The sequence below is a fragment of the Streptomyces sp. GB4-14 genome (genome assembly GCF_022696125.1).
GTDB classification, from domain to species: Bacteria; Actinomycetota; Actinomycetes; order Streptomycetales; family Streptomycetaceae; genus Streptomyces; species Streptomyces werraensis.
Genome location: NZ_RZHO01000002.1, coordinates 4,205,969 through 4,263,456, shown reverse-complemented (window position 1 = coordinate 4,263,456; position 57,488 = coordinate 4,205,969). Strand labels below are relative to the sequence as shown.

The window sequence follows — 57,488 nt, the reverse complement described above, 5'->3', positions numbered from 1 at the left end:
GCCTGCCGCCGTCGCTGGCCGACCGCTGCCTGGTGCCGCCGGAGGACCCGCGGGCGCTCGCCCGGACCGTGGCCGCGCTGCTGCTCGACCCGCCGCTGCGCGCCTCCCTCGGCGACCGGGCCCGCCGCCATGTGCTGTCCCTCCACGACGTGCGGCACACCGCGAGGGCGGTCGCCGGCGTCTACCGCGATCTGCTCGGTGCCCGCCCGGCCGGCTCCGTGGCGCACGCGCCCCGGCCGGCCGCCGTCGGCGCCGAGGCCGACCGGACGACACAGCGCGTCGAGCACTCAGAGCACAGGGAGTCCATCCACTCGTGACCGCCGAACGTACCGTGACCTCCCCCGGTGTCGCACCGCGGGAGCACGGATCCTCACCCGTGTCCGTCATGCCCCCGCGCGGCTCCGGCACCGCTTCCCGGCTGCCCGCCGCACGGCCCCCGGACCGTCCCGCCTCCCCCGTCCCCCTGCTCCTCGCGGACGGCGCGGCGGCCCTGCTCGCCTGGTGGGCGTCCGCCGGGCACTCCTCGCTGCTGCTCGCCCTGCTGGCCGGGGCGTCACTGCTGCTGCGCCCGCGCGGCGGGCGGACGCCGGTGCCGGCGCTGCTGGAGGAACTGCCCGCCGTGTGCGGGCGGGTGGCGGTGGCCTGGCTGGCCGCCGCCGCGCTGTGGGCGGCGCTGTACCCGCGGGACGTGCTGTCCGTGACCACCGTGCTGACCGGCTTCGCCGTGCAGGTGACGGCGGCCGGCGTGCTGCGCGCGCTGGTGCACGGGCGGCGGCGCGCCGCACTGCTGCGCCGCCCGCGGGCGGCGCTCGTCGTCGGGCCCGCGGCGACCGCGCAGCGCGTGGCCGCCGCGGTGCTGCGCCACCCCCGCAGCGGGGTGCGGCCGGTGGGGGTCGTCGCCACGCAGGGGGACGGCGCCGAGGGGGGCGTTCCCGTGCTGCGGACCGACCAGGAGGTCGAGCGGGCGGTCATCCAGAACGGGGTGCGGGCGGTGCTCGCCGTCGGCCCGTCGGTGCGGACCGAACAGGCCGCGCTGTTGCGGTCGCTGGCCGCGTCGGGGTGCGTGGTGTGGGAGGTCGAGGCGGAGGCGGCGCCGTACCCGGCGCGGGAGCGGGTGGCCGGGTTCGCCTGCCGGCGGCTCGACCTCGCGCCGGTGCGGGCCGGCGGCACGGGCAAGCGGCTGCTCGACATCCTGGTGTCCGGGACGCTGCTGCTGCTGGTCAGCCCGCTGCTGCTGGTGTGCGCGGTGACGCTGCGGCTCACCGACGGGCCCGGGGTGGTGTTCCGTCAGGAGCGCATCGGGCGGGACGGCAGGCCGTTCACGCTGCTGAAGTTCCGCACCCACCGGCCGGTCGACGAGCACGAGTCGGCGACCCGGTGGAGCGTGGCGGGCGAGCACGAGATGCGCCGCTTCTGCCGGATGCTGCGCCGCACCTCGCTGGACGAGCTGCTCCAGTTGTGGAACGTGCTGCGCGGCGACATGAGCCTGGTCGGGCCGCGCCCCGAACGTCCCTTCTTCGTGGCCCAGTTCAGCGAGACGTACCCGGGTTACGCGGCCCGGCACCGGATGCGGACCGGCATCACCGGACTCGCGCAGATCCACGGGCTGCGCGGGGACACCTCGATCGAGGACCGCGCCCGCTTCGACAACGCGTACATCGACGACTGGTCGCTGTGGCAGGACGTCTGCATCCTGCTGCGCACGGCGGCCACGCTGGTCCGTCCGACGGGGAGCTGACGTCAGGTGAGCCACGTCCCCCTGCCTCTGCCGCACCGGGCCGTCCGGTTCGCGCCGGTGCTGCCCCTGGTGGCGGTGGTCGCGCTGCTGGGCCTGCCCGTCGCGGGCGACGGCGCGCAGCCCGCCGACGCGGTGTCCGCGCTGGTGGTGGGGTACTGCGTGATCCTGCTGCTGCGGGAGCGGCGGCGTCCGCTGTCGCCGCGCGCGGCGGTGGTGCTGGGGCTGCCCGTGGCGGGAGTCGCGGTCGCGGCCATGGGCGCGGCCTCGCCGGCGGCGGGGCTCGATGGGACGGCCCGCTATCTGCAGGTGTTCGTGCTGGTCCCGGCGGCCGTGCTGGTGCTGCTGCGCGGGCGGGCCGACTTCCGTGTGCTGGCCTGGTCGTTCGTGGGTCTCGCGCTGTGGCAGGGGGCCGTCGGCGTGCACCAGTACGTCACCGGGACCGGCGCCTCCTACCAGGGCGAGACCGTCCGCGCGGTGGGCACCTTCGGGGCGCAGGACGTGATGGGCATGGCCACGGCGGTGGCGCTCGGGGTGGTCTGCGCGACCGGGCTGGCGCTGGGCCGTACCCCGTCGTGGCAGCGTGCTGCGGCGGCCGGGTGCGCGGTGGTGCTGCTGGTGCCGCTGGCGGTGTCCTTCAGCCGGGGCGCCTGGATCGCGACCGCCCTGACCTGCGCGGTGCAGCTCGCGCTGGCGGGACTGCGGCGGGCGCTGAAGGCGGGGGCGGCCGTGGTGGCGGCGGGGGTGGTCCTCGTGGGCGGCTTCGGGGTGGGTACGGCGATGCTGCAGGAGCGGATCGACAGCATCACGCAGGTCGCCGACGCGCCCGACCAGTCCGTGGTCGACCGGTACACGCTGTGGGCGTCCGCCGTCGGCATGTGGCGCGAACAGCCGTTGACCGGGGTGGGGCTGAAGAACTTCCCGGAGTACCGCGACGGGCACGCCACGCTCGCGCTGTCCTTGGGCAGCGACATCGAGGGCGCCGGGGAGACGTACCACAAGCAGGCGCTGCTCTCCCCGCACAGCATGTACCTGCTGGTGCTCAGCGAGCAGGGGCTGCTCGGCTTCTGTGCGCTCGTGGGGAGCTGGCTGGCGCTGCTGCTGTGCGCGGTGCGCACGCTCGGGCGGGCACGCCGCGACGGGACAGGCCTCGACTGCGCGCTGATCGCCTGCGGCCTGCTGCTGTGGCAGCTCGTCGACTACGTGTACGGCGACATCGGCGGCCCGTCGACCCTTCTGACCGGCGTCGCCCTCGGCCTGACGGCGTGGTGGGGACTGGCGGAGCGGGCGTCGACGGACGCGGCCCGCCAGGACACCCTCCCCGGCCGCGTGGAGGAGGCGGTGGCCCGATGACGTCCTTCCCTCCCCAGGCCACGGGCACCGCGCCCGGCCCCCGCACGGAGCGAGTCCCGTCCCGTGCGAAGGCCCGCACCGCCGACGCTCACCGCCCGCAGGGCGAGCGCCCCTCCCCCGGTTCGCGGGGACAGGGTGACCCGGACCCCTCCCGCCGTTTCCTCGCCCGTGCCGCGCTGGTCACCGCCGCCCTGTCGATCGCCGGCTCGCTGCTCGGGCTGGTGCGGGACCAGTCGCTGGCGCGGCTGTTCGGGGCGGGGAGCGACACCGACGCGTTTCTCGTGGCGTGGACCGTGCCGGAGATGGCGGCGACGCTGCTGATCGAGGACGGGCTGGCGATCGCGCTGATCCCGGCGTTCAGCATGGCGCTGGCCCGGCGGGCGCGGGGCGTCCCCGGCGATCCGGTGCGCGACCTGGTGCGGGCCACGCTGCCGCGGCTGTGCCTGGCGTTCGCCGCGGTGGCCGCGCTGGCCGCCGCCGGGGCGCCGTACCTGGTGGCCGTGCTGGCGCCCGGGCTGCCCGACCCGCAGCTCGCCGTGGACTGCACCCGGCTCACCGCGCTCAGCCTGCTGGCCTTCGGGCTCGCCGGGTACTGCAGCGCAGCGCTGCGGGCGCACCGGCGCTTCCTCGCCCCGGCGGCGATCTACGTCGCGTACAACACCGGGATCATCGCGACGATGTTCGCCTTCGGCGGCGAGTGGGGGGTGCGGGCGGCTGCGGCCGGGGTCGCGGTGGGCGGCTGTCTGATGGTGGCGGTGCAACTGCCGTCGCTGTGGCGGCAGCTCACCTCCCGTACGCCCGCGCCGCCCACCGCCGTCGACGGTCCCGCGGACGAGGAGCGGACGGTGCGGCTGACGCTGATCGCCGCCGTGCTGCTGTTCGCGCTGTGCCGGCAGTCGCAGGTGCTGGTCGAGCGTTTCCTGGCGTCGTCGCTGCCCGCGGGCGCGATCTCGCACCTCAACTACGCGCAGAAGGTCGCGCAGATCCCGATGACGCTGTCGCTGATGGTGTGCACGGTGACCTTCCCGGTGGTGGCGCGGGCGCTGGCCGACGGGGACACCGCGCGGGCCCGGGCCCGGGTGCAGCGGGACCTGGTGCTGGCGTCCTGCGTGGTGCTGCTGGGCATGTGCGCGGTGGTCGCCTGCGCCCCGCAGATGATCGAGCTGCTCTTCCAGCGCGGGGCGTTCACCGCGACCGACACCGCCGCGACGGCGGACGTGATGCGGGTGTACGCGCTCGGGCTGCTCGGCCAGACCCTGGTGGGCGCGCTGGTCCGCTGCTACTTCTCGGCGGGCCGCGCCCGCTGGTACCCGCTGGGTGTGATGGGCGTGGGAATCGTCGCCACGTCCCTGATCGGCGCGCTCGCCGTGGGCCGTTGGGGTGTCGCGGGGATCGCCGCGGCCAACGCCGCCGGCATCACCGTCACCGCCGTCCTGCTGCTGACCGGCCTGCGCGCCGCGCCCTCCGACAACGCCACGGGCGTCACCGTCGGCGTCCGCCGTGTCCTCGCCGATCTGGGCCGGCCGGTCCTCGCCTCCGTCCTGGCGGTCGCCGCCGGGGTGTTCGCCGCGGGCCGGTTCGCCTCGTCCGTGGCGGCGCTCGCGGCCGGCTGCCTCGCCGTCACCGCCGTCTTCGTCCCGATCGCCCTGTCCGCCCTGGGCGTGGGCGCCGCGACCGCGCGGCGCTCCGTCCGTACCGTCACACGAAGGCTCACACATGGCCGCACCCGTTGAATCCCCGCTCGCCGACCGGCCCCCGTCGGCGCGCCGCCCGGCGCCCGTGCCCTGGGTGGCGATGTACCACTCGGTGGGCGACTGCTCCGACGACCCCTACCGCGTCACTGTCACGCCCGACCGGCTGGAGCACCAGCTGACCTGGCTGCGCCGGCGCGGGCTGCGGGGCGTGTCCGTGGCGGAGCTGCTGGACGCGCGCGCCCGCGGTGAGGGCGGGGACCTGGTCGGTCTGACCTTCGACGACGGCTACACCGACTTCCTCACCGGCGCCCTGCCGCTGCTGCGGCGGTTCCGGTTCAACGCGACCCTGTTCGTGCTGCCGGGGCGGCTCGGCGGCGACAACGCCTGGGACCCTCTCGGCCCGCGCAAGCCGCTGCTGGACGCGGACGGCATCCGGCGCGCCGCCGGGGAGGGCGTGGAGATCGGCTCGCACGGGCTGACGCACGTGGACCTGACCCGCGCCGACGACACGGTGCTCGCGGCCGAGGTGACGGAGAGCCGCGCCCGGCTGGCCGAGCTGACCGGCGCCGAGGCGGACGGCTTCTGCTACCCGTACGGCACGGTCGACGCGCGCGCCGTCGAGGCCGTGCGGAAGGCCGGTTACCGGTACGCCTGCGCCATCGACCCCGGCCCGCTGACCGGTCCGCACGCGCTGCCGCGGGCGCACGTCGGGCAGAACGACACGGCGTGGCGGCTGCATCTGAAGCTGAGGCTGCACCGCTGGCGCCGCCGTCCGGTGGAGGGCGTGTGAGATGAGGGCCCTGCACATCATCACCGGTCTCGGCGTGGGCGGCGCCGAACAGCAGCTGCGGCTGCTGCTGCGTCACCTGCCCGTCGACTGCGACGTGGTGACGCTCACCAACCCGGGTCCGGTCGCCGAGGGCCTGCGCTCCGACGGGGTGCGGGTGCTGCACCTGGGCATGGCGGGCAACCGCGACGTGGGCGTGCTGCCGCGTCTGGTCCGGGTGATCCGCTCCGGCGGCTACGACCTCGTCCACACCCACCTCTACCGGGCCTGCGTGTACGGCCGCCTCGCCGCGCGGATGGCGGGGGTGCGGGCGGTCGTGGCGACCGAGCACTCGCTGGGCGACTCCCAGATGGAGGGGCGCGCGCTCACCCAGGGCGTGCGGGCGCTGTACCTGGCGAGCGAACGGCTCGGCTCGGCGACGGTCGCCGTGTCCCCGACGGTGGCGGACCGGCTGAAGCGGTGGGGGGTGCCCGCTCCCCGGATCGAGGTGGTGCCGAACGGCATCGAGCTGGACCGCTTCCGCTTCGACCCGGAGCGGCGGGAGCGCACCCGCAGGCGGCTCGGGCTGCCGGACGGCGCGTTCGTCGTCGGCGGGGTGGGCCGGCTCGCCCCCGGCAAACGGTTCGACGTGCTGGTGCGGGCGCTGGCGCGGCTTCCGGAGGACTGCTGGCTGCTGCTGGTGGGCGGCGGCCCCGAGGAGCACGTGCTGCGCCGCACCGCCCACGAGGCCGGGGTGTCCGGGCGGGTGCTGTTCACCGGGGAGCGGCCCGCCGTGCCCGACGGCTCCCCCGGCCCCGACCTGCCCTCCCTCACCTCGGCGATGGACCTGTTCGCGTCCCCGTCCACGGAGGAGGCGTTCGGCCTGGCGGCGGTGGAGGCCCTGGCGGCCGGGCTGCCCGTGCTGCACGGGTCCTGCCCGGCGATCGAGGACCTGCCGCCGGACGCCTCGGCCGGCGCGCGGCGGGTGCGCGGCGGCCCGGAGGAGTACGCCCGCGCGATCGCCGAGGTCCGCGCGGCGGGCCCGGCGCCGCGCACGGCCGCCGAGGCCGCCCGCCACTACAGCATCACCCGCAGCTCGGCCCGCCTCATGGACGTGTACGCGGCCGCCGTGGCCGGCCCCTCCCCGTCCCTCCACGTCAAGGAAGCACCGTCCTCATGACCGACACCCCGACCCGTCTGCGTCTTCCGTCCCTGGACCGTGTCAGAAGGCTTCCGGCCTGGTCCGCGCTGGTGGCGGGCACGCTGCTCGGCGGTCTGTCCGGCGGCGCGTACGGCCTGCTCACCCCTGCCGAGTACACGGCCACCAGTTACGTCGTGGCCGTCCCCACCGACCAGGCCACCCCGGAGTCCGCGCGCGGTTTCGCGCAGGCCTACGGGCGGGTGGCCACCCAGCTCGCGGTGCTGGGGGACGCGCAGGTGTGGGCCGGTGTGCCGGTGCGCACCCTGCGGGACAGCGTGCGCACGGCGACCTCGCCGGACGCGCCGATGGTGTCCGTCACGGCCGTCTCCGGGCGTCCCGGTACGGCCGTCGACATGGCGAACGCGGTGGCGCGGGCGCTGACCCGGCACGCGGAGGACACCAAGGCCAGCACCCGGGTCCGGCTGGTGCAGTTCTCCCGCGCGGTGAAGCCGTCCGCGCCCGCCTCCGCGTCGCCCGCGGTGACCGCCCTGGTCGGTGCGAGCGCGGGCGGGCTGCTGGGCGGTCTGGCGCTGCTGGCCCGGCCCCGCCGCGGCGGCCGCGACGGGGAACCTGCGCCCAGTGCCTCCGTGCCCGGTCCGGCCTCCGCCGCCGACGTGCCGCGGTGACGGCGGTGGGCCGGGCCGGGACGGTCCCGGCGTCACCCGGTGCGCGACCACCAGTCGAGGCGCAGGCACAGCCTCCCGCCGAGCCAGTGCTCCACCCAGCGTCCGAGGTCCAGCGGCATGCAGTGGTCCGGCAGCTCCGGTCCCGCGGGCGGCTCGGCGGGCGCCGGGGTCTGCGGGTCCTCGGGTGTGCGGCCCCACAGGGCGTCGCGGAAGACGCGGGAGGAGTCCGGGTTGTCGTCGCACTGCCAGACGCCGTGCGGGCAGTAGTCGGTGAGCGTGTGGTAGAGCGGCCGGTGCTGCTGCATCCAGGCGAGCATGCGGCGCATGTACTCGGGATTGTCGCCGTTGCGGAAGAGCCCCCACTCCGGATAGGCGATGGGCTTTTTGTGCGCCTTGGCGAAATCGACGTGCGCCTGAAGTCCGTACGGTTCCTTCACCTGTTCGTCGAAGGACATTCCGCGCGGCTGGTCGTAGGAGTCCATTCCGATGATGTCGACGGTGTCGTCGCCGGGATAGCACTCCGTCCACGGCACGGCGTCACGGCCCCGGTTGGGCGTGAACTCGAACCGGAATTTCTGGCCGGGGACGGAACGCATCGTGGTGACGATGCGGTTCCAGTACTTCTTCCAGTTCTCCGGGTCGGGTCCGCAGCGGTGGGTGTAGGTGATGCCGTTCATCTCCCAGCCCAGGACCAGGACGGTGTCGGGGATCTTCAGCTCGACGAGCCGCTCGGCGAGGGCGCGGAAGTGGTGGTCGAACTCGCCGGCCGCGCCGCGCCGCAGCAGCTCGCGGACCTCCCCGTCGGGCACGCCCGCCTCGTTGCGCTCCTGGAGCGGGACGTTGAGGACGAGCATCCGTTTGTCGTCGGCGTTGCGCCAGCGCGCCCACGCCTCGAGGAAGCCGACGTCGCCCTCGATGTCCCTCCAGTGGTTGCCGGGCAGGTAGGTGTGGCCGACGCGCAGTTCGGCGCCGCCGAGCCAGCGGCTGAGCTGCTCCATCCGCTCCACGCCGCGCGCGTCGGACGCGAGGAAGGCGCCGAACGGCGGCACGCCCTGAGCGGGGGCGGGCACGGACGGCGGCCGCAGTTCCGCGACGGAGGGCAGCTCCGGCACGGACACGGCGGGGACGTCGACGTCGGGTGTGGGGAAGGCCGACGCGGCGGGCTCGGCGCCCGGTGCGGGCTGGGCTCCCGCGGCCGGCGTGGGGCGCCCGGTGGGGCCCGGCAGCGCGGCTCCCGCGTCGTCCATGGGCGCTGCGCCGGCCACGGGGCCCGCCGCCAGGGCGGCCGACACGGCGACCGCCGCCGCGCCCACGGCCAGGGCGCGGGCCCGGGCCCGCCTGTGCTCTGGGGCCATTGGCTGCTCCTCTTCTCGCTCGCGTCCGCCTGCTGCCTGATGCCTCGCTGTTGACGAACAGTCATATGAAGTCAGCCATACGAAATACGACAGTGCCACTGTCGTTGCGGCTTTCGAGTGCCGTTCTCGTCCGTGTGGGTGAGACGGCGCCAGAGGAAAGTGAGAATGCGTGTCCTTGCTTGACACCCGGGTTCCCGCGGTCGTGCTGCGGATCGACCGGAATCCCTTTCACCACGGCACCCTGGGCGCCGTCCGCTCGCTCGGCCGGGCGGGGGTGGACGTGCATGTCGTCGCCGACTGCACGGGAAGTCCCGTGGCCCGTTCGCGCTTTGTGCGCCGGCTGCACGCCCCGCCGTCCCCGGACGCGTCCACGGACGAGGTGCGCGCGGTGCTGCGCGGGGTCGCCGCCCAGGTGGGCCGTCCGGCGGTGCTGGTGCCGATGGACGACGCCACCGCGATCGCCACGGCCCGGCTGCGCGAGGAGCTCACCGGCTCCTACCTGCTGCCGGTGATGCCGTCCGCGCTGCCCGAACGCGTCGCGGACAAGGCCGAACTGGCCGCCGTGTGCGCCTCGGTGGGCGTGCCGCACCCGCGCACGGAGGTCCCGGACACCCCCTCACGGGCCGCCGAGGACGCGGTGCGGCTCGGGCTGCCGGTGGTCGCCAAGTGGAGCCGCCCCTGGCTGCTCCCGGCGGGCTCCGGGCTGCGCAGCACCCAGGTGCTGCACACCGCCCGCGAGGCGCGGGAGCTGCACGCGCGCACCGCGGAGGCGGGCAGCCCGCTGCTGCTCCAGGCGTATCTGCCGCCCGGCACGGACCGGGACTGGTTCTTCCACGGCTACGCCGACCGCACGGGCGCCGTGCGCGCGGGCGGGCCGGGCCGCAAACACCTGTCCTGGCCGCGCGGCGCGGGACTGACGGCGGTGGGCCGCTGGACGCCCAACTCGGAGGTGATCGCGCTGGCCGAGCGCATCACCGGGGAGCTGGGCTACCGCGGGATCCTCGACCTGGACTTCCGCCGCTGCGGCACCACCGGCCGCTACCACCTCCTCGACTTCAACCCGCGCCCCGGCGCCCAGTTCCGGCTGTTCACCGACAGCGCCGGCCTGGACGTCGTACGGGCGCTGCACGCGGACCTGACGGGGCGTCCGCTGCCGGACGGCGATCCGGTGACCGGCAGGGCGTTCGTGGTGGAGAACTACGCGCCCCTCGCCGCGCTGCGTCCCGCGCCCGGCGGGCGCGAACTGGCCTGGTGGGCGGGCGACGACCGCGCACCGGGCTTCGCGATGTGGGCGCTGTGGGCCCGTCACGTGTCCGGCCGGCTGCGCCGGCGGCTCGGCGCCGGGGCCGAGGTGCCGGCGCAGCGCCCGGCGCCCACAGCTCACACGCCCTCCCTGACGACCGACAACGAGAAAGCGAGCAGCTGATGATGTACGACCTTCTGGTGGTGGGCGCGGGTCCGTACGGTCTGTCGATCGCGTCGCACGCGGCGGCCGCCGGACTGACCCTGCGCGTCTTCGGCCGGCCCATGGCGTCCTGGCGGGACCACATGCCGGCCGGGATGTTCCTGAAGTCGGAGCCGTGGGCGTCCAACCTGTCCGACCCGGCGGGACGCTGGCGGCTCGACGCGTACTGCACCGAGCGGGGCCTGACGGCCCGTCACGCGCATCCGATCCCGGTGGAGGACTTCGCCTCGTACGGGCTGTGGTTCGCGCGCAACGCCGTGCCCGAGGTGGACGAGCGGATGATCGCGCGGGTGTCGTCGGGCCCCGAGGGCTTCAGCGCGGTCGCCGAGGACGGGGAGGTGCTGCACGCGCGGACGGTGGCGCTCGCGGTGGGCGTGATGCCCTTCATCGAGGTGCCGTCGGCGCTGCGCGGGCTGCACCCGACGCTGGTGACGCACAGCAGCCACCACAGCGACCTGGGGCCCTTCCAGGGCAAGGACGTCACCGTGATCGGCGGGGGTCAGGCGGCGCTGGAGACGGCGGCGCTGCTCGCCGAGCAGGGCACGCGGGTGCGGGTGCTGGCGCGGGCGGAGCGGCTGCGCTGGAACGACGTGCCGCCGCCGTGGGAGCGCCCGTGGTGGCAGTCGCTGCGCTCGCCGCACAGCGGTCTGGGCCCGGGGTGGCGGAACTGGTTCTACTCGGAGCGGCCGGGGCTGTACCGGCGGCTGCCGGAGGCGACCCGGACGCGGATCGCGGCGACGGCGCTCGGGCCTGCGGGCGCCTGGTGGGTGCGCGAGCGGGTGGAGCGCGCGGTGGACCTGCTGCCGGGGCACGAGGTGACGGCGGCGGCCGCGGTGCCGGGCGGCCTGCGGCTGGAACTGGCCGACCTGTCGGGCGCGCGCCGCACGATGGAGACGGAGCACGTCATCGCCGCCACCGGGTTCAAGGCGCACCGCGACCGGCTGGGGCTGCTGTCGGCGGAGCTGCGCGGCGCGATGACGGTGCTGCCCGACGGGTCTCCGGTGCTGGACCGGGGCTTCGAGTCGTCCTACCCGGGGCTGTTCCTGGCGGGTCTGGTGACGGCGTCAGGGTTCGGTCCGGCGATGCGGTTCGTGCACGGTGCGACGTTCACGGCGTCGACGCTGGTGCAGGGGGTGCGCAGGCGGCTGCGCGCGGCCCCGGTGCGCGGGAGCGTGCCGGTGCCCGCGGGCGCCGGCCGCGGGGGCACGCCGGCCCCGGTGCGCGGCTGACGGACCGTACGACGAAGCGTCCCCCGGACCGGGTGGTCCGGGGGACGCTTCGTGCCGGGGCGCGGACTTCGGGTGGGGTGGGCCCGGCGTCCGCGGGACCGTCAGCGGCGGGCGCCGACGCGGCCGCGGCGGTACAGCACGGCCCCGCCGGTGAGCAGCACGGCTCCGGCGGCGGAGGCGGCCATCAGGCCGTCGGCGCCGGTCTCGGCGAGGTGCGGCGGGCCGTCCGGGGTGTGGACGGCCGGCGGCTCGACGGGCGTAGGCGGCGTCTTCACCTTGACGGGCGGCTCGGGCTTGTCCTTCTCGGGCGTCTTCTCCGGCTCCTTCTCCTCGTGGCGGTGGCCGGAGTCGTTGACGCAGGTGTTGTCGCTCGCCTCGTTGAACAGGCCCACGAGGTTCAGGCTGTTGCCGCAGGCGTTCACCGGCAGGTGGATCGGCGCCTGGATGAGGTTCCCGGACAGCACACCGGGCGAGCCCTTGGCGGCGCCGACCGCGTGGGCCCCGCCGCTCTCGGAGTGCGAGGCTCCCGAGGAGGCCTCGTGGTGGGAGTGCGCCGAGCGGTCCGAGGACTTCTTCTCGCCGTGCGAGCCCTCGGAGACGTTGACGCAGGTGTTGTCGGAGGCGCTGTTGAACGCGCCGCCGATGGTGACGTCGTTGCCGCAGGCGTTGACGGGGGCGTGGACGGGCGCCTGCACGTTGTTCCCGGAGATCACGCCGGGCGAGCCCTTGGCGCCGCCGGACGCGTGCGCGCCGCCGGCCTTCTCACCGTGGCCGCCGGACTCGTTGACGCACGTGTTGTCGGACGCGCTGTTGAAGGCGCCCACGGCGGTGACGGTGTTGCCGCAGGCGTTCACCGGCACGTGGACCGGCGCCTGCACGTTGTTCCCGGACAGCACACCGGGAGAATCCTCGGCACCGCCCCCCGCGAACGAGTCGGCGAGGGCGGGGGTTCCGTACAGGGACAGAATGCCCGTGGCGGCAGCGGCCGCCGCGAACACTCCCCTGCTCAGGGTCTGTCGCAATGTGGTTGTCTTCCTGCTTGAAGATCGGGAGGCCGGCCCCGGCACGGTCAGAGGCGGCCGAGGCCGCGCGTCACGGCCCCGGCTGCCCTGTGGCCTGTCTCCCTCTCCAACCCTGTCGCACGGAATCGGTTGCGCAGGTTCACCCGGTCGGCCGCGTCCCCGTCACACGGCCCCGGGGGTCAGGACACCACGTCCTTGCGCGCGAACCCGCGGAACGCCAGTGCGAACAGCACGAGCGCGTACGTCACGGACACCGACGCGCCCTGGATCATGCCGGACCACTCCGGGGTGGGCTGGACGGCGTCCGCCCAGGCGAACTGCCAGTGGGCGGGCAGGAAGTGCCGCCAGTCGCCGAGGGCGGTGACGGCGTCCAGGACGTTGCCGACGATGGTCAGACCGACGGCTCCGCCGACCGCGCCCAGCGGGGCGTCGGTACGGGTGGACAGCCAGAACGCCAGTGCGGCGGTGACCAGTTGCGACACGAACAGATACGCGACGATCACCACGAGCCGCCCGGCGGCGGTGCCCGCGTCGAGCGTGCCGCCGGTGGGGATGTGCAGCGGGCCCCAGCCGTAGGCGACGGTGCCGACGGCGAGCGCCACCACCGGCAGCAGCACCATCGCGGCGAGGCTCAGGCCCAGTCCGACGATCAGCTTGGACCACAGCAGCCGCATCCGGGGCACGGGCGCGGCGAGCAGATAGCGCAGGGAGGACCAGCCGGCCTCGGAGGCGACGGTGTCCCCGCAGAACAGGGCGACCGGGATGACCAGCAGGAAGCCCGCCGACACGAAGAGGCTGACGGCGGCGAAGTTGGCCCCGGACGCGGTGGCCGTGTCCATCAGGTTGATCCGGGTGTTGCGGCCCTCGGGTTCGCCGCCGATCGCGAAGGCGGTCACCAGCACGAACGGCAGCAGGGCGAGGACCGCGCCCATGACGAGGGTGCGCCGCCGCTTGAGCTGGCGGACCAGCTCGACGCGCAGCGGCAGGGTGCGGCCGGCGCGGTAGCCGGCCGCGGTCCCGGCGGGGACGGCCGGCGCGGGGGCCGTGGACTCCTCGGCCCGCTCGGTGAGCGCGCTCATGCGGATCCTCCGATCAGGGTGAGGAAGGCGTCCTCGAGGCGGCGGTGGGGACCCACGGACGTCACGGGCACCTCCAGCCGGACCAGTTCCGCGATCAGCCGGGGGGCGGTGCCGTCGGCGCCGAGCCGGACCAGCAGCCCCTCGTCGGTGCGGACGGCGGACTCGACTCCGGGCAGCGCGGCGACCTTCTCGGCGAGGGGCTCCTCGACGGGCGTGACGGTGCCGACGAGGAGTGTGTCGCCGGAGCCGACGATGGCGTGCACCGGTCCGGCCTGGACGAGCCGGCCGCGGTCCATGACGACGAGGTGGGTGCAGGACTGCTCGACCTCCGCCAGCAGATGGCTGGAGACGATCACCGTGCGTCCGGCGGCCGCGTACCGGATCATCACCTCGCGCATCTCGCGGATCTGCGGCGGGTCGAGGCCGTTGGTCGGTTCGTCGAGGATCAGCAGGTCGGGCAGGCCCAGCATGGCCTGGGCGATGGCGAGGCGCTGGCGCATGCCCTGCGAGTAGGTGCGCACGGCGCGGGCGAGCGCGTCGCCGAGGCCGGCGATCTTCAGGGCCTCGTCGAGGTGGGCGTCCTCGGGCGGGCGGCCCGTGGCGGCCCAGTACAGCTCGAGGTTCTCCCGGCCGGACAGATGCGGCAGGAAGCCCGCGCCCTCGACGAAGGCGCCGACCCGGGACAGCACGGGCGCGCCGGGGCGCACGGCGTGGCCGAACACGCGGATCTCGCCGTCGTCGGGCTTGATGAGGCCCATCAGCATGCGCAGGGTGGTGGTCTTGCCGGCGCCGTTGGGGCCGAGCAGGCCCAGCACCTGGCCCTTCTCCACGCGGAACGACAGGTCCCGTACGGCGTACCGGTCGGCGGAGCGGGCGTACCGCTTGCTCAGGCCGGTGATCTGGAGGGGGACGTCGGCCAGGTCGGGGTCGGGGGCCGGGGCGGTGGTGCGGCGGCGGGCGGTGAGCAGCAGCGCGAGGGCGGTCACGGCGCCGGCGACGGGCAGCCACACCACCCAGGCGGGCAGCGGGGCCGCGGCGGTGGTGACGCCGGGCGCGGTGGGCACCTTCAGGTCGCTCCTCAGCGCCACGGTGTACGTCGCCGGGGCGGCCGGGGAGGCGTAGGCGAGGTCGGTGGAGGCGAGAACCAGGCGCAGCCGGTGGCCCTTGCGGACCTCGTGGTCGACGGCCGGGAGGGTGAGCTCCACGTCCCTGCCGGCGCGGGCGCCCTCGACACGGACGGGGGTGACGAGCTGGGAGGGCAGCACCTGCTGCCGGCCGTCCGGGCCGACGTCGTAGAGCTTGGCGAAGAGGACGGCGTCGTCGCTGGTGGCCTTGATCCGCACGGTGACGGCCGGGGAGCCGGTGACGCGCAGGTCGCGGGTGACGGGGGCGGACTCGAAGCGGGCGTGCTGGCCCGGGAAGTCGAGGGAGACGCCGATGCCGAGGGAGGAGAGCTGGGAGAGGCCGCCGGAGCCGCCGATGCCGGGCAGGGCGGACACGGCGGGCGGGTTGGCGCCGGCCGGGTTGGCGAAGCGCTGCTCACGGCCCGTCAGCTTCAGGGACCGCTCGCCGCTGTGCAGGCCCGGGTAGGCGTCGGCGCCGGCGCCCCGCAACTGGGCCCGGCCGTCCGTGGAGTCGACGCCTCCGGTGCGGGTGACGCGGAAGGCGGGGCCGGTGTCGGCGTGCTGGTCGTCCTTGAGGTAGCGGTCGAACCAGGCGCGGACGCGCGCGTGCAGACGGTCGGTCTCGGGGTCGCCGCCGTCGTGGCCGCCGGCCAGCCAGTCGACCTTGACGGGGGCGCCGTTGGCGCGGACGGCCCGGGCGGCGGCGTCGGCCTGGCCGAGCGGGAACAGGGAGTCGGTCTGCCCCTGCATCAGCAGTGTGGGCACGTCGATACGGTCGGCGACCGCGACCGGGGAGCGGGCCTCGAGGAGCGCCCGCGCCCGTGCGTCGGGCACGCCGGACTCGGCGACCCGCTCGTACATGGCGCACAGCTCGGGCTCGAAGCGGGCGCAGCCGCCGCCGGAGGTGACGAAGGCGCCGGCCCACAGCTTCTTGAACACGCCGCCGGGGAAGAGGGCTTCGGCGAGGTCGAAGTAGGTGATGGCGGGGGCGACGGCGTCGACGCGGCCGTCGTACCCGGCGCCGAGGAGGGCGATGGCGCCGCCGTAGGAGTTGCCGGCCATGCCCACGCGGGGGTCGCCGGTCTTGTCGAGGCGGACCTCGGGGCGCGTGGCCAGCCAGTCGACGAGCCGGGAGACGTCGGCGACCTCGCCCTCGGGGTCGTTCAGCCCGATCTTCCCGGTGGACCGGCCGAAGCCGCGCGCGGACCAGGTGAGGACGGCGTACCCGTCGCGGGCGAGGTCCTCGGCCTGTGCGCGGACGTCCTCCTTGCTGCCGCCGAAGCCGTGGCCGAGCAGCACGGCGGGGCGGCGGCCCTCGGGCCCCGCGGTGAAGAAGGAGGTGTCGATGCGCACCCCGTCGTCCGTGGCCATGACGCGGTCGGCGCGGCGCACCCGGGGCGCGTCGTCGGAGGCGACGGCGGTCCAGGTGCCGGCCCCGGCGAGCACGACGACGGCGGCCGCGGCGGCGAGGGCACGCCGGGGCCGCGGCCGCCTCAGGCGGGGCAGTCGAAGATCCATGCGTCAACCGTACGGGGTCCACCTGTCGGTCCGTTGTCGACCGGAGACCGAACCGGGGGACCTCCCGGGGGTGTACGCGGGTGCGGCCGTGTACCGCGGGTGCGGTACACGGCCACACTCCCCCTGAGCGGGCTCAGTGGTTGCGGGGGAAGCCCAGGTCGACGCCGGCGGGGGCGTCCGCCGGGTCGGGCCAGCGGGTGGTGACGACCTTTCCGCGGGTGTAGAAGTGCGTGCCGTCGTTGCCGTAGATGTGGTGGTCGCCGAAGAGGGAGTCCTTCCAGCCGCCGAAGGAGTGGTAGCCCACGGGGACCGGGATCGGGACGTTGACGCCGACCATGCCGGCCTCGACCTCGAGCTGGAAGCGGCGGGCGGCGCCGCCGTCCCGGGTGAAGATGGCGGTGCCGTTGCCGAACGGCGAGGCATTGATGAGGTCCAGGGCCTCCTCGTACGTGTCGGCGCGCAGCACGCACAGGACGGGGCCGAAGATCTCGTCCTGGTAGGCCTTGGCGGTGGTCGGCACCTTGTCGAGCAGGGAGATGCCGATCCAGTGGCCGTTCTCGAAGCCGTCGACGGTGTAGCCGGTGCCGTCCAGGACGACCTCGGCGCCCTCGTCGGCCGCGCCGGCGACGTAGGAGGCGACCTTGTCACGGTGGGTCGCGGTGATCAGCGGGCCCATCTCGGAGGTGGGGTCGTCGCCGGGGCCGATCTTGATCTTCTCGGCGCGCTCGCGGATCTTCTCCACCAGCTCGTCGCCGATCGCGCCGACGGCGACGACCGCGGAGATCGCCATGCAGCGCTCGCCGGCCGAGCCGTAGGCGGCGGACACGGCGGCGTCGGCGGCCGCGTCGAGGTCGGCGTCGGGCAGCACCAGCATGTGGTTCTTGGCGCCGCCGAGCGCCTGGACGCGCTTGCCGTTGGCGGAGGCGGTGGTGTGGATGTAGCGGGCGATGGGCGTGGAGCCGACGAAGGACACGGCCTTGACGTCCGGGTGCTCCAGCAGGCGGTCGACGGCCACCTTGTCGCCGTGCACGACGTTGAACACGCCCTCCGGGAGCCCGGCCTCGGCGAGCAGCTCGGCGAGGCGGACGGAGGCGGACGGGTCCTTCTCGCTGGGCTTCAGCACGAAGGTGTTGCCGCAGGCGATGGCGAGGGGGAACATCCACATCGGCACCATCGCCGGGAAGTTGAACGGGGTGATGCCGGCGACCACGCCGAGCGGCTGGCGGATGGACGCCACGTCCACGCGGCTGGCGACCTGGGTGGACAGCTCGCCCTTGAGCTGGACGTTGATGCCGCAGGCCAGGTCGACGATCTCCAGGCCGCGCGCGACCTCGCCGAGGGCGTCGGAGTGCACCTTGCCGTGCTCGGCGGTGATCAGCTCGGCGATCTCGTCGCGGTGGGCGTCGAGCAGCGCGCGGAACCTGAAGAGGATCGAGGTGCGCTGGGCGAGGGAGGACTGGCCCCAGGTGCGGAAGGCCTCCTTGGCGGCGGCGACCGCGGCGTCGACCTCCTCGACGGAGGCGAAGGCGACCTTGGTGGTGACCTCGCCGGTCGCCGGGTTCGTCACCGGGCCGTAGGTTCCCGAGGCGCCTTCGGCGGTCTTGCCGCCGATCCAGTGGTTGACGATCTTCGTCATGACCGAGAACTCCTTCGCAGATGGCGGCGTCGGGTGGAGACGTGCCGTTCGTACAGCTCGTGCGGCGGTGCCGCGGGCGGGCGCGCCGCGGCGGCGGCCACGGGTCCATCCCACCAGGGGCGGGGTGCCGGGCGGGCCCGACACTGTGTCGGCCGTTCGGGTCCCCGAGTGGACACATGGGTCTCAGGGGCGGACGTCCGGGACTGAACCTCCGGCGCGGGGCCGCGGCGGGCGGGGAGTCGTCGCTCGCACCTCGCTCCTGCCAAAGCGAGGCGGCCTCCCGCGCCGGAGGCGATCTGTGACGGGGCGCCGCCGTGGACGCCCCGACGGCCGGGAAGCGCCCGGCGGCGGTGGAGGCTCGCCATGACGCTCCCTTCTGACGTCTCGTCCGCCCTGCGGGGTCCGAGGGCTCTCCCCGGTTCTAGCCCCGCTCACGAAGCCCTGTCAATGTTTTGTCCGGACATTCGGACGAGAACGCGGAAGTAGGGGCGCGGAAGGGGTCTCCGGTAGGGGTCCGGGCGTCCGGGAGTCAATGCGCCCCGCCGGTGTGCCGGTGTGCGCCTGTGCGTCACTCCTGTCACAAACGCTCCCGTCGCGTCACGGGCGTCACACGCGGGCGGCCCTTCCGTCACACCCGCGCACGGGCCCTCTCCGTAAGCGGACCGGCTCGTTCTCCCGCACGACGCTGTCGATCGCCAGCGCATGCCCGGCTCCCCCTGACGGCCGCCCCGGCCGCCGCCGCGGTGTGCGCGGGGAGGTGCACACATGACCGAGCTGTGGTCGTACAAGGACATCGCGGCCCACATCAAGGTGCAGCCGGACACCGTGCGTTCCTACCGCAAGCACGGCCTGCTGCCGCCCCCGGACCGGGTGGAGGGCGGGAAGCCCTACTGGTACCCCGACACGGTCCGGCGCTGGGTCGCCGCCCGTCCCGGCAACCGCAACCGCCGGGACTGACCGGCGCGACACGAGGACGCCGTGCCCCCGCGCCGACCACGCGGGGGCACGGCGTCCGTGCGTGCGCTCAGCGCCAGGGTTCGATCACCGTCACCCCTGCGGCCGGGGCCGTGTCCATCGCCGCCAGCGCCGCGGGCACCGCGTCCAGACCGATCACGGAGGTCACCAGCAGGTCGGGGCGGAGCACCCCGGCGCGCACCAGGTCGAGCATCGGCGGGTAGGCGTGGGCGGCCATGCCGTGGCTGCCGAGGATCTCCAGCTCCAGGGCGACGGCGCGGGCCATGGGCACGGGGGTGGTGCCCGACTCCGAGGGGAGCAGGCCCACCTGGACGTGCCGGCCCCGCCTGCGCAGGCCGTTCACCGAGGCGGCGCAGGTGACGGGCGCGCCCAGGGCGTCCAGGGAAAGGTGGGCGCCGCCGCCGGTCAGCTCACGGACCGCGGCGGCGGGGTCGTCCACCGCCGAGGCGTCCACGCACTCCGCCGCGCCGAACCGCCGGGCGAGACCCAGGGCGCCCGGTGACACGTCGACCGCGACCACCCGCGCGCCGGCCGCCGCCGCGATCATCACCGCGGACAGGCCGACACCCCCGCAGCCGTGCACCGCCACCCACTCCCCCGCCGCGACCCGGCCCTGGCGGACCACGGCCCGGTAGGCGGTGGCGAACCGGCAGCCGAGGGAGGCGGCGGTGGAGTACGCCGTGCCGTCGGGGACGGCGACCAGGTTCACGTCGGCGTGGTCGAGGGCCACGTACTGGGCGAAGGAGCCCCAGTGGGTGAAGCCGGGCTGGGTCTGGCGCTCGCACACCTGCTGGTCGCCGGCCGCGCAGGCGGGGCAGGAGCCGCAGGCGCAGACGAACGGCACGGTGACCCGGTCCCCGGCGCGCCAGCGGGTGACCCGGGGACCTGCCGCCTCGACGACTCCGGCGAGTTCGTGGCCGGGGACGTGCGGGAGGGTGACGTCGGGGTCGTGGCCCTGCCAGGCGTGCCAGTCGCTGCGGCACAGGCCGGTGGCCTCCACGCGGACCACGACCCCGTGCTCCGCCGGCTCCGGGTCCGCGACCTCGCGCACCTCGGCCGGTTCCCCGAACCGCTCGAACACCACCGCTCGCATGCCAGGTCCCGCCTTCCGGTGATCACCGCTGTCGGCGGAACGCTATCCCCCGGCCCGTCGCGCTCCGGCGCGCGGGCCGTCCGTCGCGGCGCTCCCCCCTCCTGGATTCATACCCCCTAGGGGTATAGTGTGGGATGTACGGGGTCCTCGGAGGCCCCTGCGACCCCCTGCACACCCCACAAGCCCCGACGAGGAGAACGACATGACGCCCCAGACCGACACCCAGGGTTCCGTCACCACCGTCTACAAGGTGACCGGGATGAGCTGCGGGCACTGCGAGGGCGCCGTCTCCGGCGAGATCTCCCAGCTCCCCGGCGTCAGCTCCGTGACGGCCGTCGCCTCCTCCGGCGAGGTGACCGTGGTCTCCGCCGCCCCGCTCGACGAGGCCGCCGTGCGCGCCGCCGTCGACGAGGCCGGCTTCGAGCTGGCCGGCACGGTCTGATCCGGAGCCGCACACCCTCCGACAGCACCCCGCGCGGCGTGAACCGGGCCGCACCGGCCACCCGGCAACCGGCACAGCCGGACACCCCGGCCCCTACGGCCCTTTCGGCCCGGTCCGCCGCCGCCCGCATCCCGGACGTCCCAGGAGCACGGACATGACCAGCACCACCGCCCCCGAGGCGCCGGCCGCCGCCGGGCAGCCGGCCCTCTCGGAGGTCGAGCTGCTCATCGGCGGGATGACCTGCGCCTCCTGCGCGGCCCGCGTCGAGAAGAAGCTCAACCGCATGGAGGGTGTCACCGCCACGGTGAACTACGCGACCGAGAAGGCCCGGATCACGTATCCGCCGGGCGTCGAGGTCGCCGATCTGATCACCACGGTGGTGAGGACCGGCTACACCGCCGAGGAGCCGGCGCCCCCGCGGCGGGACGACGAGGAGGACACCGGCTCCGGGACCGACCCGGAGACGGCCGCCCTGCGCACCCGGCTGGTCGTCTCCGCGCTGCTCGCCCTGCCGGTCGTGCTGCTGGCGATGGTTCCCCCGCTCCAGTTCGACCACTGGCAGTGGCTCTCCCTCACCCTCGCCGCGCCGGTCGTGGTGTGGGGAGCGGCGCCCTTCCACCGGGCCGCCTGGACCAATCTGCGGCACGGCGCGGCCACCATGGACACCCTGGTGTCGGTGGGCACGCTGGCCGCGTTCGGCTGGTCGCTGTGGGCGCTGTTCCTGGGCGACGCGGGCGAGCCGGGCATGCGGCACCCCTTCGAGCTGACCGTGTCCCGTACCGACGGGGCGTCCATGATCTATCTGGAGGTCACCGCCGGGGTCACCGCGTTCATCCTGCTCGGCCGCTATCTGGAGGCCCGCTCCAAGCGGCAGGCGGGCGCCGCGCTGCGGGCGCTGATGGAGCTGGGCGCCAAGGACGTCACCGTCCTGCGGGAGGGGCGCGAGGTGCGGGTTCCCGCCGAGCGGCTGTCCGTGGGCGACCGGTTCGTGGTGCGCCCCGGGGAGAAGATCGCCACCGACGGCACGGTCGTCGAGGGCTCGTCCGCGGTGGACGCGTCCATGCTGACCGGCGAGTCCGTGCCGGTGGACGTGACCGTGGGCGACACCGTCACCGGCGCGACCGTCAACGCGGGCGGCCGGCTGGTCGTCGAGGCCACCAGGATCGGCGCGGACACCCAGCTCGCGCGGATGGCGAAGCTGGTGGAGGACGCGCAGACCGGCAAGGCGCAGGTGCAGCGGCTCGCCGACCGGATCGCCGGGGTGTTCGTGCCGGTGGTGCTGCTGATCGCGGCCGCCACCTTCGGACTGTGGCTGGGCAGCACCGGGGACACGGTCGCCGCGTTCACCGCCGCCGTCGCCGTACTGATCATCGCCTGCCCCTGCGCGCTCGGTCTGGCCACGCCGACCGCGCTGATGGTCGGCACCGGACGGGGCGCCCAGCTCGGCATCCTCATCAAGGGGCCCGAGGTGCTGGAGTCCACCCGGCGCGTGGACACGGTCGTCCTGGACAAGACGGGGACCGTCACGACCGGCCGGATGTCCCTGCGCGCGGTGCACACCGCCGAGGGCACCGACGAGCGGGAGCTGCTGCGACTCGCGGGAGCCCTGGAGCACGCCTCCGAGCACCCGGTGGCCCGCGCGGTCGCCGCGGGCGCCGAGGAGCGCGTGGGCACGCTGCCCGAGGTGGAGCGCTTCGAGAACGTCCCCGGCCGGGGCGTGCGCGGGCGGGTGGAGGGCCGCGAGGTGGCCGTGGGGCGGCTGTCCGAGGTGTTCGGGGAGCTTCCGCCGAAGCTCGAGCGGGCCAAGGAGGACGCCGAGCGCGCCGGGCACACCGCGGTGGTGGCCGGCTGGGACGGCGTGGCACGCGGTGTCCTCGCCGTCGCCGACGCGGTGAAGGAAACCAGCGCCGAGGCGGTCCGTGAACTGCGGGCGCTGGGCCTCACACCGGTGCTGCTGACCGGCGACAACCGGGCGGTGGCCGAGGCGGTCGCGCGCACCGTCGGCATCGACGGGGACCGGGTGATCGCCGAGGTGCTTCCCGAGGACAAGGCCGACGTGGTGCGGCGGCTCCAGGAGGAGGGGCGCAGCGTCGCCATGGTCGGCGACGGCGTCAACGACGCGGCCGCGCTGGCCGTCGCCGATCTGGGTCTGTCCCTGGGCACGGGCACGGACGCGGCGATCGAGGCGGGCGACCTGACGCTGGTCCGCGGCGACCTCAGGGTGGCGGCGGACGCGATCCGGCTCTCCCGGCGCACCCTCGCGACGATCAAGGGCAACCTCGTGTGGGCCTTCGGCTACAACGTGGCCGCGCTGCCGCTGGCCGCGGCCGGACTGCTGAACCCGATGATCGCCGGGGCCGCCATGGCCTTCTCGTCGGTCTTCGTGGTGACCAACAGTCTGCGGCTCCGGTCATTTCATTGATGTCTCAAGTTGGGCAGTACCCCTGGAGTCCGGTAAGACCCTCACATAAGCTCTTCACAAGCCTCGCGCATCATCCTTACGCTTGGGTCCCGTGAGAGGTTTGCGGGCTCCTGCGCACTGTGGGGACATGTGCAAGAGACGCAGATCACAGTGATCTGAACGTAACCATCGAAGGGGTTCGAAGGTCTAAGTTGGCGATGTCGGGCAGCGTCTTGGGGGGCGCTTCCTGGCATCTGGAGATGTCTTGGGGGACTTCTCCAGAGATTGCGTTGCCGGGGCACGTGCCCAGGGAAGCTTTGAGCGGCCCTCCCGACGTGCGTTGTCCCGGCAGACCGCACACACCGACGAGTGCGGCGGGTTCAGGTCCGTCCGTGCTCAAACAGCGATTCAGGCGCTGTCCTCACAAGCGCCCGGCCGGATCCCGTGGGGGGAATCCGCACCGGGACATGGGAAGGCGCCCTGGCTCGTCGGCCCGTGGGGGGACCGGCGGCCGGGGCGCCTTTTCCTTTGCGTGGCGGCAAGCGCCCGAAGAGGCGCGTGCAACACGCCGAAGGGGCGCGGGGAACTGCGCGACCAAGTCACAGCCGGCCTGCAGTCGCCCACGCCCCTCAGGACACGAACGCTTACGCGCACGACACCCGCACCGGCAGGTGTCAGCGCTCCTCGACGGGCACGAAGTCCCGCTCGACGACACCCGTGTAGATCTGCCGCGGGCGCCCGATCCGCGACCCCGGCTCCTTGATCATCTCGTGCCACTGGGCGATCCAGCCCGGAAGGCGGCCGAGGGCGAACAGAACGGTGAACATCTCGGTCGGGAAGCCCATGGCCCGGTAGATCAGACCGGTGTAGAAGTCCACGTTCGGGTAGAGGCTGCGCGAGACGAAGTAGTCGTCGGAGAGCGCGTGCTCCTCCAGCTTGAGGGCGATGTCCAGCAGCTCGTCGGACTTTCCGAGGGCGGACAGCACGTCGTGCGCGGCGGCCTTGATGATCTTGGCGCGCGGGTCGAAGTTCTTGTAGACCCGGTGGCCGAAGCCCATCAGGCGGACGCCGTCCTCCTTGTTCTTCACCTTGCGGATGAAGGCGTCGACGTCGCCGCCGTTGTCGCGGATGCCCTCGAGCATCTCCAGCACCGACTGGTTGGCGCCGCCGTGGAGCGGGCCCCACAGGGCGTTGATGCCGGCGGAGATCGAGGCGAACATGTTCGCCTGCGAGGAGCCGACCAGGCGGACCGTGGAGGTGGAGCAGTTCTGCTCGTGGTCCGCGTGCAGGATCAGCAGCTTGTCCAGGGCGGAGACGACGACCGGGTCGAGGTCGTACTCCTGCGCCGGGACGGAGAAGGTCATGCGCAGGAAGTTCTCGACGTAGCCGAGGTCGTTGCGCGGGTAGACGAACGGGTGGCCGACCGACTTCTTGTAGGCGTAGGCCGCGATCGTCGGGAGCTTGGCGAGCAGGCGGATCGTGGAGAGGTTGCGCTGCTGCTCGTCGAACGGGTTGTGGCTGTCCTGGTAGAACGTGGACAGCGCGGAGACCACCGAGGACAGCATGGCCATCGGGTGGGCGTCGCGCGGGAAGCCCCGGTAGAAGTTCTTGACGTCCTCGTGCAGCAGGGTGTGCTGCGTGATGTCGCCCTTGAAGGCGGAGAGCTGGTCGACGGTCGGCAGCTCGCCGTTGATCAGCAGGTAGGCGACCTCCAGGAAGGTGGAGCGCTCGGCCAGCTGCTCGATCGGGTAGCCGCGGTACCGGAGGATGCCGGCCTCGCCGTCGAGATAGGTGATCGCGGATTTGTAGGCGGCGGTGTTGCCGTAGCCGCTGTCCAGCGTCACCAGACCGGTCTGGGCGCGGAGCTTCCCGATGTCGAAGCCCTTGTCACCGACGGTGCTGTCGATCACCGGGTAGGTGTACTCGCTGCCGTCGTACCGCAGTACTACAGAGTTGTCGCTCACGTCTTCCCTCACCGACGTTGTGCCTCATCTTCGAGGTGCCCTGACTGTCTCTACCATCCCCCACTCGGCTCAGGAGAGTGCACTCGGGGTCGACCATCGGGCCTATTGACGGCACTGAGTGCCGCCAACTTGCCCATCCTGCCCCCTGTGTTCCCCATCCGGAAGCCCTGTGTGACCTTCACGACTCATTTGATCGATCATTTTCTGATGACGAGGCCCTCACAGCGGCGTCCGCCCCTGCCGGGAGGCCGTTCCCTCCGGGTCCCCCGCGCGCCGCTGCGGAACCGGCGAGGCGCATGTCGAGGGCCGTGCAGCGGCGGCCCGCCGACAGTGTGCGCACGGCCTGCCCGACGGCCTTGCGGGAGCCGACCAGGACGACGAGTTTCCGGGCCCGGGTGACCGCGGTGTAGAGCAGGTTGCGCTGAAGCATCATCCACGCGCCCGTGGTGACGGGGATGACGACCGCCGGGTACTCGCTGCCCTGGGAGCGGTGGATGGTCACGGCGTAGGCGTGCGCCAGTTCGTCGAGCTCGTCGAAGTCGTACGGCACCTCCTCGTCCTCGTCGGTCAGCACGGTCAGGCGCTGGTCGACGGGGTCGAGCGAGGTGACGACGCCGACGGTGCCGTTGAAGACGCCGTTGGCGCCCTTCTCGTAGTTGTTGCGGATCTGCGTGACCTTGTCGCCGACGCGGAACACCCGGCCGCCGAACCGCTTCTCGGGCAGGTCGGGGCGGGCGGGGGTGACGGCCTGCTGGAGCAGGGCGTTGAGCGTGCCTGCGCCGGCGGGACCGCGGTGCATGGGGGCGAGGACCTGCACGTCCCGGCGGGGGTCGAGGCCGAACTTGGCGGGGATGCGCCGGGCCGCGACGTCGACCGTGAGCCGCCCGGCCTCCTCGGTGTCCTCCTCGACGAAGAGGAAGAAGTCCTTCATGCCCTCGGTGACGGGGTGCTTGCCGGCGTTGATCCGGTGGGCGTTGGTGACCACGCCGGACTGCTGCGCCTGGCGGAAGACACGGGTGAGCCGGACGGCGGGAACCGGGCTGCCGTCGGCGAGCAGGTCCCTGAGCACCTCTCCGGCCCCCACGCTGGGCAGCTGGTCCACGTCCCCGACGAACAGCAGGTGCGCACCCGGCGGGACGGCCTTGACCAGCTTGTTCGCCAGCAGCAGGTCCAGCATGGACGCCTCGTCGACCACCACCAGGTCGGCGTCCAGCGGCCGGTCCCGGTCGTACGCCGCGTCCCCGCCGGGCTTGAGCTCCAGCAGCCGGTGCACGGTGGACGCCTCGGCGCCGGTCAGCTCGGCGAGCCGCTTGGCGGCCCGTCCGGTCGGCGCGGCGAGCACCACCTTCGCCCTCTTGGCGCGGGCCAGCTCGACGATCGACCGCACGGTGAAGGACTTGCCGCAGCCCGGTCCGCCGGTCAGCACGGCGACCTTCTGCGTCAACGCCAGCTTGACCGCGGCCTCCTGTTCGGGCGCCAGGTCCGTCCCCGTACGGCCGCGCAGCCAGCCGAGCGCCTTGTCCCAGGCCACGTCCCGGAAGGCGGGCATGCGGTCCTGGTCGGTGCGCAGCAGCCGCAGCAGCTGGGCGGCGAGGGCCACTTCGGCACGGTGGAAGGGCACCAGGTAGACGGCGGTGACCGGGTCGCCGCCCTCCGGGTCCGGCACCTTCTCCCGGACGACACCGGGGTCCTCCCCCGGGTCCTCCGGCTCGGCGGCGAGCTCGGCGAGGCACTCGATGACCAGGCCGGTGTCCACCTGGAGCAGCTTCACCGCGTCGGCGATGAGCTTCTCCTCGGGGAGGTAGCAGTGCCCTTGGTCGGTGGCCTGCGACAGCGCGTACTGCAGGCCGGCCTTCACGCGGTCCGGGCTGTCGTGGGGGATGCCGACGGACCGGGCGATCCTGTCGGCGGTGAGGAAGCCGATGCCCCAGACGTCGGAGGCGAGCCGGTAGGGCTGGTTCTTCACCACGGAGATGGAGGCGTCGCCGTACTTCTTGTAGATGCGCACGGCGATGGAGGTGGAGACCTCGACGGTCTGGAGGAAGAGCATGACCTCCTTGATCGCCTTCTGCTCCTCCCAGGCGTCGGCGATCTTCTTGGTCCTCTTGGGCCCGAGCCCGGGGACCTCGATGAGCCGCTTCGGCTCCTCCTCGATGACACGGAGGGTGTCCGTGCCGAAGTGCTGGGTGATCCGGTCGGCGAAGACGGGTCCGATGCCCTTCACCAGCCCCGAGCCGAGGTAGCGGCGGATGCCCTGGACGGTGGCGGGCAGGACGGTCGTGTAGTTCTCGACGTGGAACTGCTTGCCGTACTGGGGGTGCGAGCCCCACCGCCCCTCCATCCGCAGCGACTCCCCCACCTGCGCGCCGAGCAGTGCCCCGACGACGGTGAGCAGGTCGTTGCCCCCGCGGCCGGTGTCGACGCGGGCGACGGTGTAGCCGTTCTCCTCGTTGGCGTACGTGATGCGCTCCAACACGCCTTCGAGGACGGCGAGCCGGCGTTCGCCGGGAGGTGCGGGCGGGTGGGTGGGCATGGGTCGACGGTACCGGTGGGGTGTGACAGGCGGATCGGGGTTCAGGACTCCTCGTCCTGGCCGGGGTGGGCGGGGCCGTGGTGGTCGGCGAGGGCGGTGAGCAGGCGGGTGAGTTCGGCCCTCTCGGCCGGGTCGAGGGGGGCGAGGAGTTCGTCCTGCGCCTCGCGGATGAGCGCGTCGAGCCGTTCCAGGCGGCGGCGGCCGGTGGCCGTGAGGGTGATGACGTTGCGACGGCGGTCGGCGGGGTCGGGGTCACGGCGGACGCAGCCCGCGTCCCCCAGGTCGTTGAGGACGGCGACCATGTCGCTGCGGTGGATGCCGGTGCGGCGGCTGAGCCCGGCCTGACTGGCGGGGCCCGCCTCGGCGAGCGTCAGCAGTACCGCGAAGTGCCACTTGTGGGCGCCCTCGGCGGCCAGCCGCTCGCCGACGAGCCGGTCGGCCACCAGGGTGGCGCCGGCCAGCAGACGGCTGGGGATGGCGCGGAGGCGGGCGGGGGCGGGTTCCTCCGGTGCCGGGGTGGGGCTGGGGCTCACGTGCGGTCCTCCGCGTCTTGCGTTGGTGGGACCAACAGTCTACGTTCGTTAGTGACACAAACGTTAGTGTCACTACTGATTACGGAGGCGACCATGATCACGCCGTTCCGCATCGACATCCCCCAGGCCGACCTCGACGACCTCGCCGGCCGTCTGGCACGCACCCGCTGGCCCGACGAGCTCACCGGCGCCGGCTGGGACTACGGCTTCCCGCTGGCCCGGCTCAAGGAGCTGGCCCACCACTGGCGCACCGGCTACGACTGGCGTGCGCACGAGGCCCGCCTCAACGAACTCCCCCACTTCCTCACGGAGATCGACGGCCAGACCGTCCACTTCGTCCATGTGCGCTCCGCGCGGCCGGACGCGCTCGCGCTGATCCTCACCCATGGCTGGCCGGGCTCGTTCCTGGAGTTCCTCGACGTGGTCGAGCCCCTGTCACGGGACTTCCACCTGGTGATCCCGTCCATCCCCGGCTACGGCTTCTCGGGGCCGACCCACGAGCGCGGCTGGGACGTCGTCCGCGTCGCCCGCGCGTGGGCCGAGCTGATGCGCCGCCTCGGTTACGAGCGGTACGGCGCGCAGGGCGGCGACTTCGGCTCGGGCATCTCCCTGGCCCTGGGCGCGGTGGCGCCCGAGCGGGTGGTCGGCGTGCACGTCAACTACCTGCCCACCCGGCCGGACCCGGCCGCCGGTGTCGCCCTGAGCCCTTCGGACGAGGCCCGGCTGGAGAAGGTGCGGCAGCTGATGGCGAACCGCCCGCCCTACCAGGCCCTGCAGGCCACGACCCCGCAGACGCTGGGCTACGCGCTGACCGACTCGCCGGTGGGCCAGCTGGCGTGGATCGCGGAACGGTTCGCGCAGTGGACCGATCCCCGGACGCCGGTGAGCGACGAGCGGATCCTGACCGACGTCTCGCTGTACTGGCTGACCGCCACGGCCGCCTCGTCGGCACGGCTGCACCGCGAGTCGGCACGACGCACCGAGGGGTGCCCCGTGCCGGTGGGGGTGGCGGTGCTCCCCCACGACATCACCCGGTCGGTACGGCCCCTGGCGGAGCGGCTGTACGACATCCGGCACTGGTCGGAGTTCGACCGGGGCGGTCACTTCGCGGCGATGGAGGTGCCGGAGCTGTTCGCGGAGGACGTACGGACGTTCTTCCTGGCGTTGGAGGGCGGGGCGGGCGAACCCGTCACTTCGCGCGCCGCCCGATCAGGGAGTTGAGGAGGGCCGCGCCGCGTTCGGCGTCGTCGACGCTGACGGCGAAGTCCTTGCCCTTGACGGTGCGGATCACCAGGCATTCGCCGCCGCGCAGCATGACGGTGGTGCCGAGGCCGTTCAGGCGGTAGCCCCAGCCGCCGACCTGCATGGCGGTGCGGTTCTCGACCCGGGCGGAGGCGATGGCGTCGGCGGGCCAGCGCCGGGTCGGCCGGCCCAGGGGGCCGAAGGCGACCTCCAGGCCCTTCTCGGTCACCCGGGCCTGGACGGAGGCGCAGGCGAGCACCACCAGGGTGACGAGGCCGAGGGACCCGGCCAGCGACCAGGCGTCCGCCCCCGCCAGGCCGCCGACGGCAGCCACCGTCGCGCCGACGGCGACGATCCCGCTGACGGCCCCTGTGACGTGCAGCCAGCGGTTGGAGGTGCGGGACAGCCACACGAAGCGCTGCCCCTCCGGTATCTCCATGGAGGGCCCGGAGGCGGGCGGCCCGGCGACGCGCGCCCGGCGGCCGATCACCTGGGCCGCGACGCCCACCGCCACCGCGCCGGCCAGGGTGGCGACGGCCCAGCCGGTGACCGGACCGGCGTCGCGCCAGTCGGCACGGTCGAGGTTCGCCCGTACGACGGACGCCTGCGCGCCGAGGAGGGTCACGCCGGTGAAGCCGAGAGTGATGCCGGCCCAGCCGGGAGCGGCGACCGTACCGCCGGCGCTTCGGCGGGCGCGCCACAGGGACACCACGGCAACGGCCGCCAGGAGCAGCCAGACCAGCGCCGGGAAGAAGGTGGCCGCCCAGAACGGCATCGAGTCGTCCGGCTCGCCGCCCGCACCCCAGTGGGTCGCCAGCCGGTCGGGCAGCCGGTCCCGAGCGGTCAGCGGGAAAAGCACCAGGAGCACCAGCACTCCCAGGACCCAGACGGCGGCACCCCATGTCGTGGCGTTCCCGCGCGCTGTCCGCTCGGTCACGTGACCTCCCTGATCATGTCGATGACGTCGTCCTTGCCGTACCCGAGGCGCGCCGCGTCGGCCAGGACCTCACGGATGCGGTCCAGCAACGCCGAACGCCCGTCGGCCCCTTGGGCCACGGTCACTCCGCGCCCCCGCCGGAACTCCAGCAGCCCTTCGTCCCGCAGGGCGCGCAGGCCGCGCAGCACGGTGTTGACGTTCACGCCGAGCGCCTGGGAGAGGTCCCGGGCGGGCGGCAGCCGGTCGCCCGGCGCGCACTCCCCTTCGGCGATGGCCCGCCGTACGGCACCGGCCACCTGCTCGTGCAGGGGGCGGGTGTCGGCGACGTCGAGTCTCAGCAGCATGGTGCTAATGATGTTATCACCATTCATTTAGCGGGGTAGTCGAGGCGGCACTGTGCTGCCATGCCCTGGAATGTGCGGGAGCACGCCGGTCGCCACCACGCCGTCGCCCTCCACTACGCCCTGCACGACGACGCCTGGTCCGTCGAGTTGAGGGATGCCGCGCCTGTACCGGCAACCGGCGGCACCGACGCGACGGTTACTCACCTGCCGGGCGCGGCGTTCCTGACGACACGCGTCTCGGACGAGGACCCGGCTGCGGAGCCGACGGTCCGGGTGCACAGCCCGGAGGAACACGTCGTGCCGTACGAGATCACACGTCGGTGCACGGAGCAGACCGCGGACCAGGTCGAGCGCTGCCGCAAGGCCCGGCCGGTGAATCGGCCCACCGCTGATCAGGCGGGTGCGTGCCCCCCCCCCCGTGTCGCCACCCACGGCTGCCGCTGCCTGCCGTTCGACGAACGTCGTGAAGTCCACAGCCGGCGGGTGCCCCGTGTCGCCGTACGCGTCGAGCAACGTCACGGACAGCTTTCCGAGTCCCCGAAAACTCGCGGATCTCCGGGCGCCGGTCGTGAGAAGGTGCCGTTCTGCCTGGCCAGAGGGGGGAACATGGGGCTGACCTATGCCTACGACATCCATCTGCGTCCCGAGAACGTGGCGCGTGCGCTGCACGAGGTGGCGAAGCTGGCACCGCCCCGGCGGAGGCTGCCGCCGCTGACGGTCACGTTGCCGGATGGTGAGCGGGTCGTGCTCCCGTTCACCAGCGGCTTCGAGAGTGACCCCGTCGATTGCGCCGGGAAGGACAGGGTCACGCTCGACACGTCGCTCATGTTCCCGGCGGACGAGGCGGTGCGGGCGTACGCGGAGGAGGGGGGCCTTCCCGTCGAGGACGGGCGCGTGCAGATCGGTTACGTGTATCTGGACCTGTACTTTCCGCCCTTCCTGAACCTGCGCCACGTGTGCCTGGACTTCTGGGCTGCGACGACGAGGATGAGCGGGCTGTTCGAGGCCTCGGGTGCGATCAGAGAGGTGTTCACGGACCTCGCGGAGACGGCGGGGGCGGAGTGCTGTCTTTTCGACACGGGGGACGGAGCTCCCGAGCGGGTTCTTTGGGGCACGGCCCCGGACTGAAGGGCGACGGGGGCGCGGCCCGCCCTCTGTCTGGTCAGGCGGGCGGGCCCTTGCGTTTCTTCAGCGCGCCGACGAACTCGGCGAAGACCGGCTCGGAGAAGGTGAGCACGGTCTGGCCGGGGTTGTCGAGTCGCGGACGGACACGTGGGCGGCTGATTTCGGCGACCTGACACTCGGTGAGCCCGTAGGCGGCGAACTCCTCGTCGTCGTACCACTCGGCGCCTGCCGGACGGTCCCGCAGGTCCTCCCGTCGGAACTCGTCGCGGCCGCGCCGTTCGCCCAGGGGTTCGAGGTCCTACAGGTCGTGCCGGACCCGTATGGTCCGTTGGCCTGCCCGGCCACTGTCCCGGCCGCCGGCCCATCCACCGGTCACGATTCGGTTGCGGCCACCCCCCACCCCCTTGCCCAGCACTGGTGTAATCGTTTCCAATCCTCCGTGTAATCGATTCCACGAGGAGGTGGGTCGGGCATGGCGGGTATCAAGGACGTCGCCGCCGAGGCGGGGTTGTCCGTCGCCACGGTGTCGCGGGTGCTCAACGGGCATCCGTCGGTCAGTGAGGACGCGCGGCGTCGGGTGACCGCCGCCGTGGAGCGGCTGGGGTACCGGCCGAACGCCGTCGCCCGGTCCCTGCGCACCGATCAGACCCGCACCCTCGGGCTGGTCATCAGCGACGTGATGAACCCGTACTTCACCGAGCTGGCCCGCTCCGTCGAGGAGGAGGCCCGCGCGCTCGGGTACAGCGTGATCATCGGCAACGCCGACGAGCGGCCCGACCTCCAGGACCATCACGTCACCACCCTGCTGGACCGCCGTATCGACGGCCTGCTCGTCTCCCCCACCGACGGCGGCTCGCCCGGCATGCTCGGGGCCGCGCGGGCCGGGACGCCCATGGTGTTCGTCGACCGGTGGATCCCGGGCGTGGACGTGCCGGTGGTCCGCTCGGACGGGCGGGCCGCCGTACGGGATCTCGTCGCGCATCTGCACGCGCTCGGGCGCCGGCGGCTCGCGATCATCGCCGGGCCCGCCGCCACCACGACCGGCCGGGAACGCGTGGACGCCTTCCGTGAGGCGCTCGCGGCCCACGGCCTTGAACTCCCCGACGCCTACATCGGGCAGGGCGACTTCCAGGCCGGCAGCGGGCGCCGGGTGACCGAGGGCTTCCTCGACCTCCGCGAGCCGCCCGAGGTCGTCTTCGCCGCCGACAACCTGATGGCGCTCGGCGCGCTGGACGCGATCCGCGCCCGCGGACTGCGGGTGCCGGACGACATCGGGCTCGCCGCCTTCGACGACATCCCCTGGTTCGTGCACACCGACCCCCCGGTCACCGCGGTCGCCCAGCCGGTCCGCGACCTGGGGCGAGCCGCCGTGCGCGCCCTGGTCGACCGGATCGAGGGCAGGCCCGGCGAGTCCGTCACCCTCCCCGCCCGGCTCGTCGTGCGCCGCTCATGCGGCGAGGGCGACGCCGGAATCGAGTCCCCCTCCCCCGTACGAAGGAGTACGCCGTGAGCAGCCGCAGTCCTGACGAGTTGCTGCGCATCGAGGGCATCCGCAAAACCTTCCCCGGCGTGGTCGCGCTCGACGGCGTGGACTTCGATCTGCGCCGTGGCGAGGTGCACGTGCTGCTGGGCGAGAACGGCGCCGGCAAGAGCACGCTGATCAAGATGCTCTCCGGCGCCTACACGCCCGACGCCGGGCGGATCACCGTCGGCGGCGAGGAGGTGCGCATCGGCGGTGCGCAGGACTCCGAGAGGCTAGGGATCGCCACCATCTACCAGGAGTTCAACCTGGTCCCCGATCTGACGGTCGCGGAGAACATCTTCCTGGGGCGGCAGCCGCGCCGGTTCGGGATGATCGACCGGAAGCGGATGGACGCGGACGCAGAAGTGCTCCTGAAGCGCGTCGGGGTGGACGTGTCGCCCCGCGCCCGGGTGCGGGAACTGGGCATCGCCCGGCTCCAGATGGTCGAGATCGCCAAGGCGCTCAGTCTGGACGCGCGCGTGCTCATCATGGACGAGCCGACCGCCGTGCTGACCTCCGAGGAGGTCGAGAAGCTGTTCGCGATCGTGCGGCGGCTGCGCGAGGACGGCGTCGGGATCGTCTTCATCACGCACCACCTCGAGGAGATCGCCGCGCTCGGCGACCGGGTCACCGTGATCCGGGACGGCCGCAGCGTCGGGCAGGTGCCCGCCTCCACCCCGGAGGACGAGCTCGTACGGCTCATGGTGGGGCGGTCCATCGACCAGCAGTACCCGCGTGAGCGCGCCGACGCCGGTGACGCCCTGCTCAGGGTCGAAGGGCTGACGCGCAACGGCGTGTTCCACGACGTCAGCTTCGAGGTGCGGGCCGGTGAGGTCGTCGGCGTCGCGGGGCTGGTCGGCGCCGGGCGGACCGAGGTGGCCCGCGCGGTGTTCGGGGCCGACCCGTACGACGCCGGGACCGTGCACGTCGCGGGGACCCCGCTGCGCCGCCACGACGTGAACGCCGCCATGGAGGCCGGGGTCGGGCTCGTGCCCGAGGACCGCAAGGGGCAGGGGCTCGTCCTCGACGCCTCCGTCGAGGAGAACCTCGGCCTGGTCACCCTCCGCTCCTCCTCCCGCGCCGGACTCGTCGACCTCAAGGGGCAGCACGAGGCCGCCGCCCGCATCGCCGGGCAGCTCGGCGTGCGGATGGCCGGTCTCGGCCAGCACGTGCGCACCCTGTCCGGCGGCAACCAGCAGAAGGTCGTCATCGGCAAGTGGCTGCTGGCCGACACCAAGGTGCTCATCCTCGACGAGCCGACGCGCGGCATCGACGTCGGCGCGAAGGTCGAGATCTACCAGCTGATCAACGAGCTGACGGCGGCCGGCGCCGCGGTCCTCATGATCTCCAGCGACCTGCCCGAGGTGCTCGGCATGAGCGACCGGGTCCTGGTCATGGCGCAGGGCCGGCTCGCGGGCGAACTCGACGCCGCCGACGCCACCCAGGACGCCGTGATGGCCCTCGCCGTCGGCACCTCTTCCCTCGACTCCCCCAGCAACGGAACGGAGGCCCCCGGTGGCCACTGACACGCTCAAGAGCAAGCCGGGCGCGCAGGGCGGCGCCACCGGCGGCCTGCGCCGGCTGCTCCTCGACAACGGCGCGCTCACCGCGCTGATCGTCCTCGTGATCGCCATGTCGGCGCTGTCCGGGGACTTCCTGACCGCCGACAACCTGCTCAACGTCGGTGTGCAGGCCGCCGTGACCGCGATCCTCGCGTTCGGCGTCACCTTCGTCATCGTCTCGGCGGGCATCGATCTGTCGGTCGGCTCGGTCGCCGCGCTGTCCGCGACCGTGCTGGCGTGGAGCGCGACGGAGGCCGGAATCCCGGTGGCCCTCGCGGTCGTCCTCGCCGTGCTGACCGGCATCGTCTGCGGCCTGGTCAACGGCTTCCTCGTCTCGTACGGCAAACTCCCGCCGTTCATCGCCACCCTGGCGATGCTGTCGGTGGCGCGCGGCCTGTCGCTGGTGATCTCGCAGGGCTCCCCCATCGCCTTCCCCGACTCCGTCTCCCACCTCGGCGACACGCTCGGCGGCTGGCTGCCGGTGCCGGTGCTCATCATGGTCGTCATGGGGCTGCTGACCGCGTTCGTCCTCGGCCGCACGTACATCGGCCGGTCCATGTACGCGATCGGCGGCAACGAGGAGGCCGCGCGGCTGTCCGGGCTGCGGGTGAAGAAGCAGAAGCTCGCCATCTACGCCTTCTCCGGCCTGTTCGCGGCCGCCGCGGGCATCGTGCTCGCCTCCCGGCTGGCGTCCGCGCAGCCGCAGGCCGCGCAAGGCTACGAACTGGACGCCATCGCCGCGGTCGTCATCGGCGGCGCCTCCCTCGCGGGCGGCACCGGCAAGGCGTCCGGCACCCTGATCGGCGCGCTGATCCTCGCGGTGCTGCGCAACGGCCTCAACCTGCTGTCGGTGTCGGCGTTCTGGCAGCAGGTCGTCATCGGCGTGGTCATCGCGCTGGCGGTGCTGTTCGACACGGTGCGCCGCAAGGCGGGCGCGACCGCCCCGGCGGCCGGCGCGTCCGGCGGCGACAAGGGCAAGCAGGCACTGACGTACGTGATCGCGGCCGTCGTCGCCGTCGCGGTCGTCGGCGCCACCTCCCTGCTGCACAACGGCTCGTCCGCGGCGGCCAAGCCGAAGATCGGATTGTCCCTGTCGACGCTCAACAACCCGTTCTTCGTGCAGATCCGGGACGGCGCGGAGGAGGAGGCGAAGAAGCTGGGCGTCGACCTCACCGTCACCGACGCGCAGAACGACGCCTCCCAGCAGGCCAACCAGCTGCAGAACTTCACCAGCGGCTCGCTGGACGCGGTCGTCGTCAACCCGGTGGACTCGGACGCGGCCGGGCCTTCGGTGCGCGGCGCGAACAAGGCGGACATCCCGGTGGTCGCCGTGGACCGCGGCGTCAACAAGGCGGACACGTCCGCGCTGGTCGCCTCCGACAACGTCGAGGGCGGCGCGCTCGGCGCCAAGGCGCTCGCGGAGAAGCTCGGCGGCAAGGGCACCATCGTGATCCTCCAGGGCCAGGCCGGCACCTCCGCGAGCCGTGAGCGCGGGGCGGGCTTCGCCGAGGGCCTGAAGGACTACCCGGGCATCAAGGTCGTCGCCAAGCAGCCCGCGGACTTCGACCGCACCAAGGGCCTGGACGTGATGACGAACCTGCTCCAGGCGCACCCCGACATCGACGGCGTCTTCGCCGAGAACGACGAGATGGCGCTCGGCGCGATCAAGGCACTCGGCTCCAAGGCCGGGAAGTCGGTGCAGGTCGTCGGGTTCGACGGCACGCCGGACGGGCTGAAGGCGGTGCAGGCGGGCACGCTGTACGCCTCCGTCGCCCAGCAGCCCAGCGAACTCGGGCGGATCGCCGTGCGCAACGCGTTGCGGGCCGCCGAGGACGAAAAGGTGGAGAAGATGGTGAAGGTGCCGGTGAAGGTGGTCACGAAGGAGAACGTGGCCGGCTTCGAAGGCTGACACCGGCACCGAGGCGCGGGAGCCACACAGGCACTGGGGCCTCAGGGGCACACGGGCGGGCGGTCACCGGGCCGCCCGCCCTCCTCAGCGGATCGGGGAGCGAATTCATGTACGACTACGACCTCCTGGTCGTCGGATCGGCCAACGCCGACCTGGTGATCGGGGTGGAGCGCCGGCCGGGCGCCGGGGAGACGGTGCTCGGCTCCGACCTGGCCGTGCATCCGGGCGGCAAGGGCGCGAACCAGGCGGTCGCCGCCGCCCGGCTCGGCGCGCGCACCGCCCTGCTGGCGCGGGTCGGGGACGACGACCACGGGCGGCTGCTGCTGGACTCGCTGCGCGAGGCGGGCGCGGACACGGTGGGCGTGCTGGTGGGCGGGGCGCCGACCGGTGTCGCGCTGATCACAGTGGACCCGTCGGGCGACAACAGCATCGTCGTCTCGCCGGGCGCGAACGGCCGGCTGACCCCGTCCGACGTACGGGCCGCAGCGAGCCTCTTCCACGCATCGCGGGTGGTGTCGACGCAGCTGGAGATCCCGCTGGAAACGGTGGTGGAGGTGGTGCGGAGTCTCGCGCCGGACAGCCGTTTCGTCCTCAACCCGTCGCCTCCGCGGCCGCTGCCGTCGGAGGTGCTGGCGGCCTGCGACCCGCTGATCGTCAACGAGCACGAGGCGAAGGTGATCCTCGGTGACAGCGCCGGGGTGAGCGACGAACCGGAGGACTGGGCCCGGCTGCTGCTGGCGAAGGGCCCGCGGTCGGTGGTCGTCACCCTGGGCGGTGAGGGCGCGCTCGTGGCGTCCTCGGCCGGGGTGACGCGGGTGCCGTCGGTGAAGGTGGAGGCGGTGGACACCACGGGCGCCGGGGACGCGTTCACCGCGGCGCTGGCGTGGCGGCTGGGCACGGGCGAACCGCTCGCCGAGGCCGCCGCCTACGCGGCCCGGGTGGGTGCGGCGACGGTCACCAAGGAGGGCGCGCAGGTGTCGTTCCCGACGGCGGCGGAGGTCGCGGAGCTGTGAAGAAGCACGGGATCCTCAACCGTCATCTGTCCGGCGCGCTCGCCGAGCTCGGCCACACCGACGGGGTGCTGGTGTGCGACGCGGGCATGCCCATCCCGGACGGGCCGCGCGTGGTGGACCTGGCCTTCCGGGCCGGGGTGCCGTCGTTCGCGGAGGTGCTGGAGGGTCTGCTCGGCGAGCTGGCGGTCGAGGGCGCGACGGCGGCGGAGGAGGTACGGGGCGCGAATCCGGCGACGGCGTCGCTGCTGACCGGCCACTTCCCGGACCTGGCGTACGTCCCGCACGAGCGGCTGAAGCAGCTGACGTCCGGCGCACGGCTCGTGGTGCGCACGGGCGAGGCGAGCCCGTACGCGAACGTGCTGCTGCGGTGCGGGGTCTTCTTCTGAGCCGCGTCCGCGCGAACTTCGAGGGGCCCGGTCCGTCGACCGGGCCCCTCGCTTCCCTCCCCCGCCAGGACCTCCCTGAAGCCCCCCCCGGGTCCCCACCCGGAAGTCCTGACGGTATGTAGACAGGCGGGGTGGGGGGAGGGTTGTACGGGCTGGAGGAATTTTTCGGCGGGCGCTGCCGGGGGTGTTCCCACGAAGCCTGCCTTCTGGCTGAAGCGCGGAACCACCACCTACAGCTTCGCGGCCGACATGCTGAACCAGTCGCAGGAACTGCCCTGGGGCAGCCCGGTCGAGAAGGAGCGCCACGGGCTGGGCCGGGCCACCAACTGCTTGAGCTCGGCAAGGGGTTCGTCGTCGACGGGGTATGGGCGACGATGCGCGGTCTCGGCACTCTTGTTGGGGTGGACGGCTGGGACGCCGCAGGCGAGGCCTGGAAGGGGCTCGGCAAGCTGGCCACCGGCCTGGTCATCACCGCGGTACCGGTCGTCGGCGTCGCGTACTGGACGATGCCCGAGGACAAGCTGCCGCCCTATCTGCGCGACTCCCGTAACACGGTCAAGGAGGCGGGCAAGGCGCTGGTCGCCTGGGACCAGTGGAGCGACAACCCCGCCCGGGCCGGCGGCAGCGAGGGATCTGGCCGACGAGACGCACTCACCCCTCCACGGCGACGCGAACCGGCAGAGCGAGCTTCTGGGCGAGTACGCCGCCGAGCGGCATGCGGTCCCCGAGCATTACCCCGGTGCGGTACGCCTGGACGACGGCGCCTTAGGGAACAACCGGTTCGACCAGGTCTACAGGACACCCGACGGACGGTACGTCGAGGTGGAGGCCAAGGGGTCGACCAAGGCCGCGCTTGGTGTGCGTAAGGGTTACAGCGGGCGGCTTGTGACACAGGGGACTTCGGAGTACTTCAAGACGATCCTCAATGACATGGAGCGCAGGGCCACCCGCAACGAACGGAAGGGCTTGCTCGATTCTGCGGCTGCCGAGGTCCGCCTGATGAACGACCTCCGCGTCGCCCTCAAGCAGGGCAAAGTGGACTACATCCTGGTCAAGGCCGATTTCAACGACGCTCAGTACGCTGGCTACGAGATGAAGCAGTTCGACCTGCCGAAATGAGAATGCCGTCCGTGCCCACCAAAATCACTCGCCCCTCACCGGCAGGCAGCCACCCCGACCCTGACCGGTTTCGGGCACAGCTCAATGAGCGCGTTGTTCAACGGGTTGAGGAGTTGCCGGAGTGGCCTCAGAGCTTCGATCTGACTTTCAGTAGTGCCCTGAACGCCGCAAAAACCCAGTGCTCCCTGGATCCCACTGCGGAGTTGCTCGAAACGTGGGAGGCCTGGGTGACCGCCATGCAGGTCGGATCGGCCCTGTTCGCCTCTGCCACCGCTCCCGCAGGGTCCACCGTCGAGTGCGTCATCGCGCACAAGACGCGGACCATCCCTGCCGTCGGCGTCACGCATTTCACCGACGCCGGTACCTGGCTCGACGCTTTCTGGCTCGCGGTGATCTGCCGGGATCAGGCCCGCATGACCCAGCTGTGCCAGGTGTCCGTCGACACCCTGCGTGCCTCCGGCGCCGTCTTCGAGAAGTACGTCTACGACTGGGTCGACACGCTGCAGACCTACTGGCTGGAGCGTCCCGGACTCGGGGAGAAGCTCACTGCCGCCTTCGAGGGAACCGACCCCGAGCGGATGCGGTTCATGGACCGCGAGACGGCACTCAAGGTGCTCTACCCGCCGGTCAATCTCTTCTTCCGCTTCCTCAGCCGAGATGCGGACAAGTTCAACGAAACGCTGGTGCAGTCCCTCGAACTGCACCGCGAGTACTGGACGGCGAACGAGGAACGCCAGGAGACCGGAGACGGGGATGTCCCGCTCGCCCTCCTCGCCCTCACCTGCCTCGCATACGACGCCGGGCGGCCCATCGAGGTCGAGTCCGAATACCTCCCCGAGCACCTGCTCAAGCGCAGCTGGCTCGGCGAGTTCCCCACGTGACACGAGGTGACGCGGCACCATGACCGCTCAGGACTACGAAAGCCAGCTCCTCGAGTCCGTCGCCGTGTCCGCACGGCGACGTCCTGCGCCACCGACGAGGTGAGCTTGCGCAGGCTTGCCCTGTGCGCCGGGTCACCGAGTCAGGCCCCGCCCGTCCCCGTCGCCTTCACTCTCGGCGCACGGGACGTGCGGGACATCGGACTCACCCACGCCCGCCGCCCGCCCGTCGGCATTCGTCCCGTTCCTCTGGGCCCCTCCTCCGAACCCGCCCTGCACTACCCGCTGGGTGACGGCTCGGACCCGAGTGCGCTGGTGGCGCTGCGCCACCTCGCCGCCCACCTGCGGACCGGGGTGCCACGGGCGGACGGCTGATGGCGGGGGCGCGTCGTGCACGCCTGTGTGTGCGGCGCACCCCTCGCGTCCTGTCACACGTCCACGTTCTCCGCCCACCGGCGGGCCGTCTCCGCGAGGAGTTCGCGGCCGTCGCGGGCCCACAGGTCCTCGTTGAACAGCTCCACCTCGATGAAGCCCGTGTAGCCGGCCGCCTCCACGTGCCCCTGCCATTCACGCATGTCGATCGCGCCGTCGCCGAGCTGGCCGCGGCCGTTGAGGACGCCCTCGGGAAGCGGGGTGATCCAGTCGGCGAGCTGGAAGGTGTGGATGCGGTTCTGGGCGCCGGCGCGGGCGATCGCCTCGGGGGCCGTGTCGTCCCACCAGATGTGGTACGTGTCCACGGTGACGCCGACCTGCCGCGCCGGGAAGCGTTCGGCGAGGTCCAGGGCCTGGGTGAGCGTGGACACCACGCAGCGGTCGGAGGCGAACATCGGGTGCAGCGGCTCGATCGCGAGCTTCACCCCGTGGTCCTCGGCGTAGGGGGCGAGTTCCGTCAGCGCGTCCGCGATACGTTCGCGGGCCGCCCGCAGGTCCTTCGCGCCGGGCGGGAGGCCGCCGGAGACCAGGACGAGGGTGTCCGTGCCGAGGGTGGCCGCCTCGTCGACGGCGCGGCGGTTGTCCGCGAGGGCCGCCGCGCGCTCGTCTGCGTCGACCGCCGTGAGGAAGCCGCCCCGGCACAGTGTCGACACCGTCAGGCCCGCGTCCCGCACGAGCCCCGCGGCCGCCTCCACGCCGTACTCCTGGACGGGCTCCCGCCACAGGCCGACCGCCGGGACGCCCAGGTCGCGGCAGGCGGCGACCAGTTCGGGAAGCGTGAGCTGCTTGACGGTCATCTGGTTGACGCTGAAGCGGGCCAGGTCGCTCACGGGGTCACTCCGTACAGGTGCAGCAGGGTCCTCATCCGGTCCTCGGCCAGCTTCGGATCGGGGAACAGCCCGAGGCGGTCGGCGAGTTCGTAGGCGCGGGCGAGGTGGGGCAGGGAGCGGGCGGACTGGAGGCCGCCGACCATCGCGAAGTGGGTCTGGTGGCCCGCGAGCCAGGCCAGGAACACCACGCCGGTCTTGTAGAAGCGGGTGGGCGCCTGGAAGAGGTGGCGGGACAGCTCCACGGTCGGGTCGAGAAGGGCGCGGAAGCCGTCCGTGTCGCCGGTGTCGAGGACGCGGACCGCTGCCGCGGCCAGCGGGCCGAGCGGGTCGAAGATGCCGAGCAGGGCGTGGCTGAAGCCCTGGTCGTCGCCCGCGATGAGTTCGGGGTAGTGGAAGTCGTCGCCGGTGTAGCAGCGGACGCCCTTCGGCAGGCGGCGGCGCAGGTCGATCTCGCGCCGGGCGTCGAGCAGGGAGACCTTGATGCCGTCGACCTTGTCGGGGTGGGCGGCGATGACGTCGAGGAAGGTGTCCGTGGCCGCGTCCAGGTCGGACGAGCCCCAGTAGCCCTCGAGCGCCGGGTCGAACATGGGGCCGAGCCAGTGCAGGATCACCGGTTCCGCGGCCTGGCGGAGGAGGTGGCCGTAGACCTCCAGGTAGTCCTCGGGACCGCGGGCAGTGGCGGCGAGGGCGCGGGACGCCATGAGGACGGCCCGCGCGCCCGACTCCTCGACGACCGCGAGCTGTTCCTCGTAGGCCGCGCGGACCTCGGGGAGGGTAGCCGGGCCGCCGGTGAGCTGGTCGGTGCCGACACCGCAGGCGATCCGGCCGCCGGTCGCCTTCGCCTCGGCGGCGGAGCGGCGGATCAGCTCGGCCGCGCCCGCCCAGTCCAGGCCCATGCCGCGCTGCGCGGTGTCCATCGCCTCGGCGACCCCGAGCCCGTGGGCCCAGAGGTGGCGGCGGAAGGCGAGGGTGGCGTCCCAGTCGACGGCGGCGGGCGAGTCGGGGGTGGTGTCCGCGTACGGGTCGGCGACGACGTGCGCGGCGGAGAAGACCGTACGGGAGGTGAAGGGTGTGCCGGGGGTGAGGACGAGGGGCTCGGTGCGGGGTTCGTAGGCGCGCAGGGCGCCGTGCGCGCCGGGGAGGTGGAGGGTCACAGGGCGATCTCCGGTACGTCGAGACGGCGGCCCTCGGCGGAGGACCTCAGGCCGAGTTCGGCGAGCTGGACGCCGCGGGCGCCGGCCAGCAGGTCCCAGTGGTAGGGGGCGTCGGCGTACACGTGCTTGAGGAACAGCTCCCACTGGGCCTTGAAGCCGTTGTCGAACTCGCCGTTGTCCGGCACCTCCTGCCACTGGTCGCGGAACGCCTCGGTGGCGGGGATGTCCGGGTTCCAGACCGGCTTGGGGGTGGCCGAGCGGTGCTGGACGCGGCAGGTGCGCAGGCCGGCGACGGCGGAGCCCTCGGTGCCGTCCACCTGGAACTCGACCAGCTCGTCGCGGTGGACGCGGACCGCCCAGGAGGAGTTGATCTGGGCGATCGCGCCGCCCTCCAGTTCGAAGACGCCGTAGGCGGCGTCGTCGGCGGTGGCGTCGTAGGGCTTGCCGTTCTCGTCCCAGCGCTGCGGGATGTGGGTGGCGGTGAGGGCCTGCACGGACCTCACGCGGCCGAACAGCTCGTGCAGCACGTACTCCCAGTGCGGGAACATGTCGACGACGATGCCGCCGCCGTCCTCCGCGCGGTAGTTCCAGGACGGGCGCTGCGCCTCCTGCCAGTCGCCCTCGAACACCCAGTAGCCGAACTCGCCCCGCACGGACAGGACGCGGCCGAAGAAGCCGCCGTCGACCAGGCGCTTCAGCTTGAGCAGGCCGGGGAGGAACAGCTTGTCCTGGACGACGCCGTGCCTGACGCCGGCCGCGTTCGCCAGGCGGGCGAGTTCCAGGGCGCCGTCGAGGCCGGTGGCGGTGGGCTTCTCGGTGTAGACGTGCTTGCCGGCGGCGACGGCCTTGCGGATCGCCTCCTCGCGGGCGGAGGTCACCTGGGCGTCGAAGTAGATGTCGACGCTGTCGTCGGCGAGGACCGCGTCCAGGTCGGTGGAGAGGTGTTCGAGGCCGTGGCGCTCGGCCAGCGCCCTCAGCGCGTGCTCGCGGCGGCCGACCAGCACCGGCTCGGGCCACAACACGGTGCCGTCGCCGAGGTCGAGGCCGCCCTGCTCGCGCAGGGCCAGGATGGAGCGGACGAGGTGCTGGCGGTAGCCCATGCGTCCGGTCACACCGTTCATGGCGATACGCACCGTCTTGCGTGTCACGTCGTTCCCTTCGTACGCGGTCCGCGCGCCGCGTACGCCGCACCCGCCCCACACGCCCCGGGAGGATGCGGGGGGACTGGCAGACGTGACAGCAAGCGCTTTCTATGTAGTCAGAAACTAGCCTCTGGACCGCGTGTGGACAAGACCACTGCCCCTCCCGGCTTGTTCGAGGGGGCGAACAACGGCGCGGATGGCCTTAAGGTCTGGTCGGACAGCTCGGTCGGAACCACCGGTGTGGGCGCGGGTGTGTACGACGGCGTACGGCACGGGCGGACGGCGCGGCGAGGCGGAGGACGAGACATGACGGTGACCCTGGCGGACGTGGCGGCGCGGGCGCAGGTCTCCCCCGCGACGGTGTCGCGGGTGCTGAACGGGAACTATCCCGTGGCCGCGTCCACCCGCGAACGCGTGCTCAAGGCCGTGGACGAGCTCGACTACGTCCTCAACGGCCCCGCCAGCGCCCTCGCCGCCGCCACCTCCGACCTGGTCGGCATCCTCGTGAACGACATCGCCGACCCGTTCTTCGGGATCATGGCGAGCGCCATCCAGTCGGAGATCGGCGGTCCGGGCGGACGCGCGGGCGGGGAGAGACTCGCCGTCGTCTGCAACACCGGGGGCTCCCCCGAGCGTGAACTCACCTACCTCACCCTGCTCCAGCGGCAGCGCGCCGCGGCGGTGGTGCTGACAGGCGGCGCCATCGAGGACGCGCAGCACAAGGCGGCGATGGACGCCAAGCTGAGGAAGCTGACGGACGCCGGGACGCGGGTGGTGCTGTGCGGGCGTCCACAGGCGCCGGAGACCGGGGCGATCGCCCTCACCTTCGACAACCGGGGCGGCGGGCGGGAACTCACCGAGCACCTGATCCGCCTCGGGCACCGCCGGCTGGGGTACATCGCGGGCCCCGAGGAGCGCACCACGACCCGGCACCGCCTGGAGGGCCACCGGGACGCGCTGGCCGCGCACGACCTCGAGGAGGACCCGCGCTGGACCGTCCACGGACGCTACGACCGTCGCTCGGGGTACGAAGCCACGCTTGAACTCCTCCGCCGCGACCCGTCGTTGACGGCCGTCGTCGCGGCGAACGACTCCGTCGCGCTGGGCGCGTGCGCGGCGCTGCGGGACTCGGGACTGCGCATCCCGGACGACGTGTCGGTGGCCGGCTTCGACGACCTGCCGTTCAGCATCGACGCGGTGCCGGCACTGACCACGGTCAGGCTCCCTCTCGCGGAGGCGGGGGCGCGGGCGGGCCGGATCGCGATGGGCCGCGAGGAGCCCCCGCCCGGCGGGATCACGTCGGTGCGGGGGGAGTTGATGGTACGGGGGTCGACGGCGGGGTCGCGGGGCTGACTTCGCGAGGGGCTGGGGGTGGCCCCCAGGGGCGCGGGGAACCGCGCGACCGGCCCCCACGGGCCCGCGCCCGACGAACCGCCGAAGAAGCAGCGGCACCGGAGTGACGGGGAGGAATCGGTCCCGCGCCTCCGGGGTAGTCCCGTATCCATGAAACTGGCGTTCTCCACCCTCGGTGTCCCCGGCCTCCCCCTCTCCGAGGTGACGGCCCTGGCGACCGCGCACGGCTACCACGGCGTGGAGCTGCGCGCCCACCCCGAGGAGCCCGTCCACACGGGTCTCGGCGCGGAGCAGCGGGCCGACGTGGCGGCCGCGTTCAAGGAGGCCGGGCTCGACATCCTGGGGGTCGCCGGGTACGCCCGGGTCGCCGCGCCCGGCGACGACGAACCCGTCTTCACCGAGGTCCGCGCGCTGATCGACCTCGCGCGGGACATCGGCGCACCGTACGTACGCGTGTTCCCCGGCGGCGGTGACGAGCAGAGCGCGGAGGAGGCCGACGCGACGGCCGCGCGGCGGCTGGGGACGGCCGCGGAGTACGCGGCGGACCGGGGCGTACGGATTCTGCTGGAGACGCACGACTCCCACCGCACCGGTGCGGATGCCATGCGGGTGCTGGGGCTGGTCGGGCACCGGCAGGTGGGGGCGCTGTGGGACGTGATGCACACGTGGCTCGGCGGCGAGCAGCCGGTGGACAGTTTCGCGGCGTTGTCGCCGCACCTGGGGTATGTGCAGGTGAAGGACATCGCCTCGGCGGAGGACACGACGCCGGTCGCGCTGGGGGCGGGGGTGCTGCCGCTGACCGACGTCGTCGAGGTGCTGTCCCGCAACGGCTGGGACGGGTGGCTGTGCTGGGAGTACGAGAAGCGGTGGTACGCCGACGCGGCACCACTGCCCGGCCTCCTCGCCCCCGGCCGCGAGCTCCTGTCGCGCCTGCTGAACGACTCGGCCTGACGGGCGCGAGCGGCCCGGCGCCGGTGAGCCGGCCCGAGCGCGGGAAAAACGAATGGCCAAGGCCGTGGGCGGGTGGATAACGTCCCCGCCGTGCCTCAGCTTGTCCGCCGCCGCTCCCTCATGCCGTCGTGAGTGTGTCCCGCACGTTCATCGACGTGCGTCCGCTGCGTACCTCACCCGTCTTCCGGCGTCTGCTGGTCGGACGGACCGTGTCCGTGCTCGGCAGCTTCATGACCATGGTCACCGTCATGTACCAGGTCTGGGAGATGACGCACAGCGCGGCCTGGAGCGGTGCGGTGGGCCTCGCACAGGCCCTGCCGCTCGTGTGCTTCGGCCTGTTCGCCGGGGCCTGGGCCGACCGCGGCGACCGGCGCCGGATCTACCTGGCCGCGACCGTCGGCCAGGCGGTGTGCTCGCTGCTCCTCGCGCTGCAGGGGTTCACCGGAAACGTGCCGGTGGCCGGTGTGCTGGCCCTGGTGGCCGCCCAGTCCGCCTGCGCGGCGGTGGGCGGTCCGGCGGCCGGCGTGTTCGTGCCGCGGGTGCTGCCCAAGGAGCAGGTCGCTTCCGGTCTTGCCCTCTACCAGGTCACCGCCCAGTCGATGATGCTGGTCGGCCCCGCCCTCGGAGGGCTGATGCTCGGCTGGTTCGGCCTGGGCGTCTGCTACCTGCTGGACGCGCTGAGCTTCCTCATCGCCTTCTACGGCGCGTTCGGTCTGCCCGCGCTGCCTCCCGAGGGTGAGCCGTCACGGGCCGGCCTGCACGGCGTGGTGGACGGGCTGCGCTTCCTGGCCGGACACCGCGTGGTGCGGGGCGCGCTGGTCACCGACCTCGCCGCCACTGTGCTGTCCATGCCGGCCAGCCTCTTCCCGCTGATCAACGAGGAGCGGTTCGGCGGTGACCCGCGCACGCTGGGTCTGTTCATGTCGGCGATCGCGATCGGCGGGGTGACGGCGTCGGCGCTGTCCGGGAGGGTGACCCACCTGGGCCGTCCGGGCCTGGTGATGCTGTGCGGCGCCGGCGTCTGGGGGGCCGCGCTGGCCGCGTTCGGCCTGATGCGCAGCCCTTGGGCGGGCCTCGGCCTGCTGGTCCTCGCCGGGGCGGCCGACGCCCTGTCGGTGCTCTCGCGCACCACGATCGTGCAGACCCGTACGCCCGACGCCCTGCTGGGCCGGGTCACCGCCGCCGAGCAGATCGTCGGACAGGCCGGCCCGCACCTCGGCAACATGCGGGCGGGACTGGTGGCGGGTGCGACCTCCGGCGCGACGGCCCTGGTGACGGGCGGGCTGTTGTGCCTGCTCGCGGTGGCCTGGGTCGCCATGGGCACACCCGAACTGCGCGCCGGAGTCCCCGCCCCGGAGTCGGCCTGACCGAGCCCCGTCAGGACGGCGCGGCACCGGCACGCGGTCCCACGGGGGTCGCGCCGGGCCGGGCGACTCGGCCGGCACCCGGTGTCCCGTCGCACCCACGGGCCGGGACCGGCGCCGTGTGCCCGCCACCGGCCCGCACCGCCACCCCTGGGCACGCTCCGCCACCCCTGGGCCGGCGCCCGCGTCCGCTCGGCCGGCACCCGCGTCCGCGGCAGGCCGAGCGCGGCGTCACGCGAGGAGACCGCCTCGGCGGACGCCCCACGAGCGCGGCGTCACGAGGAGACCGGCCGGCGGGCCCTGCGCCGGCTCACCCGACCGGGGAGCCCTCGGAGCGGGCCCCGGAGGGCTGTGCGGCCTCCGCGCCGGGCACCGCCGAGGGGTGCCGCGGCGTCACCGACGTCAGCGCCACCCCTCCCACCAGCAGCGCCGCCGCGCACCACCGCAAAGGGGTGATCGACTCGCCCAGGAACAGCGCCGCCGACGTCATCCCGAAGACCGGGACCAGCAGCGAGAACGGGGCCACCGTGGACGCCGGGTGGCGGTGGAGGAGCCAGCCCCAGGCGCCGAAGCCGAAGACCGTCGCGCCCCAGGCGACGTAGAGGACCGTGCCCGCGCCCGACCGGTCGAGGGAGCGAAGGGCCTCCAGGTCCGCCGACCAGCCCTCCAGCAGCAGGGAGAGGGCGAGCAGCGGGAGCACCGGGACCGTGCTGACCCAGATCATGAAGTTGAGGGCGTCGGGGGGAGACGCCTTGCGGGTGAGGATGTTGGACACGCCCCAGCAGGCGGCCGCCGCGACGACGAGGGCGAAGCCGGTCAGCGGGCCCGAGGCGCCCTCGTCGACCGCGGCCACCCCGATGCCGGCCAGCGCCACCGCCATCCCCGCCACTCGGACGCGGGTGGGACGCTCACCGAGGAGCGCGACGGCGAACAGGGCCGTGAACACCGCCTGGATCTGCAGGACCAGGGAGGACAGGCCGCCCGGCATGCCGACGTCCATGCCGATGAAGAGCAGGCCGAACTTGGCGACGCCCAGGGCCAGTCCGACCCCCACGATCCACTTCCACGCGACCTTCGGCGGGCCCACGAGGAACACCGCGGGCAGGGCCGCGACCAGGAAGCGCAGGGCGGAGAAGAGCAGCGGCGGGAAGTGGTCCAGGCCGACCTCGATGACCGTGAAGTTCACTCCCCATACGGCGGCGACGAGGACGGCGAGACAGACGTGTGCGGGTCGCATGCGTCGAGCATCACCGGAGACGACATTTCAGCACCAGCGACAATTCCTGCATGGTTGGATGAAGCATCGCTAACCGATGACAGGAGCGGCCATGCTCGACCTCCAGCGTCTGCGCGCCCTGCACGCCGTCTCGGTGCACGGCACGGTCGGCGCCGCCGCCTCGGCGCTCGGCTACACCTCGTCCGCCGTCTCGCAGCAGATCGCCAAGCTGGAGCGGGAGACGCGGACCGTGCTGCTGGAGCGTGAGGGCCGGAGCGTGCGGCTCACCGACGAGGCGCATCAACTGGTGCGCGCCGCGCGTGAGCTGATCGCCATCGTGGAGCGCGCGGAGACGGAGCTGGAGGAGCGGCGCGGGGTGCCGTCGGGGCGGCTGACCGTCGCCGCGTTCGCGTCGGCGGCACGCGGGCTGATGCCGCCGGTGCTGGCCGACCTGGCGCGCCGGCACCCGGCGCTGGACACCCGGCTCACCGAGGTGGACCCGCATCTGTCGGTGGACCTCGTCGCCAAGGGCGCGGTCGACCTGGTGGTGGCGCACGACTGGGACATCGCGCCGCTGCCCGCCCCGGCGAACGTGGAGCAGACGGTGATCGGGGACGACCTGTGCGACCTGCTGGTGCCCGAGGGGCACCGGTTCGCGGGGCGGACGGGGGTACGGCGGGAGGAACTGGCCGGGGAGCGGTGGATCTGCCAGCCGCCGGGGCGGGTCTGCCACGAGTGGCTGGTGCGGACCCTGCGGGCGGCCGGGCACGAGCCGGAGATCGTGCACATGGCCGACGAGAACCCCACCCTGGTCGCCCTGGTCGCCGCCGGTCTGGGCATCGCGCTGATCCCCCGGCTCGGACGCGGTCCGCTGCCCGCCGGGGTCGTCGAGGTGCCGCTGGACCCGATGCCCGTACGGCGGCTGTACGCGCTGTGGCGCACAGGTGCGGCGCGCCGCCCCGCGATCGCGGAGACGGTCCGCACCCTGGTCGCGCACTGGCCGGCCGTGTCGGCGCACGGACCTCGCTGACCCGGACGGCCGGGCGAACGGCGTACGGAGAACGCCGCCGGACAAGGGCGGAACCCGTCGCCGCCTCCGTACGTCCAACGCCGGGCTGCCGGTGAACCTCCGGGCACACCGCGCCGGCTCCCCCCGCCGGCCGCGGCCGCCGTCCCCCCTCGGCGCCGCGCCCCGGCCGGCAGCCCGCCGTCGTCGGCGCCGTCCTCCTCCCGCCGCGCCGACGGCGGCCCCCTCCGGATGCTGCACACGCCCTTGACTGGCAGAAACTTCCCGGATATTCGTGGCCTCCTGGCAGTTTCCTTCAGCGGATCCCCGGTCCCCCGCGGATCACCTCCCAAAGGAGCGCACGTGCCCGACAGCAGCCCCGGATCCACGGCAAGCACCGCCCGCCCGTCCAGACGTACCGTCCTCGCCGCGACGGCGGGCGTCACCTCCGTCCTGGCGGCCGGCGGCACGGTCCATGCGGCCACCGGCGCGCACCGTCCCGACGACCGCAAGCTGCGCGCCCTCATCTCCCGTATGACGCTGGAGGAGAAGGTCGGCCAGCTCTTCGTGATGCGGGTCTACGGCCACTCCGCCACCGACCCCGACCAGGCCGACATCGACGCCAACCTGTCCGAGATCGGGGTGCGCACGGCCGCCGAACTGGTCGCCAAGTACCGGGTCGGCGGCATCATCTACTTCGCCTGGGCGCACAACACCCGCGATCCGCACCAGATCGCCGACCTGTCCAACGGCATCCAGAAGGCGTCCCTCGGTCTGCCGCGCGGTCTGCCCGTGCTGATCTCGACCGACCAGGAGCACGGCATCGTGGCCCGCGTGGGCGAGCCCGCGACGCTGATGCCGGGCGCGATGAACGTCGGCGCGGGCGGTTCCCGTTCGGACGCGCGCACCCTGGGCCGGGTCGCGGGACGTGAGCTGCGCGCCCTGGGCATCCGTCAGAACTACTCCCCCGTGGCCGACGTGAACGTCAACCCGGCCAACCCGGTCATCGGCGTGCGCTCCTTCGGCGCCGACCCGCACGCGGTCGCCGAGCTGGTCGCGGCGGAGGTGCGGGGCTACGAGTCGTCGGGTGTCGCGGCCACCGCCAAGCACTTCCCGGGACACGGCGACACGATCACGGACAGCCACGAGGACCTGCCGTGGATCCACCACACCCGCGAGCAGTGGGAGGAGCTGGACGCGCCGCCGTTCCGGGCGGCGATCGCCGCGGGCATCGACTCGATCATGACCGCGCACATCGTCGTCCCGGCGCTCGACGCCTCCGAGGACCCGGCCACGCTGTCCCACCCGATCCTCACGGGCATCCTGCGCGAGGAGCTCGGCTACGACGGCGTGGTGGTGACCGACTCCCTCGGCATGGAGGGCGTGCGCACCAAGTACGGCGACGACCGGGTGCCGGTGCTGGCGCTGAAGGCGGGCGTGGACCAGCTGCTCAACCCGCCGTCCCTGGACATCGCCTGGAACGCGGTGCTCCAGGCCGTGCGGAGCGGCGAGCTGACGGAGGCGCGCCTCGACGAATCGATCCTGCGCGTGCTGCGTCTGAAGGCCCGTCTGGGCCTCTTCGACGACCCCTACGTCAGCCACGCGGGCGTGGACCGCGTGGTCGGCGCCCGGTCGCACCTGGCCGCCGCCGACCGGATCGCCGATCACGGCACGACCCTGCTGGTCAACGAGGGCGGTCTGCTGCCGCTGTCCCGCCGCCGCACGCCCAAGGTGCTGGTGGTCGGCGCCGACCCGGCGTCCCCGTCCGGCACCACGGGCCCGCCCACCGGGGTGCTCGCGGGCGCCCTGACGGAGCTGGGCTTCACCGCGACCGCCCTGTCCACCGGCACGGCGCCCTCCGCGGCGACCGTCGCCAAGGCCGTGGCGGCCGCGCAGGACGCGGACGCGGTGGTCGTCGGGACGTACAACGTCACCGCGTCCAGCAGCCAGAAGACGCTCGTCGAGCAGTTGCTGGCGACCGGGAAGCCGGTCGTCGCGGTGGCCGTCCGCAACCCGTACGACGTGGCCCGTCTGCCCGGCGTGCGCGCCTACCTGGCGTCGTACTCCTGGACCGACGTCGAACTCCGCGCGGCGGCCCGCGTGATCGCCGGCAAGGTCCGCCCCCGCGGCACCCTCCCGGTCCCGGTCCAGCGCGCCGACGACCCGACGGCGGTGCTGTACCCGGTGGGGCACGGGCTGACGTACTGACGGCCGGGGACGCCCGTCCGGACGTGCCCCCGGGCGTCCGGACGAGGCGTCCTGGTCAGCCGCGATCACGGCCTCTCCCCGGCGGGGCGTAACCCCCCTACGCCGGCCGCCCGGCCCACCACCCCCCATATGCGCAAACACCCCCACTTGTCTGGCGTGTCCCGGCATCGGGCGGTCAGGCTGGGGCGGGGAGATCCGGGGGGACGCCGATGCGTGTGCGCGACTGGGGGGCAGGGGCCGTGGCGGTCCTGACGGGGCTCGTGGTGCTCGTCGGGTGCCGGGAGGCGCCGCCGGACGCGGCGGGCGGGACGGCGGCCGTGGCGTCGCCCGTGCGGCCGACCGGGTACGGGGCGGTCTTCCTCGACGTCGGGGAGTGCAGCTCCTTCGGGCGCACCAGCTTCACCGAGGTGTCCTGTGCGAGCGAGCGCGCGGCGGCCCGGGTGACGGCCCGGCACGACGGCACCGCGCGCGACGGCCCGCCCTGCCCGCCCACCACCGACTTCGTGCTGCACATCAGCGAGCGGTGGCCGGCCGCCGACGAGGACGGCGACGGGATGGTGCCGCGCGGCCGCGCCTGCATGCGGAACCTCCAGCCGCCGCACCCGGGCGACCCGGGCGGCGGGGGCGGTCCGCGCACCGTCGTCGGCGACTGCGTGTACGCCCTCGACGGCGGCAAGGTGCGGGAGACGGCCTGCGGCGGGAGCGGGCCCAGGAGGCCGGAGTTCAAGGTGACGAAGGCCGTGGACGCCCGGTCCGCGTGCCCGGCGTCCACGGCCCTCTACGTCCGGCTGGGCGGGACCTCACCGGTCGGCTGCGCCGTCCCGGTGTGACCCCGCCCCCGTCTCACGGACGCAGCGCGTGCCGCGGTTCGACGTCCCGCTTGTCGAGCTTCGCGTCGAACTTCGCCAGCGGCTTCGCGGCCGCCGGGTTCGCCTGGACGGCGTTCGGGGCGACGCCCGCCCACTCCAGGATCCTGGCGGTGGCCAGCGCCTTCTCCTTCTCGACCAGTCCGGCCACGTTCGCGCCGTGGTTCATGCCGGGCGCGGTGAAGACGTACGAGTCGCGCGCGCCCTTGCCGAGGCGGAACGGCTCGGCGCCCCACGGGTCGTTCTCGCCGTACACGAACAGCATGTGCCGGGCGTTGTGGCGGACCCAGGTGTCGACGTCACGCATGGCGTGCGGCTGGAACTTCATGTCGATGGAGCGCGGCACGAAGTTGCGCGGGGGCTGGTAGCCGTAGCGGACGTACTTCTTCTCGATGTGCGGGAAGTGGATGGTCGGCGCGCCCAGCTGGGTGCCGGCCTGGTAGTAGTACGGCGTGTACGGGCTCAGGCCCTGGTCCGTGTAGAACGAGAAGCCCGAGATCGTGTCGACGGAGTTCCAGATCTCGTCGTCCGTCGCGTTCCTGGCGTCCGCCGGGATGTCCTGGCAGTCGGCGACGGTGCTGTACTGCCAGAAACCCCAGACGTAGTCCAGGACGACCGCCTCGTAGGCACGGTCCAGGCTGCCGATGGTGTCGAACGTGTAGCCGTTCTCGGCGGCGTAGGCGGCGTACTTCTTCTCCAGCGGTGCCCGGCGCACCAGCGCCTCGCGCTGCACGCCGTTCAGCCGGTCGCGGCACTCCTTGGTGCCGACGGTGCGGAAGAACCGGTCGTAGGCCGAGTCCTCCTTGTTCACCACGTCGTTGGGGGCGACGTAGGCGACGACGCCGTCCATGTCCCGCGGGTAGAAACGCTCGTAGTAGGTGGCGGTCATGCCGCCCTTGGAACCGCCCGTGGACAGCCAGTTCTCGCTGTAGATCTTCTTCAGCGCGGTGAAGATGCGGTGCTGGTCACTGGCGGCCTGCCAGATGTCCAGCTTGCTCCAGTCGGCCGGCTCGGGCCGGGACGGGGTGAAGAAGCGGTACTCCATGGAGACCTGGTTGCCGTCCACGATCTGGGTCGGCTCGGCGCGCCGCGGCGTCGTGGAGACGCTGTAGCCGCCGGTGTAGAAGACGGTGGGCCGCGCGGTGTCCTTGTGCAGCACGGTGATCCGCTGCTCGAACGTGCCCTTGGCGGGCCTGCGGTGGTCGACCGGCTGGGTGTAGTTCAGGACGAAGAAGCGGTACCCGGTGTACGGCTTCTCCTCGACGAGGCTCATGCCCGGGATCGCGAGCAGCCTCTCCTTGATGTCAGTGGTGCCGGTGGCGTCCGGCTCGGCGGCGGTGGCCGCCCCGGCCGTGCCCAGTGTGCCTATGAGCACCGTGAGCGCCAGCAGCCATCTGAGCGCCTTGCGCATGCGCACTCCCCTGTGAGACAGATGTGCGCCGGAAGCTACTCGACCAACTCCTCACCGCACCAGGGGACATAGGGAAAACCCTGTGCACGGCGGGCGTGCGGAAGGGTCAGCAGAGGATCCAGCCGGAGCTGACGGAGTCCGCCCCGACCCGGCCGGTGACCCAGACGCAGCGGCGTCCGGCGTGCACGGTCACCGGGCCCGCGTGGTAGGCGAACTGCCCTTCGTCGACCACGGGCCGGCCGCCGCGCGCCCGCACGCTCACCGCCATGTTCCGCTTCACGCCCTGCTTCTTGGCGACGGTGACGGCGCAGACGTATCCGCCGCGCTTGTAGACGAGCACCGACCCGGTGGAGAACGGCAGGGTCCGCACCTTGCGTCCGGGACACAGGGCGGCCGCCTCCGCCTCCTGGGCCGGCGCCGCCAGGGTGAGCAGCCCCGACGCGATCAGCACCGCAAGGACCGGCGCGAGTCGCCGGTGTATCGCTCCACTGCGCACAGTCGTCCTCCCGTACCGCGCCCGCCGGAACCGACGGCGTACGCGTGTACGGACGCACGGCGTAGGTCGCACGGTTGCGCGAGCCGGTGTGCGCCGCCGGCATACGGCCGGATCAGGCCGGTGCGGGTACGTCCTCACCGACGAACGTCCGCCACAGCGCGGCGTAGCGGCCGCCCCTGCGCAGCAGTTCCTCGTGGGTGCCGTCCTCGGCGACGCGGCCGTGGTCCATGACGACCACCCGGTCGGCGCGGGCGGCGGTGGTCAGCCGGTGGGCGACCACCAGCGTGGTACGGCGGCCGGCGATGCGGTCGGTGGCCGCGTTGACCTGCGCCTCGGTGGCCAGGTCGAGGGCGGCGGTGGCCTCGTCGAGCAGCAGCACGTCCGGGTCGACGAGTTCGGCGCGGGCGAGGGCGATCAGCTGGCGCTGGCCCGCCGACAGGTTGCGGCCGCGCTCGGCGACCTCGTGGAGGTAGCCGCCGTCCAGGGTGGCGATCATCTCGTGCGCGCCGACCGCGCGGGCCGCGGCCTCCACCTCGGCGTCGGTGGCGTCGGGGCGGCCGTAGGCGATGGCGTCGCGGACGGTGCCGGGGAAGAGGTACGCCTCCTGCGGTACGACGCCCAGCCGGTGCCGGTACGCGGTGAGGTCCAGGTCGCGCAGGTCGGTGCCGTCGACGGTGACCCGCCCGGAGGTGGGGTCGTAGAACCGGGCGACCAGCTTGACCAGGGTGGACTTGCCGGCGCCGGTCTCGCCGACGAACGCGACGGTCTGCCCGGCCGGGATGGTGAGGTCGACGGCGGTGAGGGCCTCCTCGCCGTCGCCGTAGGAGAAGTGCACGTCCTCGAAGGCGATCTCGCCGCGCAGGGACGTCACCGGGAGCGGCTTGGCCGGGGCTTTCGTGGAGGTCGGCTCGCGCAGCAGCTCCTGGATGCGGCCGAGGGAGACGGACGCCTGCTGGTAGCCGTCGAAGACCTGGGAGAGCTGCTGCACGGGCGCGAAGAACAGGTCGATGTAGAGCAGGTACGCGACCAGCGAGCCGATGGCGAGCGTGCCGTCGTCGACCCGGCCGCCGCCGACCACGAGCACCGCCGCCGCGGCGACCGAGGACAGCAGCTGCACGAACGGGAAGTACACGGAGATCAGCCACTGGCCGCGGATGCGGGCGCTGCGGTAGGCGGCGCTGCGCTCCGCGAACCGCCGCGCGCCGTCCCCCTCACGGCGGAAGGCCTGCACGACCCGCAGCCCGGCGACCGACTCCTGGAGGTCGGCGTTGACCACCGACACCCGCTCCCGCGCCAGCTCGTACGCCTTCACGCTGGCCCGGCGGAAGAAGTACGTGGCGACGATCAGGAGGGGCAGGGTGGCGAAGACGACGAGGGCGAGGCCGACGTCGAGCGCCAGCAGGGCGACCATGATGCCGAAGAAGGTGACCACCGAGACGAACGCGGTGACCAGGCCGGTCTGCAGGAACGTGGACAGCGCGTCCACGTCCGTGGTCATCCGGGTCATGATCCGGCCGGTCAGCTCACGCTCGTAGAAGTCGAGGCCGAGCCGCTGGAGCTGGGCGAAGATCTTCAGCCGCAGCGTGTACAGGACGCGTTCGCCGGTGCGTCCGGTCATACGGATCTCGCCGGTCTGCGCCGCCCACTGGGCGAGCACGGTGAACAGGCCCAGCAGGGCGGCCGCCCAGACCGCGCCCTGGGCGGCGCGGGTGACGCCCTCGTCGATGCCGTGCCGGATCAGGATCGGCAGCAGCAGGCCCATGCCGGCGTCCACGGCGACCAGGGCGAGGCTGATCAGCAGAGGCGTGCGGAAGCCCTGCAGCAGGCGGCGCAGGCCGTAGGAGTCCTCGGGGCGGACCGCGCGGGCCTCGTCGACGTCGGGCACGTCGTCGGCCGGGGGCAGCGCGGCGACCTGCTCGAGGAGTTCCGGGGTGGCCGGGGCGCCGTCCAGGGCGGTGTCGCGGGGTTCGCGGTCGCCGGTCCACAGGCGCGGGGTGACGCCCCGCTCGGCGTCGAACTCGGCGTCCAGCTCGGCGCGCACGGAGGTGTCCTCCTCGCGCGGGCCCGCGGCCGGGGTGTGGCCGGGGGAGACGGCGCCCAGCTCGTCGGGGTCGGTGAGCAGCCGCCGGTACAGCGGGGAGCGGCGCTGGAGCTCGTCGTGGGTGCCGATGTCGGAGAGCCGGCCGTTCTCCAGGACCGCGATGCGGTCGGCGAGGTTCAGGGTGGAGCGGCGGTGGGCGATCAGCAGGGTCGTACGGCCCCGCATGACGCTCTTCAGCGCCTCGTGGATCTCGTGCTCGACGCGGGCGTCCACGGCGGAGGTCGCGTCGTCCAGGACGAGCAGGCGCGGGTCGGTGAGGATGGCGCGGGCCAGGGCGATGCGCTGGCGCTGTCCGCCGGAGAGGGTCAGGCCGTGCTCGCCGACGGTGGTGTCGTAGCCGTCGGGCAGCTCGTCGATGAAGCGGTCGGCCTGGGCGGCGCGGGCGGCGGCCCGGATCTCGTCGTCGGTGGCGTCGGGACGGCCGTACGCGATGTTGTTGCGGACGGTGTCGGAGAACAGGAAGGAGTCCTCCGGGACCAGGCCGATGGCGGCGCGCAGCGAGGCGGTGGTCAGCTCGCGGACGTCGTGGCCGCCGACCAGGACGGCGCCGCGGGTGACGTCGTAGAAGCGCGGCAGCAGCAGGGAGACGGTGGACTTGCCGGATCCTGAGGCGCCGACCACGGCGAGGGTCTCACCGGGGCGGATCTCGAAGGACAGGCCGTCGAGGACGGGCCGCCCGGGGTCGTAGCCGAAGGCGACGTCGTCGAACTCGACGGTCGCGGGGGCGTCGGCGGGCAGCTCCTTGGTGCCGTCGGTGAGGGACGGCTCCGTGTCGATCAGGTCGAGGACGCGCTCGGTGCCGGCGCGGGCCTGCTGGGCGACGGTGAGGACGACGGCGAGCATCCGGACGGGGCCGACGAGCTGGGCGAGGTAGGTGGAGAAGGCGACGAAGGTGCCCAGCGTGATGTGCCCGCGCACCGCGAGCCAGCCGCCGAGGGCGAGCATCGCGACCTGGCCGAGGGCGGGCACGGACTGGAGGGCGGGGGTGTAGCGGGAGTTCAGCTTGATGGTGCGCAGGCGTCCCGCGAACAGCCGGCGGCCGACCTCGCGGAGCTTGCCGGTCTCCTGGTCCTCCTGGCCGAAGCCCTTGACCACGCGGACGCCGCTGACCGCGCCGTCGACCACCCCGGCGACGGCGCCGGCCTGCGCCTGGGCGTACCAGGTGGAGGGGTGCAGC

The 57,488-nt window shown here is 73.3% G+C and carries 46 protein-coding genes and 1 pseudogene (2 of these 47 running past the window's edge); 28 read left to right on the top strand and 19 right to left on the bottom strand.

Going from position 1 to position 57,488, the window contains the following annotated elements; translation table 11 throughout:
* The 7 genes in view from ELQ39_RS20795 to ELQ39_RS20765 are tightly spaced (at most 6 nt apart) and all read left to right on the top strand, a layout consistent with a single transcriptional unit that may run on beyond the window.
* Nucleotides 1-317, top strand: partial view of a glycosyltransferase gene (locus ELQ39_RS20795; RefSeq protein ID WP_443334363.1) — the 3' end only. Its footprint begins 976 nt before the window's first position; only the last 317 of its 1,293 coding nucleotides appear in the window; its start codon lies off the left edge, out of view; it ends in the stop codon at nt 315-317.
* On the top strand, nt 314-1,738 hold the full coding sequence (locus ELQ39_RS20790; protein ID WP_242593328.1) for an exopolysaccharide biosynthesis polyprenyl glycosylphosphotransferase: 1,425 nt from the start codon (nt 314-316) through the stop codon (nt 1,736-1,738). The genes ELQ39_RS20795 and ELQ39_RS20790 overlap by 4 nt, the downstream gene beginning before the upstream one ends.
* Nucleotides 1,739-1,744: 6 nt before the next feature.
* The gene (locus tag ELQ39_RS20785; protein WP_242593327.1) at nt 1,745-3,088 is read left to right on the top strand and encodes an O-antigen ligase family protein; all 1,344 of its coding nucleotides are present in this window, start codon (nt 1,745-1,747) and stop codon (nt 3,086-3,088) included.
* Nucleotides 3,085-4,821: a murein biosynthesis integral membrane protein MurJ gene (murJ, locus tag ELQ39_RS20780; protein ID WP_242593325.1), complete on the top strand. Its 1,737-nt coding sequence runs from the start codon at nt 3,085-3,087 to the stop codon at nt 4,819-4,821. The genes ELQ39_RS20785 and murJ overlap by 4 nt, the downstream gene beginning before the upstream one ends.
* Entirely contained in the window at nt 4,805-5,572 is a 768-nt protein-coding gene (locus ELQ39_RS20775) for a polysaccharide deacetylase family protein (RefSeq protein WP_190000697.1), read from the top strand. Before murJ ends, ELQ39_RS20775 begins: the two co-directional genes overlap by 17 nt.
* Before the next feature lies 1 nt (nt 5,573).
* Nucleotides 5,574-6,728 carry a glycosyltransferase gene (locus tag ELQ39_RS20770; RefSeq protein ID WP_190000698.1) on the top strand — a complete coding sequence of 385 codons (1,155 nt, stop codon included), beginning with the start codon at nt 5,574-5,576 and terminating at the stop codon, nt 6,726-6,728.
* The gene (locus ELQ39_RS20765; RefSeq protein WP_242593323.1) at nt 6,725-7,375 is read left to right on the top strand and encodes a lipopolysaccharide biosynthesis protein; all 651 of its coding nucleotides are present in this window, start codon (nt 6,725-6,727) and stop codon (nt 7,373-7,375) included. The genes ELQ39_RS20770 and ELQ39_RS20765 overlap by 4 nt, the downstream gene beginning before the upstream one ends.
* 32 nt (nt 7,376-7,407) lie before the next feature.
* Here ELQ39_RS20765 and ELQ39_RS20760 read toward each other — a convergent pair whose 3' ends face one another.
* Nucleotides 7,408-8,730: a glycoside hydrolase family 26 protein gene (locus ELQ39_RS20760; RefSeq protein ID WP_242593321.1), complete on the bottom strand. Its 1,323-nt coding sequence runs from the start codon at nt 8,728-8,730 to the stop codon at nt 7,408-7,410.
* Nucleotides 8,731-8,899: 169 nt separating this feature from the next.
* Between ELQ39_RS20760 and ELQ39_RS20755 the strand changes: the two genes are divergently transcribed.
* Both ELQ39_RS20755 and ELQ39_RS20750 read left to right on the top strand, forming a co-directional pair.
* Nucleotides 8,900-10,156: a carboxylate--amine ligase gene (locus ELQ39_RS20755; RefSeq protein ID WP_225629536.1), complete on the top strand. Its 1,257-nt coding sequence runs from the start codon at nt 8,900-8,902 to the stop codon at nt 10,154-10,156.
* A 2-nt stretch (nt 10,157-10,158) separates the two neighbouring features.
* On the top strand, nt 10,159-11,424 hold the full coding sequence (locus ELQ39_RS20750) for an NAD(P)-binding domain-containing protein (RefSeq protein WP_242595637.1): 1,266 nt from the start codon (nt 10,159-10,161) through the stop codon (nt 11,422-11,424).
* Nucleotides 11,425-11,525: 101 nt separating this feature from the next.
* Here ELQ39_RS20750 and ELQ39_RS20745 read toward each other — a convergent pair whose 3' ends face one another.
* From ELQ39_RS20745 to ELQ39_RS32575, 5 genes and pseudogenes are all read right to left on the bottom strand, one after another.
* Complete coding sequence (locus tag ELQ39_RS20745; protein WP_242593319.1) at nt 11,526-12,446, bottom strand: chaplin; 921 nt, start codon at nt 12,444-12,446, stop codon at nt 11,526-11,528.
* Between the two features lie 179 nt (nt 12,447-12,625).
* Nucleotides 12,626-13,525 (bottom strand): ABC transporter permease, encoded by a 900-nt coding sequence (locus tag ELQ39_RS20740; RefSeq protein ID WP_190000702.1) that lies wholly within the window; start codon nt 13,523-13,525, stop codon nt 12,626-12,628.
* Nucleotides 13,522-16,167: an alpha/beta fold hydrolase gene (locus ELQ39_RS20735; protein ID WP_242593317.1), complete on the bottom strand. Its 2,646-nt coding sequence runs from the start codon at nt 16,165-16,167 to the stop codon at nt 13,522-13,524. Before ELQ39_RS20735 ends, ELQ39_RS20740 begins: the two co-directional genes overlap by 4 nt.
* A gap of 133 nt (nt 16,168-16,300) precedes the next feature.
* Nucleotides 16,301-17,803, bottom strand: coding sequence for a CoA-acylating methylmalonate-semialdehyde dehydrogenase (gene mmsA, locus ELQ39_RS20730; protein WP_242593314.1), 1,503 nt, complete (start codon nt 17,801-17,803; stop codon nt 16,301-16,303).
* A gap of 206 nt (nt 17,804-18,009) precedes the next feature.
* Nucleotides 18,010-18,111 (bottom strand): annotated as a pseudogene (locus tag ELQ39_RS32575) (5-deoxy-glucuronate isomerase); the annotation flags it as partial.
* A gap of 457 nt (nt 18,112-18,568) precedes the next feature.
* On the opposite strand from ELQ39_RS32575, the gene ELQ39_RS20715 reads away from it, so the two are divergent.
* Nucleotides 18,569-18,760 carry a helix-turn-helix transcriptional regulator gene (locus ELQ39_RS20715; protein WP_190000705.1) on the top strand — a complete coding sequence of 64 codons (192 nt, stop codon included), beginning with the start codon at nt 18,569-18,571 and terminating at the stop codon, nt 18,758-18,760.
* Between the two features lie 67 nt (nt 18,761-18,827).
* Here ELQ39_RS20715 and ELQ39_RS20710 read toward each other — a convergent pair whose 3' ends face one another.
* Nucleotides 18,828-19,871 carry a zinc-dependent alcohol dehydrogenase family protein gene (locus ELQ39_RS20710; protein WP_242593312.1) on the bottom strand — a complete coding sequence of 348 codons (1,044 nt, stop codon included), beginning with the start codon at nt 19,869-19,871 and terminating at the stop codon, nt 18,828-18,830.
* A 202-nt stretch (nt 19,872-20,073) separates the two neighbouring features.
* On the opposite strand from ELQ39_RS20710, the gene ELQ39_RS20705 reads away from it, so the two are divergent.
* Together ELQ39_RS20705 and ELQ39_RS20700 are read left to right on the top strand one after the other, a co-directional pair.
* The gene (locus tag ELQ39_RS20705) at nt 20,074-20,313 is read left to right on the top strand and encodes a heavy-metal-associated domain-containing protein (RefSeq protein ID WP_093551055.1); all 240 of its coding nucleotides are present in this window, start codon (nt 20,074-20,076) and stop codon (nt 20,311-20,313) included.
* A gap of 154 nt (nt 20,314-20,467) precedes the next feature.
* The gene (locus tag ELQ39_RS20700; RefSeq protein WP_242593310.1) at nt 20,468-22,735 is read left to right on the top strand and encodes a heavy metal translocating P-type ATPase; all 2,268 of its coding nucleotides are present in this window, start codon (nt 20,468-20,470) and stop codon (nt 22,733-22,735) included.
* Between the two features lie 653 nt (nt 22,736-23,388).
* Here the strand turns inward: ELQ39_RS20700 and ELQ39_RS20695 are convergent.
* The 3 genes from ELQ39_RS20695 to ELQ39_RS20685 all read right to left on the bottom strand — a co-directional run bounded on the left by ELQ39_RS20695 (nt 23,389) and on the right by ELQ39_RS20685 (nt 27,744).
* Complete coding sequence (locus ELQ39_RS20695; RefSeq protein ID WP_190000708.1) at nt 23,389-24,678, bottom strand: citrate synthase; 1,290 nt, start codon at nt 24,676-24,678, stop codon at nt 23,389-23,391.
* 178 nt (nt 24,679-24,856) lie between these two features.
* Entirely contained in the window at nt 24,857-27,211 is a 2,355-nt protein-coding gene (recD2, locus tag ELQ39_RS20690; RefSeq protein WP_242593308.1) for an SF1B family DNA helicase RecD2, read from the bottom strand.
* 41 nt (nt 27,212-27,252) lie between these two features.
* Complete coding sequence (locus tag ELQ39_RS20685; protein WP_190000710.1) at nt 27,253-27,744, bottom strand: MarR family winged helix-turn-helix transcriptional regulator; 492 nt, start codon at nt 27,742-27,744, stop codon at nt 27,253-27,255.
* Between the two features lie 93 nt (nt 27,745-27,837).
* Here ELQ39_RS20685 and ELQ39_RS20680 point away from each other — a divergent pair, with 93 nt between their 5' ends.
* The gene (locus ELQ39_RS20680) at nt 27,838-28,965 is read left to right on the top strand and encodes an epoxide hydrolase family protein (RefSeq protein WP_190000711.1); all 1,128 of its coding nucleotides are present in this window, start codon (nt 27,838-27,840) and stop codon (nt 28,963-28,965) included.
* On the opposite strand, the gene ELQ39_RS20675 is transcribed toward ELQ39_RS20680, so the two are convergent.
* A complete protein-coding gene (locus tag ELQ39_RS20675) occupies nt 28,934-29,923 on the bottom strand; it encodes a DUF1648 domain-containing protein (RefSeq protein WP_242593306.1) in 990 nt (329 codons plus the stop codon). The genes ELQ39_RS20680 and ELQ39_RS20675 overlap by 32 nt on opposite strands.
* Nucleotides 29,920-30,267, bottom strand: coding sequence for a GntR family transcriptional regulator (locus ELQ39_RS20670; protein WP_190000712.1), 348 nt, complete (start codon nt 30,265-30,267; stop codon nt 29,920-29,922). The genes ELQ39_RS20675 and ELQ39_RS20670 overlap by 4 nt, the downstream gene beginning before the upstream one ends.
* 60 nt (nt 30,268-30,327) lie before the next feature.
* Here ELQ39_RS20670 and ELQ39_RS20665 point away from each other — a divergent pair, with 60 nt between their 5' ends.
* From ELQ39_RS20665 to ELQ39_RS20625, 9 genes are all read left to right on the top strand, one after another.
* Nucleotides 30,328-31,395: a hypothetical protein gene (locus ELQ39_RS20665; protein WP_242593304.1), complete on the top strand. Its 1,068-nt coding sequence runs from the start codon at nt 30,328-30,330 to the stop codon at nt 31,393-31,395.
* Nucleotides 31,396-31,864: 469 nt separating this feature from the next.
* Nucleotides 31,865-32,902, top strand: a complete 1,038-nt coding sequence (locus tag ELQ39_RS20660) for a LacI family DNA-binding transcriptional regulator (RefSeq protein ID WP_242593302.1) — start codon at nt 31,865-31,867, stop codon at nt 32,900-32,902.
* On the top strand, nt 32,899-34,440 hold the full coding sequence (locus ELQ39_RS20655) for a sugar ABC transporter ATP-binding protein (RefSeq protein WP_242593300.1): 1,542 nt from the start codon (nt 32,899-32,901) through the stop codon (nt 34,438-34,440). Before ELQ39_RS20660 ends, ELQ39_RS20655 begins: the two co-directional genes overlap by 4 nt.
* Nucleotides 34,430-36,385 (top strand): ABC transporter permease/substrate-binding protein, encoded by a 1,956-nt coding sequence (locus ELQ39_RS20650; RefSeq protein WP_242593298.1) that lies wholly within the window; start codon nt 34,430-34,432, stop codon nt 36,383-36,385. The genes ELQ39_RS20655 and ELQ39_RS20650 overlap by 11 nt, the downstream gene beginning before the upstream one ends.
* 107 nt (nt 36,386-36,492) lie before the next feature.
* Nucleotides 36,493-37,398 (top strand): ribokinase, encoded by a 906-nt coding sequence (locus ELQ39_RS20645; protein ID WP_190000719.1) that lies wholly within the window; start codon nt 36,493-36,495, stop codon nt 37,396-37,398.
* Nucleotides 37,395-37,784: a D-ribose pyranase gene (gene rbsD / locus ELQ39_RS20640; protein WP_190000720.1), complete on the top strand. Its 390-nt coding sequence runs from the start codon at nt 37,395-37,397 to the stop codon at nt 37,782-37,784. Before ELQ39_RS20645 ends, rbsD begins: the two co-directional genes overlap by 4 nt.
* An 822-nt stretch (nt 37,785-38,606) precedes the next feature.
* Complete coding sequence (locus ELQ39_RS20635) at nt 38,607-38,903, top strand: hypothetical protein (protein ID WP_242593296.1); 297 nt, start codon at nt 38,607-38,609, stop codon at nt 38,901-38,903.
* Complete coding sequence (locus ELQ39_RS20630) at nt 38,900-39,784, top strand: immunity 49 family protein (protein ID WP_337663018.1); 885 nt, start codon at nt 38,900-38,902, stop codon at nt 39,782-39,784. The genes ELQ39_RS20635 and ELQ39_RS20630 overlap by 4 nt, the downstream gene beginning before the upstream one ends.
* A gap of 105 nt (nt 39,785-39,889) precedes the next feature.
* On the top strand, nt 39,890-40,156 hold the full coding sequence (locus ELQ39_RS20625) for a DUF6177 family protein (RefSeq protein WP_228756898.1): 267 nt from the start codon (nt 39,890-39,892) through the stop codon (nt 40,154-40,156).
* A 53-nt stretch (nt 40,157-40,209) separates the two neighbouring features.
* On the opposite strand, the gene ELQ39_RS20620 is transcribed toward ELQ39_RS20625, so the two are convergent.
* Genes ELQ39_RS20620 through ELQ39_RS20610 form a run of 3 tightly spaced genes read right to left on the bottom strand, consistent with a single transcriptional unit; the run spans nt 40,210 to nt 43,345 of the window.
* Nucleotides 40,210-41,043, bottom strand: a complete 834-nt coding sequence (locus ELQ39_RS20620) for a sugar phosphate isomerase/epimerase family protein (RefSeq protein WP_242593293.1) — start codon at nt 41,041-41,043, stop codon at nt 40,210-40,212.
* Nucleotides 41,040-42,197, bottom strand: coding sequence for a dihydrodipicolinate synthase family protein (locus ELQ39_RS20615; protein ID WP_242593292.1), 1,158 nt, complete (start codon nt 42,195-42,197; stop codon nt 41,040-41,042). Before ELQ39_RS20615 ends, ELQ39_RS20620 begins: the two co-directional genes overlap by 4 nt.
* Complete coding sequence (locus ELQ39_RS20610; protein WP_242593290.1) at nt 42,194-43,345, bottom strand: Gfo/Idh/MocA family protein; 1,152 nt, start codon at nt 43,343-43,345, stop codon at nt 42,194-42,196. Before ELQ39_RS20610 ends, ELQ39_RS20615 begins: the two co-directional genes overlap by 4 nt.
* A gap of 300 nt (nt 43,346-43,645) precedes the next feature.
* On the opposite strand from ELQ39_RS20610, the gene ELQ39_RS20605 reads away from it, so the two are divergent.
* The 3 genes from ELQ39_RS20605 (at nt 43,646) to ELQ39_RS20595 (ending at nt 47,010) form a co-directional block, all read left to right on the top strand.
* Nucleotides 43,646-44,692 (top strand): LacI family DNA-binding transcriptional regulator, encoded by a 1,047-nt coding sequence (locus ELQ39_RS20605; protein WP_242593288.1) that lies wholly within the window; start codon nt 43,646-43,648, stop codon nt 44,690-44,692.
* 150 nt (nt 44,693-44,842) lie between these two features.
* Complete coding sequence (locus ELQ39_RS20600; protein ID WP_242593286.1) at nt 44,843-45,643, top strand: sugar phosphate isomerase/epimerase family protein; 801 nt, start codon at nt 44,843-44,845, stop codon at nt 45,641-45,643.
* Nucleotides 45,644-45,771: 128 nt separating this feature from the next.
* Nucleotides 45,772-47,010 (top strand): MFS transporter, encoded by a 1,239-nt coding sequence (locus tag ELQ39_RS20595; RefSeq protein WP_242593284.1) that lies wholly within the window; start codon nt 45,772-45,774, stop codon nt 47,008-47,010.
* 307 nt (nt 47,011-47,317) lie between these two features.
* On the opposite strand, the gene ELQ39_RS20590 is transcribed toward ELQ39_RS20595, so the two are convergent.
* The gene (locus ELQ39_RS20590) at nt 47,318-48,244 is read right to left on the bottom strand and encodes an EamA family transporter (protein WP_242593282.1); all 927 of its coding nucleotides are present in this window, start codon (nt 48,242-48,244) and stop codon (nt 47,318-47,320) included.
* A gap of 91 nt (nt 48,245-48,335) precedes the next feature.
* Between ELQ39_RS20590 and ELQ39_RS20585 the strand changes: the two genes are divergently transcribed.
* From ELQ39_RS20585 to ELQ39_RS20575, 3 genes are all read left to right on the top strand, one after another.
* Nucleotides 48,336-49,253, top strand: a complete 918-nt coding sequence (locus ELQ39_RS20585) for a LysR family transcriptional regulator (RefSeq protein ID WP_242593279.1) — start codon at nt 48,336-48,338, stop codon at nt 49,251-49,253.
* Nucleotides 49,254-49,592: 339 nt separating this feature from the next.
* A complete protein-coding gene (locus ELQ39_RS20580; protein WP_242593277.1) occupies nt 49,593-51,437 on the top strand; it encodes a glycoside hydrolase family 3 protein in 1,845 nt (614 codons plus the stop codon).
* 209 nt (nt 51,438-51,646) lie between these two features.
* Entirely contained in the window at nt 51,647-52,267 is a 621-nt protein-coding gene (locus ELQ39_RS20575) for a hypothetical protein (protein WP_242593274.1), read from the top strand.
* 13 nt (nt 52,268-52,280) lie between these two features.
* On the opposite strand, the gene ELQ39_RS20570 is transcribed toward ELQ39_RS20575, so the two are convergent.
* The 3 genes from ELQ39_RS20570 to ELQ39_RS20560 form a co-directional block, all read right to left on the bottom strand.
* Nucleotides 52,281-53,714, bottom strand: a complete 1,434-nt coding sequence (locus ELQ39_RS20570) for a S28 family serine protease (protein ID WP_242593273.1) — start codon at nt 53,712-53,714, stop codon at nt 52,281-52,283.
* A gap of 106 nt (nt 53,715-53,820) precedes the next feature.
* The gene (locus ELQ39_RS20565) at nt 53,821-54,210 is read right to left on the bottom strand and encodes a hypothetical protein (protein WP_242593271.1); all 390 of its coding nucleotides are present in this window, start codon (nt 54,208-54,210) and stop codon (nt 53,821-53,823) included.
* 112 nt (nt 54,211-54,322) lie between these two features.
* Nucleotides 54,323-57,488, bottom strand: the 3' portion of a protein-coding gene (locus ELQ39_RS20560; protein WP_242593269.1) for an ABC transporter ATP-binding protein. Its footprint extends 542 nt past the window's final position; only the last 3,166 of its 3,708 coding nucleotides appear in the window; its start codon lies off the right edge, out of view; its stop codon occupies nt 54,323-54,325.

Bases quoted from the DNA above. Each gene is read 5' to 3' on its own strand.
- murJ (WP_242593325.1), top strand. From the start codon at position 3,085: ATGACGTCCTTCCCTCCCCAGGCCACGGGCACCGCGCCCGGCCCCCGC.
- ELQ39_RS20775 (WP_190000697.1), top strand. From the start codon at position 4,805: ATGGCCGCACCCGTTGAATCCCCGCTCGCCGACCGGCCCCCGTCGGCG.
- ELQ39_RS20770 (WP_190000698.1), top strand. From the start codon at position 5,574: ATGAGGGCCCTGCACATCATCACCGGTCTCGGCGTGGGCGGCGCCGAA.
- ELQ39_RS20765 (WP_242593323.1), top strand. From the start codon at position 6,725: ATGACCGACACCCCGACCCGTCTGCGTCTTCCGTCCCTGGACCGTGTC.
- ELQ39_RS20760 (WP_242593321.1), bottom strand. From the start codon at position 8,730: ATGGCCCCAGAGCACAGGCGGGCCCGGGCCCGCGCCCTGGCCGTGGGC.
- ELQ39_RS20750 (WP_242595637.1), top strand. From the start codon at position 10,159: ATGTACGACCTTCTGGTGGTGGGCGCGGGTCCGTACGGTCTGTCGATC.
- ELQ39_RS20740 (WP_190000702.1), bottom strand. From the start codon at position 13,525: ATGAGCGCGCTCACCGAGCGGGCCGAGGAGTCCACGGCCCCCGCGCCG.
- ELQ39_RS20735 (WP_242593317.1), bottom strand. From the start codon at position 16,167: ATGGATCTTCGACTGCCCCGCCTGAGGCGGCCGCGGCCCCGGCGTGCC.
- mmsA (WP_242593314.1), bottom strand. From the start codon at position 17,803: ATGACGAAGATCGTCAACCACTGGATCGGCGGCAAGACCGCCGAAGGC.
- ELQ39_RS20715 (WP_190000705.1), top strand. From the start codon at position 18,569: ATGACCGAGCTGTGGTCGTACAAGGACATCGCGGCCCACATCAAGGTG.
- ELQ39_RS20710 (WP_242593312.1), bottom strand. From the start codon at position 19,871: ATGCGAGCGGTGGTGTTCGAGCGGTTCGGGGAACCGGCCGAGGTGCGC.
- ELQ39_RS20705 (WP_093551055.1), top strand. From the start codon at position 20,074: ATGACGCCCCAGACCGACACCCAGGGTTCCGTCACCACCGTCTACAAG.
- ELQ39_RS20700 (WP_242593310.1), top strand. From the start codon at position 20,468: ATGACCAGCACCACCGCCCCCGAGGCGCCGGCCGCCGCCGGGCAGCCG.
- recD2 (WP_242593308.1), bottom strand. From the start codon at position 27,211: ATGCCCACCCACCCGCCCGCACCTCCCGGCGAACGCCGGCTCGCCGTC.
- ELQ39_RS20680 (WP_190000711.1), top strand. From the start codon at position 27,838: ATGATCACGCCGTTCCGCATCGACATCCCCCAGGCCGACCTCGACGAC.
- ELQ39_RS20670 (WP_190000712.1), bottom strand. From the start codon at position 30,267: ATGCTGCTGAGACTCGACGTCGCCGACACCCGCCCCCTGCACGAGCAG.
- ELQ39_RS20665 (WP_242593304.1), top strand. From the start codon at position 30,328: ATGCCCTGGAATGTGCGGGAGCACGCCGGTCGCCACCACGCCGTCGCC.
- ELQ39_RS20660 (WP_242593302.1), top strand. From the start codon at position 31,865: ATGGCGGGTATCAAGGACGTCGCCGCCGAGGCGGGGTTGTCCGTCGCC.
- ELQ39_RS20645 (WP_190000719.1), top strand. From the start codon at position 36,493: ATGTACGACTACGACCTCCTGGTCGTCGGATCGGCCAACGCCGACCTG.
- ELQ39_RS20630 (WP_337663018.1), top strand. From the start codon at position 38,900: ATGAGAATGCCGTCCGTGCCCACCAAAATCACTCGCCCCTCACCGGCA.
- ELQ39_RS20605 (WP_242593288.1), top strand. From the start codon at position 43,646: ATGACGGTGACCCTGGCGGACGTGGCGGCGCGGGCGCAGGTCTCCCCC.
- ELQ39_RS20600 (WP_242593286.1), top strand. From the start codon at position 44,843: ATGAAACTGGCGTTCTCCACCCTCGGTGTCCCCGGCCTCCCCCTCTCC.
- ELQ39_RS20590 (WP_242593282.1), bottom strand. From the start codon at position 48,244: ATGCGACCCGCACACGTCTGTCTCGCCGTCCTCGTCGCCGCCGTATGG.
- ELQ39_RS20585 (WP_242593279.1), top strand. From the start codon at position 48,336: ATGCTCGACCTCCAGCGTCTGCGCGCCCTGCACGCCGTCTCGGTGCAC.
- ELQ39_RS20575 (WP_242593274.1), top strand. From the start codon at position 51,647: ATGCGTGTGCGCGACTGGGGGGCAGGGGCCGTGGCGGTCCTGACGGGG.
- ELQ39_RS20570 (WP_242593273.1), bottom strand. From the start codon at position 53,714: ATGCGCAAGGCGCTCAGATGGCTGCTGGCGCTCACGGTGCTCATAGGC.